Source organism: Stenotrophomonas sp. IS26, from assembly GCF_054188265.1.
In genome coordinates this window covers 167353-222026 of sequence record NZ_JBSZJV010000003.1, presented here as the reverse complement: position 1 = coordinate 222026, position 54674 = coordinate 167353, and the positions used below count along the sequence as shown (strand labels likewise).

Annotated in this window: 56 protein-coding genes, 1 tRNA gene and 2 pseudogenes (2 of these 59 only partly in view); 36 read left to right on the top strand and 23 right to left on the bottom strand. The window is 67.0% G+C overall.

The window, feature by feature from the left end:
• From ACW6W5_RS04675 to ACW6W5_RS04600, 16 genes and pseudogenes are all read left to right on the top strand, one after another.
• Positions 1 to 139, top strand: partial view of a YceD family protein gene (locus ACW6W5_RS04675; protein WP_121043054.1) — the 3' portion only. Its footprint begins 371 nt before the window's first position; 139 of the gene's 510 nt are visible here — the last part of the coding sequence; its start codon lies off the left edge, out of view; its stop codon occupies positions 137 to 139.
• Between the two features lie 108 nt (positions 140 to 247).
• Complete coding sequence (rpmF, locus tag ACW6W5_RS04670) at positions 248 to 445, top strand: 50S ribosomal protein L32 (RefSeq protein WP_017357626.1); 198 nt, start codon at positions 248 to 250, stop codon at positions 443 to 445.
• An 88-nt stretch (positions 446 to 533) separates the two neighbouring features.
• Complete coding sequence (locus ACW6W5_RS04665) at positions 534 to 1511, top strand: beta-ketoacyl-ACP synthase III (RefSeq protein ID WP_152154360.1); 978 nt, start codon at positions 534 to 536, stop codon at positions 1509 to 1511.
• Positions 1512 to 1586: 75 nt separating this feature from the next.
• Positions 1587 to 2369, top strand: a complete 783-nt coding sequence (locus tag ACW6W5_RS04660) for a BUD32 family EKC/KEOPS complex subunit (protein ID WP_121043057.1) — start codon at positions 1587 to 1589, stop codon at positions 2367 to 2369.
• 88 nt (positions 2370 to 2457) lie between these two features.
• Entirely contained in the window at positions 2458 to 3402 is a 945-nt protein-coding gene (gene fabD, locus ACW6W5_RS04655) for an ACP S-malonyltransferase (RefSeq protein ID WP_152154362.1), read from the top strand.
• A 74-nt stretch (positions 3403 to 3476) separates the two neighbouring features.
• Positions 3477 to 4220 (top strand): 3-oxoacyl-ACP reductase FabG, encoded by a 744-nt coding sequence (fabG, locus tag ACW6W5_RS04650; RefSeq protein WP_121043061.1) that lies wholly within the window; start codon positions 3477 to 3479, stop codon positions 4218 to 4220.
• Between the two features lie 153 nt (positions 4221 to 4373).
• Positions 4374 to 4613, top strand: coding sequence for an acyl carrier protein (gene acpP / locus ACW6W5_RS04645; RefSeq protein ID WP_017357544.1), 240 nt, complete (start codon positions 4374 to 4376; stop codon positions 4611 to 4613).
• Between the two features lie 136 nt (positions 4614 to 4749).
• On the top strand, positions 4750 to 6012 hold the full coding sequence (gene fabF, locus ACW6W5_RS04640) for a beta-ketoacyl-ACP synthase II (protein WP_152154363.1): 1263 nt from the start codon (positions 4750 to 4752) through the stop codon (positions 6010 to 6012).
• Between the two features lie 95 nt (positions 6013 to 6107).
• On the top strand, positions 6108 to 7463 hold the full coding sequence (locus tag ACW6W5_RS04635) for an aminodeoxychorismate synthase component I (protein ID WP_152154366.1): 1356 nt from the start codon (positions 6108 to 6110) through the stop codon (positions 7461 to 7463).
• 66 nt (positions 7464 to 7529) lie between these two features.
• Entirely contained in the window at positions 7530 to 8591 is a 1062-nt protein-coding gene (gene mltG, locus ACW6W5_RS04630; RefSeq protein ID WP_121043067.1) for an endolytic transglycosylase MltG, read from the top strand.
• The gene (gene tmk / locus ACW6W5_RS04625) at positions 8588 to 9256 is read left to right on the top strand and encodes a dTMP kinase (RefSeq protein WP_121043069.1); all 669 of its coding nucleotides are present in this window, start codon (positions 8588 to 8590) and stop codon (positions 9254 to 9256) included. The genes mltG and tmk overlap by 4 nt, the downstream gene beginning before the upstream one ends.
• On the top strand, positions 9249 to 10208 hold the full coding sequence (locus ACW6W5_RS04620; RefSeq protein WP_152154368.1) for a DNA polymerase III subunit delta': 960 nt from the start codon (positions 9249 to 9251) through the stop codon (positions 10206 to 10208). Before tmk ends, ACW6W5_RS04620 begins: the two co-directional genes overlap by 8 nt.
• Complete coding sequence (locus ACW6W5_RS04615) at positions 10205 to 10558, top strand: PilZ domain-containing protein (RefSeq protein WP_152154369.1); 354 nt, start codon at positions 10205 to 10207, stop codon at positions 10556 to 10558. The genes ACW6W5_RS04620 and ACW6W5_RS04615 overlap by 4 nt, the downstream gene beginning before the upstream one ends.
• Positions 10559 to 10623: 65 nt before the next feature.
• Positions 10624 to 10698 (top strand) — tRNA-Val (locus ACW6W5_RS04610).
• 215 nt (positions 10699 to 10913) lie between these two features.
• On the top strand, positions 10914 to 11657 hold the full coding sequence (locus ACW6W5_RS04605) for a tetratricopeptide repeat protein (RefSeq protein ID WP_193222874.1): 744 nt from the start codon (positions 10914 to 10916) through the stop codon (positions 11655 to 11657).
• Between the two features lie 12 nt (positions 11658 to 11669).
• Positions 11670 to 11924: pseudogene (locus tag ACW6W5_RS04600) on the top strand (tetratricopeptide repeat protein); the annotation flags it as partial.
• A 260-nt stretch (positions 11925 to 12184) separates the two neighbouring features.
• Here ACW6W5_RS04600 and ACW6W5_RS04595 read toward each other — a convergent pair.
• Positions 12185 to 12370, bottom strand: a pseudogene (locus ACW6W5_RS04595) (hypothetical protein); the annotation flags it as partial.
• A gap of 184 nt (positions 12371 to 12554) precedes the next feature.
• Here ACW6W5_RS04595 and ACW6W5_RS04590 point away from each other — a divergent pair.
• Positions 12555 to 13466 (top strand): CPBP family intramembrane glutamic endopeptidase, encoded by a 912-nt coding sequence (locus ACW6W5_RS04590; protein ID WP_152154374.1) that lies wholly within the window; start codon positions 12555 to 12557, stop codon positions 13464 to 13466.
• A 678-nt stretch (positions 13467 to 14144) separates the two neighbouring features.
• On the opposite strand, the gene ACW6W5_RS04585 is transcribed toward ACW6W5_RS04590, so the two are convergent.
• Both ACW6W5_RS04585 and ACW6W5_RS04580 read right to left on the bottom strand, forming a co-directional pair.
• Positions 14145 to 14846 carry a LytR/AlgR family response regulator transcription factor gene (locus ACW6W5_RS04585; RefSeq protein WP_152154377.1) on the bottom strand — a complete coding sequence of 234 codons (702 nt, stop codon included), beginning with the start codon at positions 14844 to 14846 and terminating at the stop codon, positions 14145 to 14147.
• A complete protein-coding gene (locus tag ACW6W5_RS04580; protein WP_152154378.1) occupies positions 14834 to 16543 on the bottom strand; it encodes a histidine kinase in 1710 nt (569 codons plus the stop codon). Before ACW6W5_RS04580 ends, ACW6W5_RS04585 begins: the two co-directional genes overlap by 13 nt.
• Before the next feature lie 159 nt (positions 16544 to 16702).
• Between ACW6W5_RS04580 and ACW6W5_RS04575 the strand changes: the two genes are divergently transcribed.
• From ACW6W5_RS04575 to ACW6W5_RS04555, 5 genes are all read left to right on the top strand, one after another.
• Positions 16703 to 18220 carry an alpha/beta fold hydrolase gene (locus tag ACW6W5_RS04575; protein ID WP_226956719.1) on the top strand — a complete coding sequence of 506 codons (1518 nt, stop codon included), beginning with the start codon at positions 16703 to 16705 and terminating at the stop codon, positions 18218 to 18220.
• A gap of 96 nt (positions 18221 to 18316) precedes the next feature.
• Positions 18317 to 18613 (top strand): hypothetical protein, encoded by a 297-nt coding sequence (locus tag ACW6W5_RS04570; protein ID WP_226956720.1) that lies wholly within the window; start codon positions 18317 to 18319, stop codon positions 18611 to 18613.
• A 122-nt stretch (positions 18614 to 18735) separates the two neighbouring features.
• A complete protein-coding gene (locus ACW6W5_RS04565; protein ID WP_121043079.1) occupies positions 18736 to 19119 on the top strand; it encodes a YbjQ family protein in 384 nt (127 codons plus the stop codon).
• Between the two features lie 86 nt (positions 19120 to 19205).
• The gene (locus ACW6W5_RS04560; RefSeq protein ID WP_458233617.1) at positions 19206 to 20084 is read left to right on the top strand and encodes an SDR family NAD(P)-dependent oxidoreductase; all 879 of its coding nucleotides are present in this window, start codon (positions 19206 to 19208) and stop codon (positions 20082 to 20084) included.
• Positions 20085 to 20097: 13 nt separating this feature from the next.
• On the top strand, positions 20098 to 21480 hold the full coding sequence (locus tag ACW6W5_RS04555) for a TonB family protein (RefSeq protein WP_152153585.1): 1383 nt from the start codon (positions 20098 to 20100) through the stop codon (positions 21478 to 21480).
• 36 nt (positions 21481 to 21516) lie between these two features.
• Here ACW6W5_RS04555 and ACW6W5_RS04550 read toward each other — a convergent pair whose 3' ends face one another.
• The 3 genes from ACW6W5_RS04550 to ACW6W5_RS04540 form a co-directional block, all read right to left on the bottom strand.
• A complete protein-coding gene (locus tag ACW6W5_RS04550) occupies positions 21517 to 22329 on the bottom strand; it encodes a sugar phosphate isomerase/epimerase family protein (protein ID WP_152153583.1) in 813 nt (270 codons plus the stop codon).
• A gap of 84 nt (positions 22330 to 22413) precedes the next feature.
• The gene (locus ACW6W5_RS04545; protein WP_152153581.1) at positions 22414 to 23784 is read right to left on the bottom strand and encodes a sensor histidine kinase; all 1371 of its coding nucleotides are present in this window, start codon (positions 23782 to 23784) and stop codon (positions 22414 to 22416) included.
• Complete coding sequence (locus ACW6W5_RS04540) at positions 23777 to 24460, bottom strand: response regulator transcription factor (RefSeq protein WP_152153579.1); 684 nt, start codon at positions 24458 to 24460, stop codon at positions 23777 to 23779. Before ACW6W5_RS04540 ends, ACW6W5_RS04545 begins: the two co-directional genes overlap by 8 nt.
• A 178-nt stretch (positions 24461 to 24638) precedes the next feature.
• On the opposite strand from ACW6W5_RS04540, the gene ACW6W5_RS04535 reads away from it, so the two are divergent.
• The 3 genes from ACW6W5_RS04535 to ACW6W5_RS04525 all read left to right on the top strand — a co-directional run bounded on the left by ACW6W5_RS04535 (position 24639) and on the right by ACW6W5_RS04525 (position 29297).
• Positions 24639 to 25844: an efflux RND transporter periplasmic adaptor subunit gene (locus ACW6W5_RS04535; RefSeq protein ID WP_226956680.1), complete on the top strand. Its 1206-nt coding sequence runs from the start codon at positions 24639 to 24641 to the stop codon at positions 25842 to 25844.
• Positions 25845 to 25851: 7 nt separating this feature from the next.
• Positions 25852 to 28965: an efflux RND transporter permease subunit gene (locus ACW6W5_RS04530; RefSeq protein WP_152153577.1), complete on the top strand. Its 3114-nt coding sequence runs from the start codon at positions 25852 to 25854 to the stop codon at positions 28963 to 28965.
• Between the two features lie 113 nt (positions 28966 to 29078).
• Positions 29079 to 29297: a hypothetical protein gene (locus ACW6W5_RS04525; RefSeq protein WP_121043093.1), complete on the top strand. Its 219-nt coding sequence runs from the start codon at positions 29079 to 29081 to the stop codon at positions 29295 to 29297.
• Here ACW6W5_RS04525 and ACW6W5_RS04520 read toward each other — a convergent pair.
• Positions 29294 to 29704 carry a GFA family protein gene (locus tag ACW6W5_RS04520; protein ID WP_152153575.1) on the bottom strand — a complete coding sequence of 137 codons (411 nt, stop codon included), beginning with the start codon at positions 29702 to 29704 and terminating at the stop codon, positions 29294 to 29296. The two genes, ACW6W5_RS04525 and ACW6W5_RS04520, sit on opposite strands and share 4 nt — an antisense overlap.
• 212 nt (positions 29705 to 29916) lie before the next feature.
• On the opposite strand from ACW6W5_RS04520, the gene ACW6W5_RS04515 reads away from it, so the two are divergent.
• Together ACW6W5_RS04515 and ACW6W5_RS04510 are read left to right on the top strand one after the other, a co-directional pair.
• Positions 29917 to 30894, top strand: coding sequence for an Lnb N-terminal periplasmic domain-containing protein (locus tag ACW6W5_RS04515; protein ID WP_152153598.1), 978 nt, complete (start codon positions 29917 to 29919; stop codon positions 30892 to 30894).
• Positions 30891 to 32840 carry an esterase/lipase family protein gene (locus ACW6W5_RS04510; RefSeq protein WP_121043099.1) on the top strand — a complete coding sequence of 650 codons (1950 nt, stop codon included), beginning with the start codon at positions 30891 to 30893 and terminating at the stop codon, positions 32838 to 32840. The genes ACW6W5_RS04515 and ACW6W5_RS04510 overlap by 4 nt, the downstream gene beginning before the upstream one ends.
• 25 nt (positions 32841 to 32865) lie before the next feature.
• Here ACW6W5_RS04510 and ACW6W5_RS04505 read toward each other — a convergent pair whose 3' ends face one another.
• Positions 32866 to 34239, bottom strand: a complete 1374-nt coding sequence (locus ACW6W5_RS04505; RefSeq protein ID WP_121043101.1) for an MFS transporter — start codon at positions 34237 to 34239, stop codon at positions 32866 to 32868.
• A 91-nt stretch (positions 34240 to 34330) separates the two neighbouring features.
• Between ACW6W5_RS04505 and soxR the strand changes: the two genes are divergently transcribed.
• On the top strand, positions 34331 to 34765 hold the full coding sequence (soxR, locus tag ACW6W5_RS04500) for a redox-sensitive transcriptional activator SoxR (protein ID WP_183073810.1): 435 nt from the start codon (positions 34331 to 34333) through the stop codon (positions 34763 to 34765).
• A gap of 25 nt (positions 34766 to 34790) precedes the next feature.
• On the opposite strand, the gene ACW6W5_RS04495 is transcribed toward soxR, so the two are convergent.
• From ACW6W5_RS04495 to ACW6W5_RS04485, 3 genes are read right to left on the bottom strand one after another with little or no spacing between them, the layout of a single operon-like run.
• Positions 34791 to 35393 (bottom strand): short chain dehydrogenase, encoded by a 603-nt coding sequence (locus tag ACW6W5_RS04495; protein ID WP_152153573.1) that lies wholly within the window; start codon positions 35391 to 35393, stop codon positions 34791 to 34793.
• Positions 35394 to 35453: 60 nt separating this feature from the next.
• Complete coding sequence (gene proC, locus ACW6W5_RS04490; RefSeq protein WP_152153571.1) at positions 35454 to 36275, bottom strand: pyrroline-5-carboxylate reductase; 822 nt, start codon at positions 36273 to 36275, stop codon at positions 35454 to 35456.
• A 27-nt stretch (positions 36276 to 36302) separates the two neighbouring features.
• Positions 36303 to 36983 carry a YggS family pyridoxal phosphate-dependent enzyme gene (locus ACW6W5_RS04485; protein ID WP_152153569.1) on the bottom strand — a complete coding sequence of 227 codons (681 nt, stop codon included), beginning with the start codon at positions 36981 to 36983 and terminating at the stop codon, positions 36303 to 36305.
• A 108-nt stretch (positions 36984 to 37091) separates the two neighbouring features.
• Here ACW6W5_RS04485 and ACW6W5_RS04480 point away from each other — a divergent pair, with 108 nt between their 5' ends.
• The 4 genes from ACW6W5_RS04480 (at position 37092) to ACW6W5_RS04465 (ending at position 41123) form a co-directional block, all read left to right on the top strand.
• A complete protein-coding gene (locus ACW6W5_RS04480) occupies positions 37092 to 38129 on the top strand; it encodes a type IV pilus twitching motility protein PilT (RefSeq protein ID WP_019185385.1) in 1038 nt (345 codons plus the stop codon).
• A 51-nt stretch (positions 38130 to 38180) separates the two neighbouring features.
• Positions 38181 to 39317 (top strand): PilT/PilU family type 4a pilus ATPase, encoded by a 1137-nt coding sequence (locus tag ACW6W5_RS04475; RefSeq protein WP_152153567.1) that lies wholly within the window; start codon positions 38181 to 38183, stop codon positions 39315 to 39317.
• 113 nt (positions 39318 to 39430) lie between these two features.
• Positions 39431 to 40006, top strand: coding sequence for a hypothetical protein (locus ACW6W5_RS04470; protein WP_152153565.1), 576 nt, complete (start codon positions 39431 to 39433; stop codon positions 40004 to 40006).
• A 133-nt stretch (positions 40007 to 40139) separates the two neighbouring features.
• Positions 40140 to 41123, top strand: a complete 984-nt coding sequence (locus ACW6W5_RS04465) for an aldo/keto reductase (protein WP_152153563.1) — start codon at positions 40140 to 40142, stop codon at positions 41121 to 41123.
• Positions 41124 to 41211: 88 nt separating this feature from the next.
• Here the strand turns inward: ACW6W5_RS04465 and ACW6W5_RS04460 are convergent, their stop codons facing one another.
• Positions 41212 to 42033, bottom strand: coding sequence for an alpha/beta fold hydrolase (locus tag ACW6W5_RS04460; protein WP_152153561.1), 822 nt, complete (start codon positions 42031 to 42033; stop codon positions 41212 to 41214).
• Positions 42034 to 42265: 232 nt separating this feature from the next.
• Here ACW6W5_RS04460 and ACW6W5_RS04455 point away from each other — a divergent pair, with 232 nt between their 5' ends.
• The gene (locus ACW6W5_RS04455) at positions 42266 to 42973 is read left to right on the top strand and encodes a YitT family protein (protein ID WP_121043117.1); all 708 of its coding nucleotides are present in this window, start codon (positions 42266 to 42268) and stop codon (positions 42971 to 42973) included.
• Positions 42974 to 42980: 7 nt separating this feature from the next.
• Here ACW6W5_RS04455 and ACW6W5_RS04450 read toward each other — a convergent pair whose 3' ends face one another.
• Both ACW6W5_RS04450 and ACW6W5_RS04445 read right to left on the bottom strand, forming a co-directional pair.
• Complete coding sequence (locus tag ACW6W5_RS04450; protein WP_152153559.1) at positions 42981 to 44120, bottom strand: hypothetical protein; 1140 nt, start codon at positions 44118 to 44120, stop codon at positions 42981 to 42983.
• Entirely contained in the window at positions 44117 to 44653 is a 537-nt protein-coding gene (locus ACW6W5_RS04445) for a DNA-3-methyladenine glycosylase I (protein ID WP_121043121.1), read from the bottom strand. The genes ACW6W5_RS04450 and ACW6W5_RS04445 overlap by 4 nt, the downstream gene beginning before the upstream one ends.
• A 109-nt stretch (positions 44654 to 44762) precedes the next feature.
• Here ACW6W5_RS04445 and ACW6W5_RS04440 point away from each other — a divergent pair, with 109 nt between their 5' ends.
• Genes ACW6W5_RS04440 through ACW6W5_RS04430 form a run of 3 tightly spaced genes read left to right on the top strand, consistent with a single transcriptional unit; the run spans position 44763 to position 46786 of the window.
• The gene (locus ACW6W5_RS04440; RefSeq protein WP_152153557.1) at positions 44763 to 45329 is read left to right on the top strand and encodes a YqgE/AlgH family protein; all 567 of its coding nucleotides are present in this window, start codon (positions 44763 to 44765) and stop codon (positions 45327 to 45329) included.
• Entirely contained in the window at positions 45322 to 45819 is a 498-nt protein-coding gene (gene ruvX, locus ACW6W5_RS04435) for a Holliday junction resolvase RuvX (RefSeq protein WP_121043125.1), read from the top strand. The genes ACW6W5_RS04440 and ruvX overlap by 8 nt, the downstream gene beginning before the upstream one ends.
• A gap of 16 nt (positions 45820 to 45835) precedes the next feature.
• Positions 45836 to 46786: an aspartate carbamoyltransferase catalytic subunit gene (locus tag ACW6W5_RS04430; protein ID WP_152153555.1), complete on the top strand. Its 951-nt coding sequence runs from the start codon at positions 45836 to 45838 to the stop codon at positions 46784 to 46786.
• A 206-nt stretch (positions 46787 to 46992) separates the two neighbouring features.
• Here ACW6W5_RS04430 and ACW6W5_RS04425 read toward each other — a convergent pair whose 3' ends face one another.
• From ACW6W5_RS04425 to hprK, 9 genes are all read right to left on the bottom strand, one after another.
• Positions 46993 to 47448 (bottom strand): REP-associated tyrosine transposase, encoded by a 456-nt coding sequence (locus tag ACW6W5_RS04425; protein WP_152153553.1) that lies wholly within the window; start codon positions 47446 to 47448, stop codon positions 46993 to 46995.
• Positions 47449 to 47730: 282 nt separating this feature from the next.
• Positions 47731 to 48531 carry a carboxylesterase family protein gene (locus tag ACW6W5_RS04420; protein WP_152153551.1) on the bottom strand — a complete coding sequence of 267 codons (801 nt, stop codon included), beginning with the start codon at positions 48529 to 48531 and terminating at the stop codon, positions 47731 to 47733.
• A gap of 67 nt (positions 48532 to 48598) precedes the next feature.
• Positions 48599 to 48865, bottom strand: coding sequence for a hypothetical protein (locus ACW6W5_RS04415; RefSeq protein WP_152153549.1), 267 nt, complete (start codon positions 48863 to 48865; stop codon positions 48599 to 48601).
• A gap of 13 nt (positions 48866 to 48878) precedes the next feature.
• The gene (gene mgtE / locus ACW6W5_RS04410; protein WP_088432828.1) at positions 48879 to 50240 is read right to left on the bottom strand and encodes a magnesium transporter; all 1362 of its coding nucleotides are present in this window, start codon (positions 50238 to 50240) and stop codon (positions 48879 to 48881) included.
• A gap of 129 nt (positions 50241 to 50369) precedes the next feature.
• Entirely contained in the window at positions 50370 to 52091 is a 1722-nt protein-coding gene (gene ptsP, locus ACW6W5_RS04405; protein WP_152153547.1) for a phosphoenolpyruvate--protein phosphotransferase, read from the bottom strand.
• A gap of 59 nt (positions 52092 to 52150) precedes the next feature.
• On the bottom strand, positions 52151 to 52420 hold the full coding sequence (locus tag ACW6W5_RS04400; RefSeq protein WP_121043139.1) for an HPr family phosphocarrier protein: 270 nt from the start codon (positions 52418 to 52420) through the stop codon (positions 52151 to 52153).
• Positions 52413 to 52805 carry a PTS sugar transporter subunit IIA gene (locus tag ACW6W5_RS04395; protein WP_019185401.1) on the bottom strand — a complete coding sequence of 131 codons (393 nt, stop codon included), beginning with the start codon at positions 52803 to 52805 and terminating at the stop codon, positions 52413 to 52415. Before ACW6W5_RS04395 ends, ACW6W5_RS04400 begins: the two co-directional genes overlap by 8 nt.
• Positions 52806 to 52911: 106 nt before the next feature.
• Positions 52912 to 53808, bottom strand: a complete 897-nt coding sequence (gene rapZ, locus ACW6W5_RS04390; protein WP_193222841.1) for an RNase adapter RapZ — start codon at positions 53806 to 53808, stop codon at positions 52912 to 52914.
• Positions 53805 to 54674: the 3' portion of an HPr(Ser) kinase/phosphatase gene (gene hprK, locus ACW6W5_RS04385; protein WP_019185403.1), read on the bottom strand. 81 nt of this gene lie beyond the right edge of the window; only the last 870 of its 951 coding nucleotides appear in the window; the start codon falls outside the window, past its right edge; the stop codon is at positions 53805 to 53807. The genes rapZ and hprK overlap by 4 nt, the downstream gene beginning before the upstream one ends.

The following is a 54674-nucleotide window of genomic DNA, read 5'->3' as shown; positions in this document are numbered from 1 at the left end:
GGACGAACTCGTCCTGGCCGTGCCCGTCGTGCCGTTGTCTCCCGATGGCGAGGCAGTGGACAAGGACTGGGCACCGACCGAAGAAGAAATCAGCAAGGCCAATCCGTTCGCGGCGTTGGCGGCACTGAAAAAACAATAGCAGCCGGATTGTCGTCGGCGGCTGCGGCGAAAGCGAAAACTGTGCTGGGCGCTGGCGTCCTGCGCGACGATACGACGAAGCAAAACGAACCGAGTTTGGAGCAATCCCATGGCTGTGCAGAAATCCCGTGTCACCCCGTCCCGCCGCGGTATGCGCCGTGCGCATGACGCCCTGAGCGCCAAGCAGCTGTCCACCGATCCGACCACCGGTGAAGTGCATCTGCGTCACCACATCACCGCTGACGGTTTCTACCGTGGCAAGAAGGTGATCACGACCAAGTCGAACTCGGCCGTCGAAGAAGATTGATTTGTAAAGGCCGCTGCCCGGTCGGGCAGCGGCCTTTACCCCATTCTTCCCGATCGTCACGTTTGGCGATCGAGCTACAGGACATGCAATGAGCAAGCGGATCTACTCGAGGATCGCGGGCACCGGTAGTTATTTGCCCGAAAAAGTGTTGACCAACCAGGATCTGGAGAAAATGGTCGACACCAGCGATGAGTGGATTCAATCGCGCACTGGTATCCGCGAACGGCACATTGCGGCCGAAGGCGAGACCACCAGCGACCTCGGCTACCACGCCGCGGTACGTGCGCTTGAAGCGGCCGGTATCGACGCTTCGCAGCTCGACATGATCGTGGTGGGTACCACCACGCCTGATCTGATTTTCCCGTCCACCGCGTGCCTGATCCAGGCCAAGCTCGGTGCGAGCGGCTGCCCCGCCTTCGACGTCAACGCCGCCTGTTCGGGCTTCGTGTTCGCGTTGAGCGTGGCCGACAAATTCATTCGTTCCGGTGATGCACGCCATGTGCTGGTCATCGGTGCGGAAACGCTGACCCGTATCGTCGACTGGACCGAGCGCACCACCTGCGTGCTGTTCGGCGATGGCGCGGGCGCCGTCGTGCTCAAAGCCGACGAAGACACCGGCATCCTCAGCACCCACCTGCATTCGGATGGCAGCAAGAAAGAGCTGCTGTGGAACCCGGTGGGCGTCTCGGCCGGCTTCGGCGAGGGCGAGAATGCCCGCGGCGCGATCCTGATGAAGGGCAACGACGTGTTCAAGTACGCCGTCAAGGCGCTGGACTCGGTCGTCGATGAAACCCTGGAAGCCAACGCGCTGACCAAGGACGACCTGGACTGGCTGATCCCGCACCAGGCCAACCTGCGCATCATCGAAGCCACCGCCAAGCGCCTGGAGATGTCCATGGACCAGGTGGTGGTGACGGTCGACAAGCATGGCAACACCTCCTCGGCCTCCGTGCCGATGGCGCTGGACCACGCCGTCCGCTCCGGCCGCGTGGAGCGCGGCCAGCTGCTGCTGCTGGAAGCGTTCGGCGGCGGCTTCACGTGGGGTTCTGCTCTGCTGCGTTATTGATAGTGTCAGTTACGACAACGTGACGCTGTCGTTACGGCCCCATTACGGGGCCGTATGCATTTCAGGAGAACTGTCATGGTTGAGCCCATCGTCATTGACGGGCAGCGCGCCTGGCTGAAGCAGTACGGCGAAGGAAGCCGCGTGGTCGCGTTGGGCCTGCTGAACTTCATCGCCCGCCGCTTCCAGCTCGATGCCCTGCGCCCACCGCCGCACCGCGGTGGCGACGCCGCCCGCGAAACCGAAGCCCGCCGCCTGGCCGAACTGCAGGCGCAAGGGGTCAACGTCCCCAGTGTGATCGGCAGTGGCCATGCCGCCCTCGTGCTGGGCGACAACGGCTCCTCGTTCAACACCTGCCTGCGCGAAGCCGACGATGCCGGCCGTGACCGCCTCGTGTCCGCCGCGATGAATGCCATTGCCCAGGCGCACCACAAGGGCGCGTACTTCGGCCAGCCGCTGCCGCGCAACCTCACCTGGGATGGCAAGGAGATCGGCTTCATCGATTTCGAGGAAGATCCCCTGGAAGTCATGGACCTCGCCCAGGCCCAAGCCCGCGACTGGCTGATGTTCGGTTACGGCGTGGCCAAATACTACGAGGACCGTCCGCAACAGCTGCAGACCCTCATGGCGCAGGCGATGGACGGTGCCGAAGCTCCGGTGCTGGCCCATGCTCACGACGTCACCGGCCGCCTGCAGGGGCTGGCCCGCGCCAGCATGAAGATGGGCCGCTCCGCCCGCGCACTGGCCCATTCCATCCTGATCGTCCACGGCGCCACCACCCTGGGCGTGCTGATGCTGGCCGTGATCTGCATCGATTTCTTCAGCGACGGCGATCTGGACATCCTCCAGCTGTTCACCTGAGCAAAGACCCCACATACGCGGCAGTACAGACGAAGGGCGACGTTCCCCTTTATCATTCGCCGTTCGATTTTTGCAGGCGGATGATCACGTGACCGGTACCAATCTCGCATTCGTGTTCCCGGGCCAGGGCTCGCAGTCGCTGGGCATGCTGGCCGAACTGGCCGAGCTGCACCCGCAGATCCGCGAGGCCTTCACCGAAGCCTCCGACGGCGCCGGTGTCGACCTGTGGGCGCTGTCGCAGGGCGGTCCCGAGGAAATGCTCAACCGCACCGAATACACCCAGCCGGCCCTACTGGCCGCCAGCATCGGCGTGTGGCGCGCCTGGAACGCCGTTGGCGGCGCCCAGCCGGCCGTCCTGGCCGGCCACAGCCTCGGCGAGTACACCGCCCTGGTGGCCGCCGGCGCGCTGACCCTGCGGGACGGTGCCCACCTGGTGCGCCTGCGCGGCCAGCTGATGCAGGAAGCCGCCCCGACCGGCGTCGGCGCCATGGCCGCCGTGCTCGGCGCCGAAGATGCGCTGGTCGTGGAGGTCTGCGCGCAGGCCGCCGGCAGCCAGGTCGTCGTGCCGGCCAATTACAACTCGCCCGGTCAGATCGTCATCGGTGGCGATGCGGCTGCCGTGGATCGTGCGCTGGCGCTGCTGGCCGAGAAGGGCGTCCGCAAGGCCGTCAAGCTGGCTGTCAGCGTGCCCTCGCACACCCCGCTGATGCGCGAAGCTGCCAACCGCCTGGCCGAAACCATGGCCGGCCTGGACTGGCGCGCCCCGGCCCTGCCGGTGGTGCAGAACGTGGATGCCCGTGTGCATGACGGCGTGGACGCCATCCGCCAGGCGCTGGTGCAGCAGCTGTACCTGCCCGTGCAGTGGACCGGCTGCGTGCAGGCGCTGGCCGCCCGTGGCGTCACCCGCGTGGCCGAATGTGGCCCGGGCAAGGTGCTGAGCGGATTGATCAAGCGCATCGACAAATCGCTGGACGCGCGCACACTGTCCACGCCCGCCGATTTCGAGACGGCCCGCGAGACCTGGGCCGCCTGATGTCTTTCGATCGCGCCCGTGCTGGAATGGCTTCGCGCCAGGCCGGCCGGACCGGTCCCGTTTGAGGAAATGAGATGAGCAAGCCCCTTCAGGGTGAAATCGCACTGGTCACCGGCGCCAGCCGGGGTATCGGTGCCGCGATCGCCGACGCACTGGCCGCGCAGGGCGCGACCGTCATCGGCACCGCCACCACCGACGCCGGTGCCGCCGCCATCGGTGAACGCCTGGCCGCCGTGGGTGGCCACGGCCGCGCACTGAACGTCACCGACGCCGCTGCGCTGGAAGCCGTGCTGGACGGGATCGCCAAGGAATTCGGCGCCATCAGCATCCTGGTCAACAACGCCGGCATCACCCGCGACAACCTGTTGCTGCGGATGAAGGAAGAAGACTGGCAGGCGATCCTGGACACCAACCTGACCAGCGTCTTCCGCACCTCCAAGGCCGTCATCCGCGGCATGATGAAGGCGCGCAAGGGCCGCATCATCAACATCGCTTCGGTGATCGGCGTGACCGGCAATGCCGGCCAGGCCAACTACGCCGCGGCCAAGGCCGGCATCATCGCCTTCTCCAAGTCGCTGGCCAAGGAAATCGGCTCGCGCGGGATCACCGTCAACGTGGTCGCGCCGGGCTTCATCGATACCGACATGACCAAGGCCCTGCCGGAAGAGCAGCGCACCGGCCTGGTCAAGTCGATCGCCCTGGAGCGGCTCGGCGAGCCGTCCGATATCGCCAACGCGGTGGCGTTCCTGGCCGGTCCTTCGGCCAGCTACATCACCGGCGAAACCCTCCATGTGAACGGCGGCATGTACATGCCGTAAGCATGTGGCGCAAGGACTGCGCCGCAAGTGGTTGATCCGTTTGATGTTTTGCTGCAATGCAAGGTGTCGCTGGTTTCCACTACACTATCCCACGGTCATCCCTCACCGGATGGCGTCATTTTTGAACCACTACTCCATCTGGAGCGATATCCAATGAGCACCATCGAAGAACGCGTCAAGAAAATCGTCGTCGAACAGCTTGGCGTCAAGGAAGAGGAAGTCACCAACAGCGCATCGTTCGTCGATGACCTGGGCGCTGACTCGCTGGACACCGTTGAACTGGTGATGGCGCTGGAAGAAGAGTTCGAGTGCGAAATCCCGGACGAAGAAGCCGAAAAGATCAGCACCGTGCAGGCTGCGATCGACTACATCAACGCCCACGTCAAGGCTTGATGTCAGGCGGCTCGCGCGCGGCCGTGGCGATTGCTGCGACCGCGTGCGGCAAACCCATGGGGCCGCGCTTGCGGCCCTGTGCTTTTGAGCGTTATACCGCGTGATACCCGCAACACCCGGGTCAGGAGAATCTGCAATGAAGCGTCGCGTCGTCGTTACCGGCATGGGCATGGTCTCGCCATTGGGCAATGATATGGCCAGCAGTTGGAAGGGCATCACCGAAGGCCGTTCCGGCATCGGTCCGCTGACCAACGTTTCGCAGTCCTACCTGGACCGTTTCACCACCAAGATCGCAGGTGAGGTCAGGGACTTCGACATCACCGCCGACAACGAACAGTTCGGCAGATTCCGGGTCACTGGCAAGGATGCCAAGAAGATGGACCCGTTCATTCATTACGGCCTCGGTGCCGCCTTTATGGCCTTGAACGATTCGGGCCTGGAGATCACCGACGGCAATGCCGAGCGCATCGGCGCCATCGTGGGCGCGGGCATCGGCGGCCTGCTGGGCATCGAAGAGCAGACCATCGATTTCCACGAGGGCAAGAAGATCTCGCCCTTCTACGTGCCCAAGACCATCATCAACATGCTCCCGGGCCAGCTGAGCATCATCACCGGCCTGAAGGGTCCGTCGTTCTCGGCGGTCTCTGCCTGCGCGACCTCGAACCACTCGATCGGCACCGCGATGCGCATGATCCAGTACGGCGACGCGGACGTGATGGTGGTCGGCGGTGCCGAGCGCGGCTCCTCGCCGACGGCCCTGGGCGGCTTCTGCGCGATGAAGGCGATGAGCACCCGCAACGATGCACCGGCTGAAGCCTCGCGCCCGTGGGACAAGGAACGCGACGGCTTCGTGCTCGGCGACGGTGCCGGCATCCTGATCCTGGAAGAGTACGAACACGCCAAGGCGCGTGGCGCGCGCATCTATGCCGAGCTTGCCGGTTTCGGCGCCAGCTCGGACGCGTACCACATGACCGCCCCGAGCGAGAACGGCGAAGGCGCGGCGCGCTGCATGACCATGGCGTTGAAGGACGCCGGCGTGACCCCGGAGCAGGTCGGTTACCTCAACGCGCACGGCACCTCCACGCCGCTGGGCGACCTGGGCGAAACCATGGCCATGAAGACCGCCTTCGGCGACCACGCCTACAAGATGATGGTCAGCTCCACCAAGTCGATGACCGGCCACCTGCTCGGCGCGGCCGGCGGCGTGGAAGCGATCTTCTCGGTGCTGGCGCTGCGCGACAACATCATTCCGCCGACCATCAACCTGCATGAAGCGGGCGAAGGCTGCGACCTGGATTACGTGCCCAATACCGCACGCGAAGCCAAGGTCGATGTGGTGATGTCCAACGGCTTCGGCTTCGGCGGCACCAACGGCACGTTGGTGTTCAAGCGCGTCTGACCGCCCGTTCCGTGTACTCCCACCAAGGCCGCCATCATGGCGGCCTTGGTGTATCTGGCCCCCGCGCACGCTGCGCGCCCTTCCGGTGTCCTGTCATGTTCCAGACGCTTCCGCTGCCCGCCACCACCGACCTGCTGGCCCTGCAGCGCCTGGCCCCGCAGCGTTACCCGCTGCTGATGGAATCCACCGCCTCGGGCACCGCCCAGGGCCGCTGGGATCTGCTGCTGATGGGCAACGGGGAATCCCTTGCACTGCAGGCCGACGGCGTGGTGCGTGATGCCGAGGGTGTCGCGCATGACGGCCGCTTCCTTGACGTGCTGGATGCGCACTGGGCCGCACTGCGGCTGCCGCGCGAAGAAACCACGTTGCCGTTCCGCGGTGGCTGGGCACTGATGCTGGATTACGAGCTGGCTGGCCAGATCGAGGACGTGCTGGCCTTGCCTGCGCGCGCCGATGGGCTGCCCGCCGCGCTGGCGCTGCGCTGCCCGGCGGCGGTACTGCACGACCGCGTGCTGGGCCAGTTCCATGCCGTGTGCGAGACCGGCCAGGCCGCGCTGCTGCAGACCCTGCAGGATGACCTCGCCGCGGCCGCCACGCTGGCGCCGCTGCCGGCGTGGCAGCCACCGGTCGCGATCAGCGAGGACGCGCCACAGCGCTTCACCGGCGGCGTCGGCAAGGTGATCGATTACCTGCGCGCGGGCGACGTGTTCCAGGTGAACCTCTCGCGGCGCTGGAACGCGCAGTTCGCCGAGGCGCTCTCGCCGCAGGCGCTGTACGCGCAGCTGCGCGTGGCCAACCCCGCGCCGTTCGCCGGGCTGTTCATGGCGCAGGGCAGGGCGGTGGTCAGCTCCTCGCCCGAGCGGTTGGTCTCGGTGCACGGCGATGACGTGCAGACCCGCCCGATCGCCGGCACCCGCCCGCGCTTCGCTGGCGATGACGATGCCGCGCGCATCCAGGAGCTGGTCGGCCATCCCAAGGAACGCGCCGAGCACGTGATGCTGATCGATCTGGAACGCAACGACCTCGGCCGCATCTGCGCGCCGGGCAGCGTGGAGGTGGATGAGCTGATGACCGTGGAGAGCTACGCCCACGTGCACCATATCGTCAGCAACGTGCGTGGCCGCCTGCGCGAGGGCGTCAGCCCCGGCCAGGTGATCGCCGCGACCTTCCCCGGCGGCACCATCACCGGCTGCCCCAAGGTGCGCTGCATGCAGATCATCGCCGAGCTGGAGCAGGCCGCCCGCGGCGCCTACACCGGCGCGTTCGGCTGGCTGAACCGCGATGGCGACCTGGACCTGAACATCCTGATCCGCACCGCCGAAGTGGCCGGCGACACCGCCAGCTTCCGCACCGGCGCCGGGATCGTGGTCGATTCGGTGGCCGACAAGGAACTGGACGAAACCCGCGCCAAGGCCCGCGGCCTGCTGCGTGCGCTGGGCAGCGATGCCTGAGCCGTTTGGCGGTGTGCAGCACCCGCGCGGTATGCTGCGCGGCGAAGAAATGGATTCGAGGTGAGCATGGCGGGTGCGAAACGGGGATGTCTGGCCGTACTGGCCGTGTTGCTGGTGCTGGCCCTGCTGGTTGCGGCCGCAGGCGCTTGGTTCTGGCATCGCCAGGGCGCCTTTGCCGATGCACCGGTCACCCCCAGCGCGGAGAGCGTGGTGATCGCCTCCGGTGATGGCTTCAGCACCGTGCTCGGCAAGCTGCGCCAGGCCGGCGTGGACGAAGGCAGCGACACCCAGTGGCAACTGCTGGCGCGCCAGCTGGATGCCGCCGGCAAGCTCAAGGTGGGTGAATACGCGCTCGATCCCGCGCTGACCCCGCGCGAGCTGCTGACCCGCATGCGCCAGGGCCGCGTCCTGCAGCACCGCGTCACCATCGTGGAAGGCTGGAACATCCGTCAGCTGCGCGCCGCGCTCAAGCGCGCCGATCCGCTGGTGCACACCACCGACGAACTGGACGATGCCGCCCTGATGAAGGCGGTCGGCTTCCCGGGCGAGCATCCGGAAGGCCGCTTCCTGCCCGAGACCTACGTCTACCAGCGTGGCGACAGCGATATCGACGTGCTCAAGCGCGCGCATGCCGCGATGGAAAAAGAACTCACCGCCGCGTGGGACAGTCGCGTGGACGACCTGCCGCTCAACTCGCCGTATGAGCTGCTGATCCTCGCCTCGATCATCGAGAAGGAAACCGCACTGCCCAGCGAGCGCCCGCAGATCGCCGGGGTGTTCATGCGCCGCCTGAAGATCGGCATGCGCCTGCAGACCGACCCCACCGTGATCTACGGCATCGGCAGCAGCTACGACGGCAACATCCGCAAGCGCGACCTCACCACCGATACGCCGTACAACACGTACACGCGCGCCGGCCTGACCCCGACCCCGATCGCCATGCCCGGGCGTGATGCGCTGCATGCCGCCGCGCAGCCGGCCAAGGGCGATGCGCTGTACTTCGTGGCCGTGGGCGATGGCAGTGGCGCGCACATCTTCTCGGCCAACTACACCGACCACAACGCCGCCGTTGCCCGCTACCTGCAGCAACTGCGCAGCAAACGCACCAACGAGGCCGCACCCCAATGAGTCCCGCGCTGCACCGGCACCCGCATTTCGTCAGCCTGGAAGGGGGCGAGGGCGCCGGCAAGACCACCGCCATCAACGCGATCCGCGAGGCCCTGCAGGCGCGCGGCCATGAGGTAGTGCTGACCCGCGAGCCCGGCGGCACCGCGCTGGCCGAGCGCATCCGCGCGCTGGTGCTCAAGCCGGACGCGGAGATCTCCGCCGAGCCGCTCTCGGCCGAGGCCGAGCTGCTGCTGGTGTTCGCCGCCCGCGCCCAGCACGTGCGCCAGGTGATCGCCCCGGCGCTGCAGCGCGGCGCCTATGTGCTGTGCGACCGCTTCACCGATTCCAGCTACGCCTACCAGGGCGGCGGCCGCGGCCTGGATGCGGCGTGGATCGCCGATCTGGAGCGCCGCGCCGTCGGCCTGCTGCCCGGCCTGACCCTGCTCCTGGATGTGGACGTGGCCGTCGGCCGTGCCCGCGCGAACGGCCGCGACCTCTGGCCGGACCGCATCGAAAGCGAGCACGATGATTTCTTCCAGCGGGTGCGCGCGGTGTTCCGCCAGCGTGCCAGCGAAGACCCCGCACGTTACCGCCTGATCGACGCCAGCCAGGACCAGGCCGGCGTCGCCGGCGCGGTGGTGGCGGCCGTGGAGGCATGGTTGGCACAGGAGCCGGATCGTGGCTGAACCCTTTTCCCCCTGGCAGCAGCGCGCCTATGACCAGACGGTGGCCGCGCTCGACGCCGGTCGCCTCGGCCATGGCCTGCTGTTCTGCGGCCCGGCCGGCCTGGGCAAACTGGGCGTCGCGCTCCGGCTGGCCGAGCACGTGCTGGGGCAAGGCGAGCCCGCCGCCGCCAAGCGCAGCGCCCAGCTGCTGGCCGCCGGCACCCACCCGGACCTGCAGCGGATCTCGTTCATCCCCAACAAATCCGGCGACAAGCTGCGCACCGAGATCGTGATCGAGCAGATCCGCGAGGTCTCGCAGAAGCTCTCGCTGACCCCGCAGTACGGCGTAGCCCAAGTGGTGATCGTCGACCCCGCCGACGCCATCAACCGCGCGGCCTGCAATGCCCTGCTCAAGACCTTGGAAGAGCCGCAGCCCGGCCGCTACCTGTGGCTGATCAGCGCCGACCCCGCGCGCCTGCCCGCCACCATCCGCAGCCGCTGCCAGCGTCTTGAGTTCAAGCTGCCGCCCCGCGAGGAAGCGCTCGCCTGGCTGCAGACCCTGGGCCACAGCGAAGCCAGCGCCCGCGAAGCACTGGACGCCGCCCGCGGCCACCCCGGCCTGGCCGACCAGTGGCTGCGCGAAGACGGCCTGGCCCTGCGCCGCCAGGTCGCCAGCGATCTGGAAGCCCTCGTTGCCGGCCGCTCCGGCGCGGTGGAACTGGCCCAGCGCTGGACCGCCGACGACAACGCCGCCCTGCGCCTGCGCCACGCCGCCGATCTCGCCCTGGCCCAGGCCACCGGCGGTGGCTTGACCGATCCCGATCGATTGCACAAGCTGGCCGCCTGGTTCGATGCGGCCAACCGCACCCGCGACCTGCTGCGCACCACGGTGCGCGCCGATCTTGCGGTGGTTGAGCTGCTGCTGGCCTGGGGAAAGGTCAACGAACGGCACGCCAAGGGGAATAGAGCATGAGCGCCACCAACGCCCGACAGGGCATCCTGTCCCTTGCCGTCAAGGACAAGGCCGCGCTGTACAGCGCCTACATGCCGTTCGTGAAGAACGGCGGCATCTTCGTGCCCACGCCCAAGCGCTACTTCCTGGGCGATGAAGTGTTCCTGCTGCTCACCCTGCCGGACTCCAGCGAGCGCCTGCCCGTCGCCGGCAAGGTGATCTGGGTGACCCCCGCCGGGGCCCAGGGCAACCGTGCCGCAGGCATCGGCGTACAGCTGGCCGATGGCGCGGAAGGGGAGGCCGTCCGCCACCGGATCGAGACCCTGCTGGCCGGCATCCTGACCGCGGACAAGCCCACGCACACGATGTGAAGAAATTTCGGCGAAACCGTTGACGTCAAAATTTGCCGCCCTATAATGAGCGGCTCAGCAGCATCGGGCGGTTAGCTCAGCGGTAGAGCATTGCCTTCACACGGCAAGGGTCACAAGTTCGAACCTTGTACCGCCCACCATGATTCAGTCGAAAAAGCCTCCGGAAACGGGGGCTTTTTTGTTGGCGTGCGGTTAGCCATTCCAGGCTTGAGCAGGGCGACTTGGCGGACGAAATGGGCGACCCCACTATCCTCCGCATGGGAGGGACAATTACGCCGCATCGAAATCTGATGGGGGCATTGAATAAATGCCTGGGCGCGTCGTCGCTCAATCGAATGACGAATGGAGAATGTTCATGGAAGGACCGATTGGAACCCTGGCTCGGGTAGTGATGTGGGTCGGCCTGGCTGCCTTCGCCTGCAGTGCGCAGGCGTCTGGCGCTGACAAGCCGCCTTCGTTTGAGGAAGTACAGGCAGCGGCCAAGGCGGGTAGCGCTGAAGCCGAGAATGACCTGGGTTACAGGTATCTTCAGGGCGCTGGAGTCGCCAAAGACGAGGTGCAGGCGGCGATCTGGTATCGCAAAGCGGCAGAGCAGGGCTATGCGCCGGCCCAATCCGCGCTCGGTGGACTGTATCTACACGGAGTTGGCGTGCCGCCAGACGCGATGCAGGCCAGCGACTGGATACGCAAGGCGGCGGAGCAGGGCGACGCACTGGCACAGTCCGATCTTGGAATGATGTATCTCAAGGGAATTGCCGTCCCACAGGATGATGTCCAGGCCATCCTCTGGCTCCGCAAGGCGGCTGAGCAGGGTTCACCCGCAGGGCAATACAACCTTGCCAGTCTGTATCAAAGAGGAGGTGCCGGCCTCGCTGAAGATGACGCTGAGGCCATACGCTGGTACGGCAAGGCAGCTGTGCAGGCCGCCTCGCAGCTGGGCGTCAGGCAGTCCCGCCAGAAGCTCTGCGAGTATCGCGGCGAAAACAGCGTGTGGTGTGCCGAGGTCGATACGCCCGGGGCTTTCGGTCCCGTGGACGACTTGGTGGCGGCGGCCGAGGGCGGCGACGCAAAAGCGCAGAGCGCACTCGGTGACATGTAACAGCGGGGCCTCGGTGTGCAGAAGGACGTGACTCAATCGGCCGACTGGTACCGCAAGGCGGCAGCGTCGGGGTACGCCCCGGCGCAGGCCATGCTGGGATACATGTACTACGAGGGGATCGGCGTGACCAAGGACATTGATGTGGGTCTATCTCTGTACTGCAAAGCTGCTGCACAGGGAAACTCACGGGCGCGGGCGAATCTCGAGATCATGCAGATTTACGGGCAATTCGATCCGAAGGAATGTTCCGTTCGTCTTGCGCGATGAGTATTGAATGCTCAAGCTTTCTAGAGTTGATGTGATGGTTGAAGTTTCTAGTGCCCAGCTGGGGCGGGGCAGTTATGTGCCTAAGCAATCTTTGGGGGCGCCGGCGAGGTGACTTCCTGCGTGGATCGGTCCGCTTCTGGCCGAAAGTGGGCGTTCGGGGAGGACGGAGGCGCCGACCGCTGGTAATGTCCGCTTTCGACGGCGGTTTCAACTGGTCAATGCAACAGCTTGTTGATATCGCTCGATCGGTGTCTGGAAGTCCCGCGCGACTGGATGAAGAGCGTGCGATAGATCGTCTCGTGTGAGACCTGGCAGCTCGGATCGTCCGGGTAAGTCCGCTTGAGCCAGCCAGTCTCGGCGAGAACCCCTCGCACGGACGAGTGATGCCGATCGAACAGCCTCGCCATCTGGTGCAACGACTCGCCCTGCCGCCAGCGGTCCCACATCAGGGCCTTGTGGCTGTCGGAACCGCCACCCAAAGCGGCCACCACGGGCGACGACTCAGCGCCATTTCGTCGGCGATCCGGGTGATTCATCGGCGGCTTCTGTGGCTTGGTCGCAAACGGGTAGCCACGCCCCCGCGCGAAGGGCAACTTGCAGCGCCGATCACGTCGACCTGGAGCGCCCCGCATGACCCCCGTTGTCCTGTATTCGCCCGATCCGGCCCGCGGCTGGCTGCCCTGGGCCTGGCTGACGCCGATCCTGATGATCCTGTTCAACGCGGTACCGGTGATCGCGCTGGACGGGTGGATGCAGTCGCAGCATTGGTCGACGCCGGGCGGCGATCCGATCGGCCTCGCTGGCTTGCATGCGCTGCTGTGGATCGGCTTCGCGCCGACGCTGGCGGCCGTGCTCGCCTGGGTACGCTTCGTCGAAGGGCGCTCGCTGGCGAGTATCGGGCTGACCGGTCCGGCGCCGCTGAAAACCTTTCTGCGCGGAATGGCCGTTGGATTCGGCACGATCGCGCTGGTCGTAGTCGCGATCTGGATGGCTGGCGGCATGCAGGCGGCGGGCTTGGGGCAGGCCTGGCGGTCGCCCGTCAGTCTGCTGCACATCGGCCTGCTGCTAGTGAGTTTCATGTTCCAGGCGAGCGTGGAGGAAGTCATCTTCCGCGGCTGGATGCTGTCGGTGGTGGCGCGCAAGACCAATGTTGCGGTGGCAGTGCTGCTGGTGTCGCTCGTTTTCTGCTTCCTGCATTTCAGTCCGCACCAGCCGCCCCTGGTCATGCTCGGCACGTTCCTGTTCTCGCTGTTCGCCTGCGCCTGGGCGCTGCGGAGCGGCAATATCTGGGGCGTGATGGGCTGGCACGCGGGGTGGAACTGGTTGCTCGCAACCGGCTTCGAACTGCCCGTCACCGGCATGGATCCGCACTTGCCGGCGCTGCTGGTGGCGCTGCGCCCGCAAGGCCTCGACACCCTGACCGGTGGCGCGCAAGGGCCGGAAGGCAGTTACCTGTGCAGCGTCTTCTTCGTCGCCGCGATCGCGTGGATCCAGTGGCGAAAGACGCGCGGAGCTCAGAACTTCTCGCCGACCAGCAGGTGACGCCACTGCCCGGGCGGCATCGCCCCGTCCGGGCCCTTGCCGATCGGATGCGGGTTCGCGCCGCACCGGCGACGACCAAGCAATGGAGCGTCTGCTAGCGCTCAGGGCACTCGGTGGTGCCTGAGCGTGGTAGCCGTGGGAATCTCCCGTCTTGAGGGAGTACAAGCGTGCTACTTCACCTCCGCGGCCGCATTCGACCCAGAGCGAACGTTCGCCCCTTGTTCGCGTAGGCTCCGTACTCGTTTCTTCAGCAGTTCGACCTGCACGGAGATATCCCTTGTGCGCAACGTCCATGTAGGCGGAAAAGTTGGCGTCATCTGAGTAATTGCAGTACTTGCACTCGTGGTCTGGTATCTCAAGGGGCTTGAGCAAACCTCCGAGTTTTCGGCGGCGCGCAGGGCGTACGTGCAAGCTCATCCGGAAGCAGCGGGTGCTCACTTTGCAATTTGTTACTGATGCGGATTCCGCTCCAGATATTTAGCGAACCAGAGGCAGCTCAGGTTCGGGATGCGAGTGCCACTACCGGCTGGAACCCAGACTGCCTTTGCTGAAGTGTCAACAAAGGGTGATCTGGCTTCCTCGATAAAGCTCGACTAGGCCCACCTTCGGCTTACGTTTCGCGACGACTGCTCCTTGCCGAAAGCGGGCATCGGTCCTGCAGCGGTCTTCTCGAAGCGCTTATATCGACCCAAGCTCCCCGCGCACGTCCTCAACAAAGGCCCGCCCCACCGGCACCTCAGCCCCATCATTCAGCACCAGCCAGTAACGGCTCCCCGAAGCCGCATGCAACGTCCGCACATGCGTCAAATTGACCAGATACGACCGATGGCAACGCACAAAGTCCGGCGGTAGCACGGCAGTAAGACTCGCAAGCGATTTGTCATGCAGCTCACTCCGCCCATCGCGCATACGTACTTCGCTGTAGTCCCCATCAGCACGAATCCAAAGCACATTGGCGAGCTCCACCATCGCCGTCCCCTGCGCATGCCAGATGCCCAGATAACGCGCCGCGCCAGATCGATACCGCCCAACATCCAGCAACCGCTCCAGCGCCTGCCGCAACCGTTCGCGTGAGAAAGGCTTGGGTACAAAATCCAGCACCCCATGCTCAAACGCCTGCAGCGCCCGCTCCCGATGGGCGGAGACCACCACGCAGTGGTATCGCCCAGCCACCACCCGCCTCAGCAGGTCGAAGCCATCCTCTCCACCCAGATTCAAGTCCAGCAGCAGGCCGTCATACACGCTGCGCTGCAGCCGGTCACCGGCGGCGTCCAGGTCGGCCACGGCATCGAATCGGGCGCGGCTGCCGGCCAGTTCGGTGCACATCCGCAGCAGCCGCTGGCGGACCAGCAGTTCGTCCTCGACGATCAGGATGCGCATGTCAACTCCATGCGGCCGTACCAGTCGTTGCCATCGGGACCTTGTTCAAAGCGCCAGCTCTCGGGGCAGGTGGCGGCCAGGCTTGCCTCGATGTAGCGGGTGCCCGTGCCTTGCCCGCGATGCGGGGCAGTGCCGCGTGCACTGCGCAGTTCCAGCATCCAACGGTCGTCCTCGCGTTGAACACGCAGGCGGAACGGATGCTCGGCACACGCGACCGCCCCCGCATGCGTGAGCGCATTCTCGACCTGCGCATGCAGCACGCCGGGCGGCAGCCACAGGCCGTTGTGTTCGCCCTCGACCTCAAAGCCGATGTGGCGATCCAGCGCGAGGCCGACGATGTCCAGGTGGTTGCGGCACAGCGCCAGCTCTTCTTCGATCGGCACGCTGGGGCGGGTGCTGCTTTCGCGCAGGCGATCAAACTGTTCGGCCAGCGATTCGACCAGGCGGCTGGCGCGCATCGGTGCCTGTTCGATCAGTTCCTGCAGGCCGGTGAGGGTGTTCATCAGCCAATGCGGCTGGATGCCCCGCTGCAGCAGCTGCAGCGAGAGACGGGCGCGCTCTCCGCGCAGCTGCGCGTTGTGGTGGTCCAGCATCCGCAGCTGGGCGGCGTGGCGGATCAGCAGGAAGCCCATCAGCACGGCCAGGAACAGGAAGTAGGGGCCGTCGAGGAAAATCCCGCCAGCGAGCGGCACGGCGAGTGCACCGGCCACCACCAAGGTCAGGATCGGCCAGCGCTCGTCGGGCTCGCCGCGGGCGCGCAGCAGCACGTAGGTGGAGGTCAGCAGGCTGAGCAGCAGCAGTGCGGCACCGCGGCCGTCGAAGCTGGGCACGAAGGCGGCCAGCGCCAGCAGGGTGGCGAGATAGGCGATGCGGGCTGTCTTCGGCACCGCGACGCCGAAACGACGCGCCAGGTAAGCCGGCAGCAGGATCGCCGCGGCGAGGTGCAGCAGAAGCAGCATGAGCAGTCGTGGGCCGTGCCACGGATAGGCATAGCCGACCAGCGGACGCCATGCTTCGACGATGGGCAACGCAAGGCCGACGACACCCAATGCGAGCAGCAGGCGCGCACCCGCTACCCGTGGCCGGCCGCGCTGTGCAGCGAGGAAGTAGAGGCAGGCGGCACCCAGCGCCCCCGTGGCAAGCGCGGCGATCAACCACGGTCCAAGGTTGAGGCTGTAGATCGAGGCGGCCGGCCCGACCGCAACGAAGGCATCCGCGCCCCGCAGTTTGAACCACTGATGATGGCTGGAGGCGAGCAGCACCAGCGTATCGGTGCTGCTGGGCGAGGAGGGCGGCAGCACACGGATGATGTCCACCTGTCCCGGCTGCTCTTCGTCCGCGTTGCGGCCGACGGTGCCATTGGCGGCCAAGGGCTGGCCGTTCCAGAAGGGCTGGCTGGCGGCGCGCACCGAGATGCGCAGTGCACGGTCGGCCGCATGGTGTGCTGGCTGCGCAGGCAGGCGCCAGCGCAGCCAGTACGGGCCGCGCCACTGCACCAGTTCGCGCTGGTTGGCCGGCTGCCACTCCAGCGTCGTTGGCGGAGCGGTGGGCAGTGCGCCATCAGCGCCCAGCGTGGCGGGTGCCATCTCCTGGGCCTCGTAGTAGTGCAGGCCCGGTGGGGGCGCGACCAACAGCAGCCACGCGGCGACCGCGATGAGCAGGACGGCGAGGGCGGTCAGGGTGCGTGGGATCTGCATGTGCCCATCGTATCGGTTGCACGGAGTCACTGGACCCCCGCCTGGAGCTGTTCGGCGGACGGGCCGTCCTCGGCTGCCGTGGGGAAAGTGATGCTCGCGGCGTGGTGCCTGCGCCCTCACTCGGCGCTCGATTCCCTTACCTCCCACCCGGAGTCCGTCATGTCCAATGTCCCGATGTCCCTGTTCCGTTCTCCTTCTCCCGGCCTGTGCCTGCGGGTCACGCGGTGGGCAGCGCTCTGCCTGACCCTCGTCGGTGCAGCACCCGTGCTGGCAGTCGATGCGCCGGCGCCGTTGGTGTTCACCCCGTATGCGTTCGAGACACAGAAGCACGGCACCATCGACGCCGAGGCAGGCTATCTGGAGGTGCCGCGTCGGCATGCCGATCCCAACGGACCGCGCATGCGCCTGCGGGTGGTGCGCCTTCCGGCGACCGGCGGCGATGGCAGTGCGGCCCCGGTGGTGTATCTGGCCGGCGGTCCAGGTGGCTCAGGGATCGGCACCGCGCGCGGACCGCGCTGGCCGGTGTTCTATCAGGTCCGGCGCGAAACCGACGTGCTGCTGCTTGATCAGCGCGGGGCGGGCGAGTCCGAGCCGCCGCCGCCGTGCCCGCACGAGCACACGTTCGACGATGCACAGCCGCTGCAGCGCGATGCCGCGCTCGCCGCGCTGCGTGACGTTGCCGCCCGCTGCGTGGCGTACTGGCGGGAGACGGGCGTGGACCTGGGGGCCTACACCACCGCGGAAAGTGCCGGCGATCTGGAGGACCTGCGGCGTGCGTTGAAGGTGCCGAAGATCAGCCTGTGGGGCATGAGCTATGGCACGCACCTGGCGCTGGCCACGGTGCGCCTGCACGGCGCCGGTCTGGACCGCGTGGTGCTGATGGGGACGGAAGGACCTGATGACACCTTGAAGCTGCCGCTGTCGGCCGATGCGCTGCTGGCGGAGCTGGGCGTGTTGGCCAAAGGAGCGGGCTTCGATGATCTGACCGGCTCGGCCACGCGCGTGCTGGCAGCACTGCGCGAGCAGCCGCGCCAGGGCCGCAGTGCCATGCATGGCGGCAAGCCGGTGATGATCGGCGCGTATGACGCGCAGTTGGCGATCAGCGCCTGTCTCGGGCGCCGCATGACCCAGCAATGGCTGCCGCTGATCCTGCGCGATGCCGAGAACGGCGACTACGATCTGCTGGCGGCGATGGTCCTGCTGCTGCGCAGTGAGTACGGCAGATACGGCGCGATGTCGCTGGCGATGGATGTGGCCTCGGGCCAGACTGCGCAGCGCCGCGCACTGGCCGAGGCGCAATCACGCGAGAGCCTGTTTGGCGATGCGCTGAACTTCCCGTTCCCGGCGCTCGGGGATGGGCTGGGGCTGGTCGATCTTGGCGATGCTTTCAGGGGGCCACTGCGCAGCAACGTGCCGGTACTGTTCATCAGTGGCACGCTGGATGGGCGCACGCCGCCAGCCAACGCCGAGGCGCTGCGGCCGGGGTTCAGCGACAGCCGCACCTTGCGGGTGCGCGGGGCCACCCACGACAACGAGCTGTGGCTCGGGACCCCTGCCATCGCCGCAGGCATCACGGACTTCCTGGCGGGTCGGCCGGTGGGTGATGCGGAGCTGGACGTGGGGGCGCCGGTGTTTGCCAGGAGCAAGAGCGATCTGGTGGATCCGCGGGGGCGCTGAGGGCTGCCGGAAGTGCGACTGTGTGCAGGCGCTGTGGACCGACCGAGGTGTATGGTTTCGGCTGGCCCGGCGCTTGCGCCAACACAGGAGGACGCGATGACCGACCCAACGGTGACTTCCGTGCACGGCACGCCCGATGATTATGGCGACACGCTGTACCGGGTGTATTTCGAAGTCGGGGAATCGGAGGACATCGCCCGCGATGCGATCACCACGTTCCTCGTTCAACGCGCCAGAGACAATCCTGCCTTCGACTTCGACGCCTCGCTCCTGCACGCGCGTCCGCACGGCTACGAAGTGGACCTGCCGATGCAGCTGATTCCCGAGGTGGTGCGGGCGCTGGCCGAGCAGAATGTGGCGGTGTACCAGGTGGTCCGGCTCGGCGGGGTATAGGGGCGCCGCTGGGGCATCACGTGGCATCACATCCGTGCTCGCCTTGGCGCTATCCTTCCGCCAGCGCCAGCCGCACCCTGCGTGCTGGCCGGATCGATACTCTCAACCTGGATAAGGCAGCAATGGCAGATCCTTACAACAGCGGTGGCCGCGCAGGCCCGGCAACCCGGCTCGACGATGCGATGGTGACCACGGCGATGGAGCTGCCCGGCTTCCGCGTGGTGCGCAGCCTGGGCGTGGTGCGCGGCATCACCGTGCGTTCGCGTTCCATCGTGGGCAACTTCCTCGGCGGGCTGCAGACCATCTTCGGCGGCAACATCACCATCTACACGCAGCTGTGCGAGCAGGCGCGCGAAGAGACCTACCGGGACATGTCCAACCATGCGCGGCTGCTGGGCGCCAACGCGATCATCGCGATGCGCTATGACGCTACCGATGTGATGACCGGCCTGACTGAAGTGCTTTGCTACGGCACGGCGGTGATCGTCGAGCCCACGCACGTCTGAGCATCGCGCGCGCGATACGCCCTGAGTATCGCAGCAAGCTCTCATCGGTATTGGCATCCGCGCTGACCAGGGCGGATGCTGTCCGCATGACGATCAACGACACACTTTCTTTCGTCGGGCAGGTGGCCCTGGTCACCGGTGCCGCGGGTGGGCTCGGCTTCGCTTACAGCCGATTGCTGGCGCAGCGCGGCGCACACGTGGTGATGCAGGACGTGGGCGCCACGCCGGACGGCACCGGCCGCGATCCGCAGCGGATCGATCACGCTGTAACGCGTCTGCGTGCAGAGGGGCTCCCTGTCGAGGCCAGCCACCATGACATTGTTACCCGCACTGCGGCTGCCGCACGGGTCGCTGACATTCTGCAGCGACACGGCCGTCTGGATGTGATCCTGCACAATGCTGGCTGGGTCGAGTATCAGCAGACCGATGCGGTGGATGAGGATCGTTTCGACCACATGATGGCGGTCGCGGCCAAGGCGCCGCTGTGGCTGGCGCAGGCGGCATGGCCGGCCATGCAGGCGCAGGGCCATGGCCGCATCGTGCTGACCACCTCCGACCGCGCGCTGTATCCGCAGTACGTGCAGCACGGGCTGGCGGCGTACGCGGCGGCGAAGTCGGCCGCGGTTGGGATCGTCAACGTGCTGGCGGCCGAGGGTGCGGCGCATGGCATCGTGGTCAATGCGGTGTCGCCGGTCGCCAAGACCCGCATGTGGGGCATAGAGGGCGAGCCGGATGAGCTTCATCCAGAAAACGTAGCACCAGGCGTCGTGTTCCTGGCCTCGCGCGCCTGCAGCGAAGGCGGTTGGATCCTGCGTGCGAGCAACGGCCAGTTCCATGCCACTCGGCTGACCGAGGCCGAGGGTGTGCACTATCCGCGCGATCTGCGGGCGGTGCCGGCCGGCAGTGTGGAGGAGGTCGCCGCGCAGTGGCCGGCTATCGCGAAGGCGGCTGTAGAGCCACGCTGAAGGCTGCGCATGTATGGCGCGACCAACGGGGATCACCTCGATCGCCAGCGTGGTTGGGCTGCCGATGGAGATAGTCTCCGTCTACAATCCCCGCATTCACTACATCGAGGGAACGATGGACATCAGGAAATGGATCATAGGTCTTGGCTTTGCTCCATTGATAGCATCATGTTCATGGATGGGACCGTCTTCCCCTACGGTCGATAGAATCACTGAGGCGCGGCGTAACAGCCCTATCGAGGTGAAATTCAGGGGTGTTGGGCCAATCGGTAATGACCTGCTTGAGGTCGTGCAGGTCAGGCCCGTCAGTATCACGGAGGTGCCCTTCCCAGAACGCAAGCGGTATCGGGTTCAAGGCCGGACAGTACTGGCCTTGCGCGCTGGCGGCGCTGCATCTTATGAGTTTCTCCAGCAGCGTGCCGCAGAAGAGGAGGGCGCCCGTACGACACTGGCGGAGCACTATCGTCAATTGGAAGGAAAGATTGGATTACGCTTTGCCAAGGATCGGATGGAGTCTTGGAAGGCGGGTGAGCAGGAGACCTTCAAGGACGACTTCGTCATCGAATGGTGCAAAGGGGCCTGGCGTCATATCGACACTGATTGCGGTTCAAGGCCCGTCGAGGTCATTTCGATGGATCGCTTGCAAAGGATGCAGCGTTCATTCGAAGAGCGCCTTGCCTCCGAGGAAGTCCACAAGGAAATCGAGCAGCGGCGCCTTGAACAGTCTGAGATGGAGCGTCGGCTGCAGAACGCGGCTGAGCTTGACGCACGCAAGGTCGCTATCCGCGCGGACCTGGCTGAACTGCAGCGCTGCACAGGGCACGATGCTCGCGCGTACAGCATGGAGTGCTTCCGCCCGATTCAGTCCTCGCTGTCCAAGCATGTCTCCAACTGCTCCAGGTCTGCATCGTTCGCACGTTCGGATGATCCCGAGGACTTCCTATGCAGTGAAGTCAGCAGTAACTACACCTTGATCGATGACTTCAGAAGACGCGATGGAAGTGGTCGCCCTGGCGCCAAGCTCGAGTGTCTGGAGAAAGATTGCTTCGCTGAGATCTCCGATGACACCAAGATCGGAGACCAGAATGTGAGGGTATTTAGGGCCACCATCGGCATGAGTGGGCCGGTGCTGGTGGGCGTGGATGTCTCCGCTGAGGGCGTCGCAGGTGCGGTGCAGCTTATGCAGTCCAGCGGTTCAGTTGAGCTGGACAACTGGGTCACTGCGCGCGCTCAGAGGTGGCACTACCATCCCGCAACGGAGGGCCACGCAATGAGGGATGGGCAGGCAAAGGTCGTTGTTTCCTTTGAGGTAGTCGCCGAGGATCCCACCTACGGATCGCTGGCCCGCGTGACTTCAGTCAGCAGCTGGGCCGGCGCTGAGGATGGCCAGCAGTAACGCTCCGCCGACTGATGGGCTGCCACAAGGTAGCTATCAATCCGCCAGCACGGCCTCCAACGCGGCCATCGCCTCACGCGCCACGTCACGGGGATCGCGTGCCTTCAGCGCATCGTTGAACACCTCCAGCCCGATCGGCCCGCTGTATCCCATCGCGGCCAGCGCATCGATCAGCGTCTCCAGCGGCCAGAGGCCATCGCCCGGCAGGCAGCGGTGATGGCGCGCCTGCGTGGTGACCTGGCCGGGCAGTGGCTGGGTCAGCACATCCGACAGCTGCACCAGCGCGATGCGCTCCACCGGCACGTCGCGCAGATCGTCGGCGGTGCGCCCGGCGGCGAACAGGTGGAAGGCATCGACCACGATGTCCAGGTTCGGCGCGCCGACCTGCTCGATCTGCTGCCACGCCGAGGGCAGGGTCGAATGCAGGCGACTCCACGCCATGCCTTCGTAGGCGATGCGCAGGCCACGTTCGGCGGCACGCGCGCACAGCCAGCGCAGATCATCGGTGACGCGGTCGGGCACGTAGACGGTCGCTGTGCAGGCGGGCACCAGCACGGTGCCTGCGCCCAGGTCCTTGGCCAGCGCGAGCAGTGACATCGCCTCTGCACGCTTGCCCTCGCGGGTGGCGGCCGAAGCGCCGTCGAAATCCAGCAGCACCTGCACATCGGTGAGCTGAAGGCCGGTGCGCGCAAGGATGGCGTGGACCTCGGCTACCGACGAAGACGCTACATCCTCGCGCCACAGCTCGACCTGTGCGAACCCAGCGGCTGCGGCGGCATCGAGTTTCTCGGGGGTGCTGCCGCCGAGCAGGACGGTGTTGAGGAAGCGCGGGCCGGGCAATGAGGACATCGAGGGGTACACCTTGCAGCGAATCAAACGTCGCCGCCGATGCTAGTGGCTACCGCATCGCCGCGATGTGCAGGCGGCCGGATGTCAGCGAAGCCCCTCCGCCGCGCAGCGGATGCTCAGCCATGCGCCGCCGCCCGGCGCGTCCCCGGCGCGGACCCGGAACCCATGCAGGCCGGCGATGGCGGCCACGATCGACAGCCCCAGCCCGAAGCCCTCGGTCGTCTCGCCGCCGCTGCCGCCGCGGAAGAAGCGCTGGTAGATCAGGCTGCGATCCTGCGGCGGGATGCCGGGGCCGTTGTCGATCACATCGATGCGTGGTGCGCCGTGGTCGTCCGCCGCGCGCAGCACGATCCGGCCCTGCGCCGGGGTGAAGCGCAGCGCGTTGGAGAGGAGGTTGGCCAGCGCCTCGAACAGCAGTTCGCGGTCGCCCCACAGCGTGCCCACCTGCGGGTCGATCTCCAGCAGCAGCTGCTGGTCCTTCTCCTCGGCCAGTGGCAGGTAGAACGCGTGCAGTTCCTGCAGCAGCTCGCCCGCATCCAGTTCCACGAAGGCGGAGCGGCGCTGGTGGCTTTCCAGTTCCGATACGCGCAGCAGTGCGGAAAAACGCGCCATCAACATATCGGTTTCGGTCAGTGCCTTGTCCAGCTGCGCCGCGCGCGGGTCCTCTTCCTCCAGCCCGACGCGGGTGCGGTACAGATGCGCACGCAGACGGGTGAGCGGGGTGCGCAGATCGTGGGCAATGCTGTCGCATACCCCTTTGACCTCGGTCATCAGCTGCTCGATGCGTTCGAGCATGGCGTTGACGATGCTCGACAGGCGGTCGATCTCATCCGGGTGGCCGGAAACGGGCAGGCGCTGGCCGAGGTCGCCGGCGATGATGCGGTTGGTCGCGGCCTCGATCTGCTGGATCCGTTTGAGCGGGCGCCGGCGCAGGATGTGCCAGCCGGCCAGACCGGGAATGATGGTCAACGAGACGCCCCACAGCAGCGCATCGAGGATGATGCTGTTGACCGCGGTGAGCTTGCCGCTCTGGCGAACGAACACCAGCAGGCGGCCATCCTGGGTTTCCACGCCGAGCGCGCGCCCGGGCGCCTTGATCGGCCCACTGCGCAGGGACCAGCGTTCCACCGCCTGCGCGTGTCCGTCGATGCGCAGGCCATCGGGAATCGCCAGGAGTGGGCCGGACAGTCGCTGCCCGCTGCGGCTGAAGATGCCGTAGGCATACGCCCCGTGCAGGTCGTAGCGCAGGCTGTCGCGCAGCGCATCGTCCAGCGCCTGGCCCTCGAACTTCTCGAACAGGTGCGCGCGCTGCTGCAGGCCGGATTCGGCGAGGTCGTTGAGGTAGTCCGAGACGCGCCAGTACATCACCCCCAGCAGTACGCTGGACCAGGCCACGAACAACACGCAGTACAGCCCAAGCAGCCGGCTGCTGGAGGAACGCCAGTGATCAGACATGGTCGTCCAGGACATAGCCGGTGCCACGCACGGTGCGGATCGGCTGGGCACGCCCGGGCTGGTCGATGCGCTTGCGCAGGCGGCCGATGTGGACGTCGATCAGGTTCGTGCCGGGATCGAAGTGGTAGCCCCATACCTCCTGGAACAACATGGTGCGGGTGACCACCTGGCCGGCGTTGCGCACGAGGAATTCCAGCAGTTTGAACTCAGTCGGCAGCAGGGTGATCTCCTCGCCGGCGCGGCGGGCGGTGCGGGTCATCAGGTCCAGCTCCAGGTCACCGGCGCGCAACTGGTTCTCCGCCACGGCTGGCCGCCCATGGCGACGGATCAACACCTCCACGCGGGCCGCCATTTCGTCCGAGGCGAAGGGTTTGGTCAGGTAGTCATCGCCGCCGGCGCGCAGGCCCCGGACCCGCTCATCCACATCGGAAAGGGCGCTGATCATCAGCACCGGGGTGGTGATGCCCTGGCGCCGCAGGGCCGTGACCAGGGCCAGGCCATCCATGCCGGGCAGCATGCGGTCCAGGGTGATCACGGCGTAGTCGCTGCGGCAGGCCATGGCCAGACCGTCCTCGCCATTGCCCACCCGGTCCACCTCGAAGCCGTGGCTGCGCAGTTCCGTGGCGATTTCCTCGGCGGTGACGAGGTCGTCCTCGATGGTGAGTACGCGCGGCATGGGCCACTTTGACAATTGGGACGGGTGCATCGTCGCAACCCCCCGGAGGGACTGCAAATGAAAAATGTTTCATGCGGTTTTCGCCGGATCCTCGCCCCGCTTCTCCTATATTCGCCCCGAGCAGTGGCCCTGCCGCCCGGGTCCATGTGCCCCGTTCACGCCTGGAATACCGTCCCCCATGACCGATCCGCTCCCGTCCTCCCCGGCCCCCGGCCTGTTGTCCGGCCCTTGGCGCCTGCCGCTGCTGGGGCTGGCCGTGGCGTTGGGGCTGGCCGCCTGCAGCAAGGAAGCGCCCAAGGCAAAGGGACCGGCGCCGGAGGTGACGGTGCTGACCCTGCAGGCGCAATCGTTGGCGCTGGCCCAGGAATTGCCCGGGCGCACGGTGGCCTCTCAGGAATCGGACGTACGCCCGCAGGTTTCCGGGGTATTGCAGGCGCGGTTGTTCGAGCAGGGCGAGATGGTGAAGGCCGGGCAGCCGCTGTTCCAGATCGAACCGGCGCTGTACCAGGCCTCGGTGAACGAAGCGCAGGCCAACCTGCGCACGGCCGAGGCCAGTGCGGTGGCGGCGGGGTTGCGTGCGAAGCGCATGCAGCAGCTCGGTGTCGGTCAACTGGCGGCGCAGCAGGACGTGGATGATGCGATGGCCACCCACCACCAGGCCGAGGCGGCGGTGCAGGCGGCGCAGGCGGTGCGCGATACCGCACGCACCAATCTGGGTTTTGCGCGGGTGACCGCGCCGATCAGCGGGCGGATCGGCCGCGCGCTGTTCACCCCGGGCGCGCTGGTGACCAACGGCCAGGCCGAGCCGCTGGCGCGCATCCAGCAGGTGGATCCGATGAACGTGGATATCACCCAGTCCAGCAACGAGTATCTCGCGCTGCGCCGGGCGATCGCCGAGGGCGGCGTGGAAGCGACGACCGCGCCGGTGCAGCTCAAACTGTCCGACGGCACCGATTACGCCGTGACCGGCACGCTGGAATTCGCCGATATCGATGTGGACCAGGAAACCGGCAGCATCACCCTGCGCGCGCAGTTCCCGAATCCACAGGGGCAGCTGCTGCCCGGCATGTACGTGCGCGCCCGGGTCGGGCAGGGCACGCGCCAGCAGGCCCTGCTGGTGCCGCAGGCCGCCGTGGACCGCAGCCCGAAGGGCGAGGCGCTGGCGTGGGTGGTGGGCGCGGACGGGCGCGTGCATCAACGCACGTTCGCGACGGCGCGCGCGGTGGGAGACCAGTGGCTGGTGCTCGATGGCCTGCGTGCCGGTGAGCAGGTCGTGCTCAGTGGCCGCCAGGGGCTGAGCGAAGGCGCCACGGTCCGGATCAAGCCTGCCGGCGAAGCCGCACCGGCCACGGTGCCCGCCGCCGCGCCGGCCGGCGAAGGCTGAGCCGCCGATGCTGCCGCGCTTCTTCATCCACCGCCCGGTCTTCGCCTGGGTCCTGGCCATCTGCATCATGGCGCTGGGCACGATCGCGGTGACCCAGTTGCCGGTGGAGCAGTACCCGGACATCGCGCCACCGCAGGTCAACATCACCGCCAACTACACCGGTGCCTCGGCGCAGACAGTGGAGGACAGCGTCACCCAGGTGATCGAGCAGCAGATCAAGGGCATCGACCACCTGCTGTATTTCTCCTCCACCAGTTCATCTTCGGGCCAGGCGCGGATCACGGTCACCTTCGACCAGCGCGCCAACCCGGATATCGCCCAGGTGCAGGTGCAGAACAGCGTCAACCAGGCGATCAACCGGCTGCCCCAGGAAGTGCAGCAGCAGGGCGTCACCGTGGCCAAATCGCAGGGCGATTCGCTGATGGTGGTGTCGCTGTATGACACCCACCGGCGCATGGAGCGGGTGGACGTCTCCGATTTCCTGGTCAGCAACGTGCAGGATCCGATCAGCCGCATTCCCGGTGTGGGCGAGATCAACGTGTTCGGTTCGCCCTATGCGATGCGTATCTGGCTGGACCCGCACAAGCTGCGCGCGTTCGATCTGATGCCCTCGGATGTGCGCACCGCGATCCAGGCGCAGAACACCCAGGTCACCGCCGGTGAGCTGGGCGCGTTGCCAACCGGCCCGGAGCAGGCGCTCAACGCCACCGTCACCGCCCAGTCGCGGCTGCAGACCGCCGAGCAGTTCCGCGCGATCATCCTGCGCACCCTGCCCAGCGGCGCGGCCGTGCACCTGAGCGATGTGGCGCGAGTGGAAATCGGCGCGGAAAACTACCAGACCAGCAGCTTCCTCAACGGCTATCCCGCCGCAGGTTTCTCAGTGACGCTGGCCTCCGGCGCCAATGCGCTGGAAACCGCCGATGCGGTGCGCGCCGAGATCGAGCGGCTGCGCCCGAGCTTCCCGCCCGGGCTGGAAGTGGCCTACCCGCGCGACAGCACGCCGTTCGTGCGGGTCTCCATCGAGGGTGTCATCCACACCCTGATCGAGGCGATCGTGCTGGTCGTGGTGGTGATGTTCCTGTTCCTGCAGAACCTGCGCGCGACGCTGATCCCGGCGATCACCGTGCCGGTGGTGTTGCTGGGCACGTTCGGCGTGCTGGCGCTGGCCGGCTTCACCATCAACACGCTCACCCTGTTCGCGATGGTGCTGGCGATCGGCTTGTTGGTGGATGATGCGATCGTGGTGGTGGAGAACGTCGAACGCATCATCCATGAGGAACACCTGCCGCCGCGCGAGGCGACCGAGAAATCGATGGGCGAGATCACCGGTGCGCTGGTCGGCATCACCGTGGTGCTCGGCGCGGTGTTCCTGCCGATGGCCTTGTTCGGCGGCTCCACCGGCATCATCTACCGGCAGTTCTCGATCACGATCGCCTCGGCGATGGCGCTGTCGGCACTGGTCGCGCTGACGCTCACCCCGGCGTTGTGCGCGACCCTGCTCAAGCCATCGAGCGCGCAGAAGCCACCGGGCCGTTTCTTCGCCTGGTTCAACCGCGGCGTGGAGCGCAGCCAGAACGGCTATCGCGGCAAGCTGGGCGGCATCGTGGCGCACCCGCGGGGCTGGATGGCCTTCTACGTGCTGCTGGTGGTGGGTGTGGTCGCCTTGTATGCACGGATGCCGACCGGCTTCCTGCCGGTGGAGGACCAAGGGCAGGTGACGTTTCAGTTCTCCACCCCGGAAGGCACGCCGATGGCGCGCACCGAGGCGCTCGGCGAGCAGATCAGCCGCTACTTCATGGAACACGAGAAGGACAGCCTGGACGTGGTGTTCGTGGTGCTCGGCCGCAACAACGCCGGCACCGGGCAGAACGCGGGGCAGGGGTTCATGGCGCTCAAGCCGTGGTCCGAACGCGATGCCAAGCACAGCGCCGGGGCGATCATCGCCCGCGCCAACGCGCACTTCCGCAACCTGCCCGATGCGAAGGTCAACGTGCTGGCGCCGCCGGCGGTGCGTGGGTTGGGACAGTCCAGCGGGTTCGAATTGTGGTTGCAGGACAACAGCGCTGCCGGCAGGCCGGCGCTGCAGGCCGCGCAGGCAAAGGTGGTGCAGGCCGCCAGCGATGACGACCGGCTCACCTCGGTGCGGTTGAATGGTCTTGGCGACAAGGCCGAGCTGCATCTGGACATCGACCAGGCCCAAGCCAGCGCGCTGGGCCTGGCCCAGGCCGACATCAATTCAACGCTGTCCTCGGCGTGGGGCGGCACCTACGTCAACGACTTCCTGGACCGCGGCCGGGTCAAGCGTGTGTACGTGCAGGGCGACCAGCCCTACCGCAGCGTGCCCGACGACATCGGCCAGTGGTATGTGCGCGGCAGCAACGGGCAGATGGCCTCGTTCGCCAGTTTCGCCAGCAGCCATTGGTCGCGCGGGCCGCAGTTGCAGCAGCGCTTCAACGGCCTGCCGGCGATGCAGATCCAAGGCAGTGCCGCCGAAGGGCGCAGCTCGGGCGAGGCGATGCAGACCATGCAGTCCCTTGTGGCCGACCAGCCCGGTTTTGAACTGCAGTGGAGCGGGCTGTCCTACCAGGAGCAGCTCTCCAGCAATCAGACGCTGTGGCTGTATGCAGCGTCCATTGCCTTCATCTTCCTGTGCCTGGCCGCGCTCTACGAGAGCTGGACGGTGCCGGTGGCGGTGATGCTGGTGATCCCGCTGGGCGTGATCGGCACGGTGATCGCCACCACCGCGGCGGGCTTCGTCAACGACATCTACTTCCAGGTGGGGCTGCTGACCACGATCGGTCTATCGGCCAAGAATGCGATCCTGATCGTGGAGTTCGCCGAGGCCGAGTACCGCGCGGGCAGCTCGGCGGTGGAGGCGGCACTGAAGGGCGCGCGCCTGCGCCTGCGGCCGATCGTGATGACCTCGCTGGCCTTCGTGGCTGGCGTGATTCCGCTGGCACTGGCGAGCGGCGCTGGTGCGGTGAGCCGGCGCGAGATCGGTGTCAGCGTGATCGGCGGCATGCTCTCCGGCACGCTGCTGGCGATCCTGCTGGTGCCGCTGTTCTTCGTGCTGGTGCGGCGCCTGGGCAAGGGCCGGCCCGATTCGGCGGCAAAACACTGAACGGCGTTGCCTCCCCGGACCCCCGATTTCATCTTTTTGACCCATTCCGTTCACGGTGTCCATGCCGGTGCGCCATTAGCGTAGATCGTCCCCACACCGCTTGGAGACACGCCATGAATCCCCTGCAGACGGTCGCCCGGACCATGCGAAACGGGCTGGAAGAAGTGGCGGCCCTGCTGGTCGGCCAGCGCGCCGAGTCACTGCGCCAGGACGATACCGCCGCGCCCGGGGTGGGCATCCCGATGCCGCGCCGGCTGCCGCTCAAGCGCCCGCTGTTGCATGGGCGCAAAGGCATGGCCCCGTGGCAGAAGGTCGGCCCGGGCCGCCGCTAAGGACGCTTGGCATCGGAAGGGTGGTTGACCCCGTCGTTGACCGGCACCTGCCCGATATCAAACGGATTGACCCCGTCCAGACACCCGACGTTGTAGCCGTATTCGTCCGGTGAAGAGCGGCGCTGATGATGTGTATAGATGCCGCACACGCCGCAGAAGTGGTGTCGGGCCACATGCGTGTTGAACTGATACAGCCGCAGTGCGTCGTGGCCCTGCACGATCTCCAGATCGGCCAGCTTCACCGAGGCCACGATCGCGCCGCGTCGCCGGCACATCGAACAGTCGCAGCGGCGGGGTGAGACCACGCCGTCCGGCAGATGCAGGCGCAGGACGACGGCCCCGCAATGGCAGCGCAGCAGATGGTGGCGCTGGATGGGCACCCCGCCCACGGTGGTCAGACCCTGCATGCTGGGCGCTTCCTTGATGGCCGTTGATAGCGCAAGTATGCGACCGGCCGGGGGGGCGGAGCCAGCCGGTGCAGGGCCCCCGGGGTGAACGGCGGCCCGAAGCTGAACAGGCTCGACATGCGGCGCACACAGGGGTTATGGCTAACTAGCGCCCCGGATAGACGACGGATCGATGCGTGAAGAAGGCAGGACGATGGGGGCTGGCGCTGCTGATGCTGCTGGCGGCGCTGTGGATCACCGGTTTGCTGGCCTACCAGCTGCCGGGTCCGGGGTGGGTGCGGTATCTGCTGGTCGGGCTGTGGGTCGTGTTCGCCGTCACCGGGGCGATCGGGGTGGCGCGTGCGCGCGCCGGGCGCTGGTCGGGCGTGCTGTACGGCGTGGCGCTGGTGGTCTCGGGCATCTGGTGGCTGCTGCTCACCCCGCGGCAGGATCGCATCTGGGCCGATGATGTCGCCCAGCGGCTGAAGGTGGTCGAGGTGGATGGCCCGCGCGTGGTGCTCGACAACGTGCGTGATTTCACCTGGCGCAGCGAGACCGACTACGACGCGCGCTGGGTGCGCCGCGAGTACAACCTGGACCAGCTGCGCTCGGCCGACCTGATCCTGTCCTACTGGATGGGCCCCATGATCGCGCACACGCTGATCTCGTTCGGCTTCGACGACGGTCGCTACCTGGTGTTCTCGCTGGAGATCCGCAAGGAGCGCGGCGAGTCGTTCTCCGCGCTGGGCGGGTTCTTCCGCAAGTTCGAGATGACCCTGGTCGCTTCGGAGGAAACCGACATCGTGCGCACGCGCACCAATGCGCGGGGCGAAGATGTCTATCTGTACCGCCTGCACGGCATGACCCAGGAGCAGCTCAAGGCGCTGTTCGTGTCCTACCTCGGCGAGGCCCGCAGGCTCGATGCCGCGCCGGCGTTCTACAACACGCTGACCAGCAACTGCACGACCATTGTGTACGAACTGGCCAAGCAGATCGCGCCGGGCCTGCCGATGGACTACCGGCTGCTGGCCTCGGGCTATTTCGCCGAATACGCGCGCGATCTGGGGGTGCTCACGCCGGGGGTACCGTTCGAGACGCTGAAGGCACGCGGGCGGATTACCGACCGTGCGCGGGCGAGCAATGCAAACGATGATTTTTCACAGGTGATCCGCCGGGATGTTCCGGGGACAGGGCAGGGAAGCGTTCCATGAGATCCATTGTGAAACTGCTCGCGCACCGCGCGTTGCCGATGACGGCCGTGGTGCTCTCGCTGCTGCTCTCCAGCGGCTGTGCGATGGTCACCATGAAGCAGGTGGCCCCGACCGAGTACCTGGCCAACAAGCGTGGCGACGTGCTCACCTCGGGCAAGCTCAGCGCCGCCTCGCAGGAAACGCTGAGCGTGATCGGCATGGACGTGGCGCAGTGCGAAAAGGATGTGACTGCCTGCCAGAAGACCCTCGCCGACACCGATGTCCTGCCCGAAGAGCAGCGCCTGTCGGCGCAGTCCGAGCTCTGGGTGAAGACCGCGCTCGCGCTGACCCCCAAGCCCAAGGACCGCGAGAAAACGCCGATGTCCGATGCCGCGCTGGATGCATGGCTGGAAGCGGCGCGGTATGCGTATGCGTACCTGTTCTTCAGCGGGCGCACGCCTTCGGACCGCGCCTTCGAGGATCGCCAGACGCAGGTGCGCGATTACTACAATTACGCCGCCGAGCAGACCGCCTCGGTGGTGTTCAAGCGCAGCCGCGAGAGTGCGCTGGAAGGCGAGGATTACAACGCGGCCGTGGCAGGGGAGCGCTGGACGCTGACCTCCGATTTCGATGAGCTGCGCATGCAGAGCATCCCGACCCGGATGGTGTCCGCCTCGGCGGTGAGTTTTGCCGGGCTGCGCAGCACCTATCGCCGCGACGGCTTCGGCGCCGAGCTGGTGGTGATCATGGACCCCCCCAAGCTGGTTGCACCGGCCGACGGCGGGAAGGCGGAGATTCCGCAGTACAGCGAGATGTCGGCGATCAACGCCACCGCCCTGCTGCGCTTCAAGGGCGACAATCTGCAGCAGGTGCTCGATACCACCCAGGTGCTGTTTGATGTGTACTCGCCCGAGTCCACCGAGAGCGTGGACCTGCACGGTGAGAAGGTACCGCTGGCGGGCAACTTCACCGCGGCCTACGGCTTGTGGCTGGCCCAGTCCGGCTTTGCCACGCAGTCGCTGCGCACGCTGTTCGGCATGAGCGAAGGCATCGGCGCGCCGCACATGTACCTGATGCAGCCGTGGGACCCCAACCGCCGCATCATCTTCATGCTGCACGGCCTGGGCAGCAGCCCGGAAGCCTGGGTCAACGTGGCCAACGAGATCATGGGCGATCCCGAGCTGCGCCGGCACTTCCAGGTCTGGCAGGTGTACTACCCGACCAACGCCCCGATCGCGCTGAACCGCTACGAGATCAACCAGGCCTTCAACAACACGCTCAAGCACTTCGACCCGACCGGCAGCACGCCGGCCGCCAAGGACATGGTGTTCATCGGCCACAGCATGGGCGGCGTGCTTGCACGCCTGCTGGTGACCTCCTCCGGCGATGTGCTGTGGAACGATCTGCTGGCCAACTACGATCTCAAGGGCGAGCGCCTGAAGCGCGTCGAAGCCAAGCTCGGCCCGCTGCTGCACTTCACCGCCGAGCCGAACGTGGAGCGGGTGATTTTCATCGCCGCGCCGCACAAGGGCACGGACATCGCGGGCAACCGGCTGGGGCGCCTGATCGGCCGGCTGGTGCGGTTGCCGATCACCATCCTGGGCAAGTTCGAGGATGTGTTCCTGACCCTGCAGGAATCCGAATCGGCCAACACCACCACGAAGCTGCAGGTGCCCAACAGCATCGACAACCTCAAGGCCAGCGATCCCTTCGTGAAGGCGGCTGGCGCACTGCCGATCACCCCGGGCCTGAAGTACCACTCGATCATCGCCCAGCGTAAACCGGACGTGCCGCTGCTGCAGTCCGACGATGGCCTGGTGCCGTACTGGAGCGCGCATCTGGAGGGGGCGGTATCGGAGAAGGTGATCCTCTCCGGGCACAGCGTGCAGGAGACCCCGCAGGCCGTGCTGGAGATCCGCCGCATCCTGCGTGAGGATCTGAAAGAGGTCGGCGACACGCATCCGTGAGGAGGCGCACGCCATGCCACCTCGCTCAGATCCGCCGCGCCACCGCCACGCTGAGCATCGCCAGCACCAGCATGATCGCGAAGGTCAGCAGGTAGCCCAGTGCTTCCCGGCCCTCCAGGAACAGCGCGAACAGCGAACCGGAGACGGCCAGCGTAGTCGCCACGCCCAAGGCCTCGCTGAGCTGCAGGGCGGAGGTGTTGGCGCCCTGGTGTGCCGGCGCTGACAGCGACAACGTGAGCACCGAGAGGCTGGGATAGATCAGCCCCATGCCCAGCCCGGTCAGCACCCAACCGACCATCGCCGACCATAGCGGCATGCCGGGCTGGATCGCCAGCGACGTGGCCAGGATGCCCACGCACATCAACAGCGCGCCGGACTGCAGCAACTGCCGGCGTGACCAGCCCCGCTGCTGGTGGCCCTGCAGCCACGAGCCGGCAAACCAACCCAACGCGCCCAGGCTCAATGCCACGCCCGCCAACAGCGGGGTCAGGCCGCGTTCTCGCTGCAGCAGCAAGGGCAGGAACGCTTCGCAACCGAAGAACGCAGAGGCCGCGATCCCACGCAGCGCGATCACGCTGGGCAGGCCGCGGCGCAGGGTCAACGTGCCGGCAGGCAGGAGCTTCCAACTGCACAGTGCCAGCACGGCCAGGGCCGGCACCAGCAGCGCGGGCGCGAGCCATCCCTGCTGCTGGCCGCCGACATACAGCGCGAGCGCGCCGAGGGAGGCACCCACGGCCCAGGGCACCACGTTGCGGCCGGTGCTGCCCGCGGCCACTACGCCGACCTGGCGCAGGGCCGGGCGCAGCAGCAACGCCGCCGGAATGGCCAGCAGCGGCACGATCAGGAACACCCAGCGCCAGCCCAGGTGCTGCACGATCAGGCCGCTGATGCTGGGGCCGATCAGCGAAGGCACCACCCAACCGGCGGAGAATGCGGCGAACACGCGCGGCCGCATCGGCTCGGGGAACGAGCGCCCGACCAGCACATACAGCGCCACGGAAATCGCGCCGGCCCCCAGCCCCTGCATCAGGCGCCCAAGCACCAGCACCGGCATGTGCTGGGCGAAGCCGGCGACCAGCAGGCCGGCGATGAAGCACGCCAGGCCCAGCCACAGCGGGCGCGCCGGGCCCTGCTGGTCGCTCCAGCGCCCGGACAGCGTCATCCCGATCACGCTGGTGGCCAGGGTGCCGCCGAACGCCAGCGCGTACAGCCGCAGCCCGTCCAGGTCATGGGCCACCGTGGGCATCGCTGCGGCCACGGCCAACGCCTCGAAGCCATGCAGCGAGACCAGCGCGACCATGCCGATCGTGGTCGCCCGGTACGCCGGCGACAGGATCGAGGGGATCGGCGTGTCCTCCACCGGAGCGGTGGCGGGCGGAGAGGAAACTTCAGCGGACATGCGGGTTCCAGACATCGGGAGGAGGGCCGGGCTTGCAGTGCACCCCCAGCGGCGCGCAGGATGCCACCTGAACCATGGTTGAGGTCAAGCAGTGATCGCGCAGGAACTGAGTGTAGGCGAGGTCGCCAAACGGAGCGGGGTGGCCGTATCGGCGTTGCATTTCTATGAGCGCAAGGGTTTGATCCGCAGCCTGCGCACCGCCGGCAACCAGCGTCGCTTCGCCCGCGATGTGCTGCGCCGGCTGGCGGTGATCCGGGTGGCGCAGCGGGTCGGCATGCCGCTGGAGGCGGTCGCGACCGCATTTGCGGCGCTGCCGGAGAACAAGACGCCGACCAAGGCCGAGTGGGCGAAGATGTCGGCGTTGTGGCGCAGCGAGCTGGACCAGCGCATCGAGCAGTTGCTGCTGCTGCGTGACCAGCTCACCGACTGCATCGGCTGCGGGTGCCTGTCATTGAAGCGCTGCCGCCTGACCAACCCCGGTGATGCGCTCGGCGATCAGGGCGATGGCCCGCGCCGCTGGGAGTAGTGCCGGCCGCTGGCCGGCGTCGGCCTCACCAGACAGTGAATACCTGCCCGCTCTGGATCCCTTCCACGCTGCGCTGGTAGGCCAGCGATGCGCGCTGCGCGGTCACCGGTTCAAAGCCCGGGAAGTACGCGCCGTAGTCATCCATCGATTCGGCCAGCACATTCGGGCTCACGGCATTGATGCGCAGCCCCCGCGGCAGCAGCTCGCAGGCGGCGGCGCGCACGAAACCTTCCAGCGCGGCATTGGCCGCCGTGGCGTTTGCGCCATCGCGGATCGGCTGGGCGCTGATGATGCCGCTGGTCAGGGTGATCGAGCCGCCGGTGTTCAGGTGATGCTGGGCAGCCAGACTCAGCCGCACCTGGCCGAGCAGCTTGTCCTGCAGGCCGAGATTGAAGTCGGCAGGCCGCATCTGGGCCAGCGGACCGAAGTGGACCCGGCCGGTGGTCGCGATCACGGCATCGACCGTGCCTACTTTCGCGAACAGCGCCTGCACGCTGGCATCGTCGGTCAGATCGACCTGCACATCGCCGCCGTGGCGGCCGGCGCGGATCAGTTCATGGTGGACGCCAAGCGTGCTGGCGACCGCCTGGCCCAAGGTGCCGCTGGCACCGACAAGCAGGATCTTCATGTGCATGTCTCCCGTAAACGTAGGGGGTAGAGCTACGCCATGCGTGGCTGCGCTTGGTCGTCAATCATTCGCCGCCGACAATGCCTGCCCGCGCGTCGTCGCCGCGTCGATCGCGCGCGCGACCATGGCTTCAAAGCCGTCGGCCTGTAAACGCTCGATCGCGGCCTGGGTGGTGCCGTTCGGCGAGGTCACGCGGCGACGCAGTTCGGCCGGGGCTTCGCCGGATTCATCGAGCATGCGCGACGCACCGAGCAGCGTCTGCACCACCAGCGTGCGGGCCGCGTTGGCGGGCAGGCCCTGGGCGATACCGGCCGCTTCCATCGCTTCGGCCAGCAGGAACACGTAGGCCGGGCCACTGCCGGAGACGGCGGTGACGGCGTCCATGCGCGCTTCGTCATCGATCCACACGGTGCGGCCGGCGCTGGCCAGCACGGTGTCGGCCTGCGCGCGCTGCGCGGCGCTGACCGTGGCGGTGGCGAACAGTCCGGTGACACCGGCGCCGAGCAGGGCGGGCGTGTTGGGCATCGCGCGGACCACCGCCATGCCACCGCCCAGCCAACGGTCCAGCTGGCCGCTGGTGATGCCCGCGGCGATGGAGACCACCAGCGGTCGCTTGCCTTGGGCGATACCGGTCAGCGAGGCGCAGACATCACGCAGCACCTGCGGTTTGACTGCCAGCACCCAGACCGTGCCCTGCGCGGCGGCCTCGCTCGCGCTGGCATAGGTCTTGACGCCGAATTCGGCGGTCAGCTGCTCACGCAGTTCGGTCACCGGCTCGGCGACATGGAGGCTGGCCGGGGCCACGCCCTGGCGGACCAGGCCGGCGATCAGGCTGCGGGCCATGTTGCCGCCGCCGATGAAGGTGATGGGGGACGTGCTCATGAACTCTCCTTGGAACGGGCGGGGCGCTCAGGCCGGTCGCGGGCGGGCGCCGAACAGCGCGGTGCCGATGCGGACCAGGGTGGCGCCGTGGGCGATGGCCTCAGGGTAATCGCTGCTCATGCCCATCGACAGCGTATCCACGTGCGGATGCGCTGCGGCCAGTGTGGCGAACAGCGCGGCCATGCGGGTGAAGGCGGCCTGGCGACGCTCGGCGTCCGGCCAGGGCGCGGGGATCGCCATCAGCCCGCGCAGGCGCAGCTGCGGCGCCGCGGCGACGGCGGCGGCGAGGGTATCGATGTCTTCCGGCGCGCAGCCGTGCTTGCTGTCCTCGTCATCGATGTTGACCTGGATCAGCACGTTCAGCGGCGGCCGGCCGGGTAGGCGGTACGTGGCCAGCGCGGTGACCAGCTTGGGCCGGTCCACGCTCTGCACCCAGTCGAAATGGCGGGCAGCCAGCTCGGCCTTGTTGGACTGCAGGTGCCCGATCAGGTGCCATTCCAGGCCCAGCGCCGCCAAGGCCTCGATCTTGGCCAGCGCCTCCTGCACGTAGTTCTCCCCGAAGGCGCGCTGGCCCTGCGCGGCCAGGGCCTGCACGGCCTCGGCCGGCTGCGTCTTGGAGACCGCCAGCAGGACCGGATCTGGCCGCCCGGCGGCCACCGCCGCGTTGTGCAGGTTCGTCAGGATGGCAGGCAGGGTCTGGATGGTCACGGCGGGTCCGGTGGATCAGGGGCTGGAGCGTATTGTGCACATCTCGCTCTATACTGCCGCCCGGGGAAAGAACCTTCCAGTCGCAGCAGTCATGGGGAGTAGCAGCGCATGGATATCGCCGAACTATTGGCGTTTTCTGTAAAGAACAAAGCGTCGGATCTTCATCTGTCGGCCGGCCTGCCGCCGATGATCCGCGTTGACGGCGATGTCCGTCGCATCAATATTCCGGCCCTGGACCACAAGCAGGTCCACGCGCTGGTGTACGACATCATGTCGGACAAGCAGCGCCGCGATTACGAAGAATTCCTCGAGGTCGATTTCTCGTTCGAGATTCCCTCGCTGGCGCGCTTCCGAGTCAATGCCTTCAACCAGAACCGCGGCGCGGGTGCGGTGTTCCGTACCATTCCCTCCGAGGTGCTCACGCTGGAAGACCTGGCCTGCCCGCCGATCTTCCGTGAGCTGATCGATCAGCCGCAGGGCCTGATCCTGGTCACCGGCCCGACCGGTTCGGGCAAGTCGACCACGCTGGCGGCGATGATCGACCACATCAACAAGAACGAATACGGCCACATCCTCACCGTCGAGGATCCGATCGAATTCGTGCACACCTCGCAGAAGTGCCTGATCAACCAGCGCGAAGTGCATCGCGACACGCACGGTTTCAACGAAGCGCTGCGTTCGGCCCTGCGTGAAGACCCGGACATCATCCTGGTCGGCGAACTGCGCGATCTGGAAACCATCCGGCTGGCATTGACCGCCGCCGAAACCGGCCATCTGGTGTTCGGCACGCTGCACACCAGCTCGGCCGCCAAGACCATCGACCGCATCATCGACGTGTTCCCCGCCGGCGAAAAGCCGATGGTGCGCTCGATGCTGTCCGAGTCGCTGCGCGCGGTGATCTCGCAGGCGCTGCTGAAAAAGGTGGGGGGTGGGCGTACGGCCGCCTGGGAAATCATGGTGGGCACCCCGGCCATCCGCAACCTGATCCGCGAGGACAAGGTCGCGCAGATGTACTCGGCGATCCAGACCGGCCAGCAGATGGGCATGATGACCCTGGACCAGCACCTGCAGGATCTGGTCAAGCGCAGCCTGATCACCCGCAACCAGGCGCGCGAGTACGCCAAGGACAAGCGGATTTTCGAATAGTGGTAGTGCCGGCCGCTGGCCGGCTCCTGAAAACCTTCGGAGTACACCGCGATGAGCACCACCACCATCGACTTCACCTCGTTCCTCAAGCTGATGGCGCACCAGAAGGCGTCGGACCTGTTCATCACCGCGGGCATGCCCCCGGCGATCAAGGTCCACGGCAAAATCTCGCCGATCACCCAGACACCGTTGACGCCGCAGCAGAGCCGCGACCTGGTGTTGAACGTGATGACGCCGGCGCAACGCGAAGAGTTTGAAAAGACCCACGAATGCAATTTCGCCATCGGCCTGTCCGGTGTCGGCCGCTTCCGCGTGAGCTGCTTCTACCAGCGCAACCAGGTCGGCATGGTGCTGCGCCGGATCGAGACGCGCATTCCCACCGTGGAAGAGCTCAGCCTGCCGCCGATCATCAAGACGCTGGCGATGACCAAGCGCGGCATCATCCTGTTCGTCGGCGCGACCGGTACCGGTAAATCGACCTCGCTGGCGGCGATGATCGGCTACCGCAACCACAACTCGACCGGGCACATCATCACCATCGAAGACCCGATCGAATTCGTTCACAAGCACGAGGGCTGCATCATCACCCAGCGCGAAGTGGGCATCGATACCGACAGCTGGGAAGCGGCGCTGAAGAACACCCTGCGCCAGGCGCCGGACGTGATCATGATCGGCGAGGTGCGCACCCGCGAGGGCATGGACCACGCCATCGCCTTCGCTGAAACCGGCCACCTGGTGCTGTGCACGCTGCATGCCAACAACGCCAACCAGGCGATGGATCGCATCATCAACTTCTTCCCGGAGGACCGCCGCAACCAGTTGCTGATGGATCTCTCGCTGAACCTCAAGGGCGTGGTCGCCCAGCAGCTGATTCCCTCGCCGGATGGCAAATCGCGCAAGGTCGCGATGGAGATCATGCTCGGCACGCCGCTGGTGCAGGATTACATCCGCGACGGCGAGATCCACAAGCTCAAGGAAGTCATGAAGGACTCGGTGCAGCTTGGCATGCGGACCTTCGATCAGAGCTTGTTCGAGCTGTACCAGGCCGGCGAAATCAGTTACGAAGACGCACTGCGCTACGCCGATTCGCAGAACGAAGTGCGCCTGCGCATCAAGCTCTCGCAGGGTGGCGATGCACGCACGCTGTCGCAGGGCCTGGACGGGGTGGAGATTTCGGAAGTCCGCTGACACAGGGGGCTTCAACAGGCGGCGCGACGCTGCGATAGTCGCGCCGTCCCGGGCAACCGGGCTGCAGGGGGCGCCGGCACCTCGCCGGTATCAACGCATCAGGTGATGGGCATATGGACATGCACGATCCGTATCGCGCGCCGGCGACCGCGCCGACGGCTTTTCCCGTACTGCCGGCGGCGACCTTTGCCGCCACCGATGTCGCACCGTATTACTCGCCACCCACGCTGAAGATCGCGGCGTTGTCGCTGACCACGCTGGGCATCTATCCGGTGTACTGGTTCTGGCGCAACTGGCGGGCGATCAAACGTGAAACCGGCGGCGATCAGTGGCCGTGGGCGCGTGCGTTGTTCTCGCCGCTCTGGTCGTTCCTGTGTTTCAGCGATCTGCGCAACGCCGCCAGCAATCATCGTCGCCCGCTGGCGTTCGCACCGGGGCTGCTCGGTGTCGCCTACTTTCTGCTCAATTTCTCCAGCCGCTTTCCCAACGCCCTGTGGCTGTTCGCATTGTTCAGCTTCGTTCCGCTGCTGCCGGTCAACAGCCTGCTGCGCCGCTACCACCACGACGAGGGCATGGACATGCGGGCGTATGACCGCTTCGGTGTGTGGCACATCCTGGTGGTGATCTTCGGCGGGCTCTTCCTGCTGATCGCATTGGTCGGCACCTTCGTGCAGGGCGCCACACGGTAGGCCCCGGCGTATCGGTGAGCATTGATGAGCCACGCTCATCACCGACAGCACTGCGCGGCATCCAATCTTCACCGCCGACAGGGCTATCGTGGCTGTCCCCCATGATGCCGGTCCCACCGGCAGGAGTACCCCCATGCAGACACGTGAACTGGGCCGCAGCGGCCTGCGGGTTTCGGCCCTCGGCCTGGGCTGCATGGGGTTGAGCTACGGCTATGGGCCGGCCACCGACCGCACCGAGGCGATCGCGCTGCTGCGCGCCGCCGTCGAGCAGGGCGTGACCTTCTTCGATACGGCCGAAGCCTACGGACCCTTCTTGAACGAGGAACTGCTCGGCGCGGCGCTGGGCCCGTTCCGCGACCAACTGGTGATCGCCACCAAGTTCGGCTTCAAGGATGGCCATGCCGACGCCGGCCTGGACAGTCGCCCCGCGCGTATCCGCGCGGTGGCCGAGGCCAGCCTGGTGCGCCTGAAGACCGACCGCATCGACCTGTTCTACCAGCACCGGGTGGACCCGAACGTGCCGATCGAAGACGTGGCCGGCACGGTCAAGGACCTGATCGCCGAGGGCAAGGTGAAGCACTTCGGGCTGTCCGAGGCCGGTGCCGATACCATCCGCCGCGCGCACGCGGTGCAGCCGGTGGCCGCCCTGCAGAGCGAGTACTCGCTGTGGTGGCGCGAACCGGAGCAGAGTGTGCTGCCGGTACTGGAGGAACTGGCCATTGGCTTTGTGCCGTTCAGTCCGCTCGGCAAGGGCTTCCTGACCGGCGCGATCAACGCCGACACCGCGTTCGCCGCCGACGACTTCCGCAACAGCGTGCCGCGGTTTGCAGCTGAAGCGCGCCAGGCCAATCAGGCGTTGGTGGATCGCATCACCGCAATCGCCGCCGACAAGGGCGCGACGCCGGCCCAGATCGCCTTGGCCTGGTTGCTGGCGCGCAAGCCGTGGATCGTGCCGATTCCCGGCACGACCAAGCTGCACCGCCTGAAGGAAAACCTGGGCGCGGCGGCCGTGGTGTTGAGCGATGCGGAGCTGCAGCAGATCGGTGCGGCGCTGGACAGCGTCGCCATCGTCGGCGATCGCTACAGCGCCGAGCGGCAGAAGCTGGTCGCGCGCTGAGCGGGGCGGTGGTAGCGCACGACCCACGGTCGTGCGCTACCGGTGCAACGCATCCCGGGTAGGTGCCGACCGTGGGTCGGCACACGCCTCACCCGCGAATGAAGGCCAACAGATCCGCATTGATCACGTCCGCGTGCGTCGTGCACATGCCGTGCGGAAAGCCTTTGTAGACCTTCAACGTACCGTGCTTGAGGAGCTTGATCGCCAGCTCCGCTGAATCCGCGATCGGCACGATCTGATCGTCATCGCCATGCAGGATCAGCACTGGCACGTCGATCTTTTTCAGGTCGTCGGTGAAGTCGGTTTCCGAGAAGGCTTTGATGCAATCGTAGTGCGCGTTGATCGCGCCCATCATGCCTTGCCGCCACCAGTTGTCGACGATGCCCTGCTGCGGCGGCGTGCCCTCGCGGTTGAAGCCGTAGAACGGAATCGGCACGTCGCGGTAGAACGCCGCACGGCCCGCGGCCAGTGCCTGGCGGAAGCCATCGAAGACCTCCTTCGGCGTGCCGCCCGGGTTGGCCTCGCTCTTGACCATGATCGGCGGCACCGCACCGATCAGCACGGCCTTGGCGACGCGCCCGGGCTTGGCCTGCGCCACATAGTGCGCGACTTCGCCACCCCCGGTGGAATGGCCGATGTGGATCGCATCGCGCAGGTCCAGATGATCGGCCAGCGCGTTGACGTCGGCGGCGTAGGTGTCCATCTCATGCCCGCCGCTGGTCTGCGAGGAGCGGCCATGGCCGCGGCGGTCGTGCGCGATCACGCGATAGCCCTGAAGCAGGAAGAACTGCAGCTGGGTGTCCCAGTCATCGGCGCTGAGCGGCCAGCCGTGATGGAACACGAGGGGCTGAGCCTTGCCCCAGTCTTTGTAGAAGATCTCGGTCTTGTCGGCGGTGGTGACGTAGGGCATGGCACGGAACTCCTGGGGGGAGGGATGGGCGGTGCGGGTGCTACCCGTGCATGCTGCGTCGACAGGGTGTTCAGCCGGCATGAAAGGTGGCCGTGCGTGCGCGTCTTGCCGGGCACAGACAGCCCAAGGCCACGAGGCGGGGGCGTGAAGAACAGGCCGCTGAATCAATCTCCCCAGCAACTGTCACGCCGATCGTGTCTAATACCGCTCCCCACGTCACACCCCCACCCCCATGTCCCTTGATTCCCATGGCCCCGCGCCGTGCGACGACGCTGACGGCCACCTGGTCACCGCAGGCCCGCTGACCCCGCCACCGGACAGCGCCGGCACCGTGGCCGATCAGAAGGCGCTGCGCCATTCGGTGGCCGAGGACGTGCAGGGCATGGTCCTGGCGACCCTGGTGGCCTCGCTCGGCCTGGCGATCTTCGCCAAGGGCGGGCTGATGATCGGCGGCATGGCCGGGCTGGCCTTCCTGGCCCACTACACCTTCGGCTGGAACTTCGGCCTGGTGTTCGTCCTGGTCAACCTGCCGTTCTACTGGGTGGCCGTGCGCCGCATGGGCTGGGAATTCACCCTGAAGACCTTCGCGGCGGTCACCGCCTGCGGCGTGCTGACCGACCTGCTGCCGCGCTGGGCCGATTTCGCCCACATGAGCTCGCTGTACTCGGCGATCGTGGGCGGGGCGCTGGCCGGCCTGGGCATCCTGTTCTACATCCGCCACCGGGCCAGCCTGGGCGGCATCGGCATCCTGGCGGTGTACCTGCAGCGCACCCGCGGCTGGAGCGCCGGCAAGGTACAGATGTCGTTCGACACGCTGCTGATGTGCGTGGCGTTCTCGGTGCTGTCCCCATCCAAGGTGATGTACTCGGCGATCGGTGCGGTGGTGCTCAGCCTGGTGCTGATGTTCAACCACCGCCCGGGCCGCTACATGGGCGTCTGACGCCCGGTCATTCCCCCTGCGGCGGCACCGGCACGACGGTCACGCCAGAGACCCAGCGGCGGCTGCGCAGGTCCAGCGTGGCCACCTGCTCGCCAGGGCCGCGGTACAACCACAGCTGGCAGCACAGGGCATGGTCGCCGGCATAGCTGCTGCGCAGCGCGATGAGCGTGGCGCTGTAGCACTGCTTCCCCGAGCGGATCACGGTGTCGGCGGCGGTATTGAAGGTGTAGCTGCCGGCGCCGCGCCACGGCCAGATCTCGGCCTCGCCCGGATCGGTGCCGGGGGGCACCGGGCAACGCGCCTGCGCGTCGCCAAAGTGCGCCACGCCGTCGCCATCGAGGGTCAGCGCGGCCAGCAGGCGGTCGATGTGCTTGAGCAGGCGCCGGTCGGCCGCGATTGCGGTGGCGTTCGCGTCCAGCGGTTCGCCATCGGCATGCACCGCAGGATCGGCCAGCCGATGCTCGCGGCCGTAGCGCACCTGCAACCGGGTCGTCGGACTGCGTTCGCGCGGGTCCGCCGACAACGGCCGGTTCAGCAGCAGGGTATCGCCGTAGTAGTCGCCATCGCGGTAGGCGATGTAGCTGACCCCGTCGATGCGCAGCCAGTAAAGGCCCTGATCGCTGCCACGCCCGCTGAGGCCGTACTGACCCTGCGCCCAGGGGCGCTGCGGATCCAGGGAGGTCGGCACCACGAAGCCGTGTTGTGGATCCCGCCGCAGCATGTCCACCTGCGTGTACAGACCGGTGCCGCCGCTGTAGGCGCTCTGCACCAGGTCACGCTGGCCGTCGCCATCCAGATCGAGCAGGGAGAGCGACAGCTCGCCCATCTCCACCGGCACGGTGTGCTGGGCATCGGTCTGGCGCAGGTAGCGGCTGACCGCGTCCCAATTCGTCGGGGTGACGTTGGCCGGGCGCACCAGCGCGGGCAGCGGCGCATCACTGTCACCGGCCACCGGGATCTGCAGGTCGATGCCGGTCTCGTCGCGGTAGCGGGCCAGCACGGTATCGATCGGGGCCGGATCATCGGCGGGCACTGCGGCGATCTCCGCGCGCAGGCGCTCCAGCACGCCGTCCAGATCGCTTGCTGCAGCCAGCGGGGGCAGGCTCAGGGCAGCGAGCAGCGCAGCCCGCACTACCGGGTGCGTCACTTCCGGCGCCAGGCCGGCTTGAGCGTGTCGATGCGCTTGAACACCGGGCAGTCCGGGCGGTGCGCGCCGGGCAGGTAGCCCAGGCTCATCAGGAACTCGCCGGTGATCTCCCCGCCGGTAAAGCGGAAGGTCTTCTTGAACAGCTTCACCCAGCCGGCCTTGTCCAGCGGATGGTGGGCATCCAGCCAGCCGGCGAAACTGCCGTGGCTGGCCCGCAGCTGCTGGATTACCTGGGCGTTGTGGACCGCCGCGTGCACCTTGAGCCGGTTGCGGATGATGCGGGCGTCGTTGAGCAGGCGCTCGATGTCGCGCTCGCCATAGGCGGCCACCGTGTCCACGTCGAAACCGTCATAGGCGGCGCGGAAGCCCTCACGCTTCTTCAGGATCGTTTCCCAGCTCAGCCCGGCCTGGTTGATCTCCAGGATCAGGCGCTCGAACAGCTCGCGCTCCTCGCGCTGCGGGAAGCCGTACTCGTGGTCATGGTAGTGGCCGTGGACCGGATGGCCGGGGGCGATGAGGCAGTAACCGGACACGTGCAGCTCCTTGCGATGGCGGATCAGGCATGCGGGCCGGAGCGCGCGTGCAGGCCTGCATTATGTCAGCGCGAAAGCGCACATCACGGCCAGCGGCTAGAATGGGGCCATGTCTGAACTGTCCACTTCGCTTGCCCACCACCTGCTGGTCGCGCTGCCGTCGCTGACCGACCCCACCTTTGCCCGTACCGTGGCGCTGATCTGCCAGCACGACGAGAACGGCGCCATGGGCGTGCTGGTCAACCAGCCCTCCGAATACACGCTCGGCGAAGTGCTGGCCCAGATGGAGATCACCACCACCAGCGACACGCTGCCTGGCCAGATCGTGCTCAACGGCGGCCCGGTGCATCCCGAGCGCGGCTTCGTGATCCATGACGATGCGCGCAACTGGGATTCCAGCCTGGCCGTGGGCGAGGGCGTGTTTCTCACCACCTCGCGCGACATCCTTGAAGCCATGGCCCGTGGCGAGGGCCCGCGCAACGCGCTGGTTACCCTGGGCTGCGCCGGCTGGAGCGAGGGGCAGCTGGAATCCGAGCTGGCCGAGAACAGCTGGCTGGCCGTGCCGGCCGACGCCGAGCTGTTGTTCAGCACCCCGTTCGAACAGCGTTGGCAGGGTGCGGCGGCACGTATCGGCGTGGACCTGTTCCGCCTCACCGATTACAGCGGCCATGTCTGAGCCGGCCACGCCAGCGCCCGCCGCGCCCGCGCCGCCGACCATCCGCCGTGATGGCACGGTGCTCGGCTTCGACGTCGGTTCGCGCCGCATCGGCGTGGCCATCGGCAGCTCGTTCGGCACCCATGCGCGTGCGATCGCCGTGGTCGATGTCCACGGCAACGGCCCGGACTGGACCGCGGTGGAGCGCCTGATCAAAGAGTGGCGGCCGGACGGCCTGGTGGTCGGCGACCCGCTGACCCTGGACGGCCAGGACCAGCCCAACCGCAAGCGTGCGCAGGGCTTTGCCCGCCAGCTGCGGGAACGTTTCAAACTGCCGGTGGTGCTGGTCGATGAGCGTTCCAGCTCGGTCGAGGCGGCACGCCGGTTCGCGGTCGAGCGCGCCGAAGGCCGCAAACGCCGCCGCGATGCCGCTGCACTCGATGCAGTGGCCGCGGCGGTGATCATCGAACGCTGGCTCTCCTGCCCGGATGACGCCACCCCCGTTTCCTGACCCTCAGACCCTGCCCATGACCGCCTCGCAACTCGATTCCGATGGACGCCTGCGCCACCTGCTGACCCTGGAAGGTCTGCCCCGCGAAACCCTGCTGCAGCTGCTCGACCGCGCCGGCCAGATCCGCGATGCGGCCGTCGGCCGGGTCGGCAACAAGCGTCACGTGCTCGGTGGCTCGGCGGTCTGCACGCTGTTCTTCGAACCGTCCACGCGCACCCGCAGCTCGTTCCAGCTGGCCGCGCAGCGCTTGGGCGCGGACGTGCTGAACTTCGACGCCTCCACGTCCTCCACCCGCAAGGGCGAGACCGCCTGCGACACGCTGAAGAACCTGGAGGCGATGGGCGTGCGCGGCTTCGTGGTGCGGCATCCCGATGATGGCGCGGTGGCGGCGCTGGCCGCCGCAGCGGGCGAGGGCACTGCCCTGGTCAACGCCGGTGACGGCCGCAGCTCGCACCCGACCCAGGGCCTGCTGGACATGCTGACCCTGCGCCAGGCCAAGGGCAGTGATTTCTCGAAGATGAAGGTGATCATCGTCGGCGACGTGAAGCACTCGCGCGTGGCCCGCACCGACCTGCATGCCCTGCGCACGCTGGGCGTCGGTGAGATCCGCGTGTGCGGCCCGCAGTCGCTGCTGCCGGATGATGACACCCTCAAGGGCTGCATCGTCGGCGACGATTTCGACGCCATGCTGGAAGGCGCCGACGCGCTGATGATGCTGCGCCTGCAGCGCGAGCGCATGGAGGAAGGCCTGGTGCCCTCGCTGGAGCAGTACCACGCGCAGTACGGCCTCGATGCCCCGCGCTTGAAGCGTGCCGGCACCGATGCCGCCGTGTTGCACCCGGGCCCGATCAACCGCGGCGTGGAAGTCACCGACGAAGTGGCCGATGGCCCGCAGTCGTGGGTGCTGCGCCAGGTCGCCAACGGCGTCGCCGTGCGCATGGCGGTGCTGGAGACGTTGTTGGGATAAGACGTCTCGGCCCACGGTAGGCATCGACCGTTGGTCGATGCGCATGACCGGTAGTGCCGGCCGCTGGCCGGCTCCGCAGAAATCCCAACAGCACGCAGGTAGTGCCGGCCGCTGGCCGGCTCCGCAGAAATCCCAACAGCACGCAGAGTAGTGCCGGCCGCTGGCCGGCTCCCGATATCTGTTGCGGAGCCGGCCAGCGGCCGGCACTACCGGTCATGAGGCCATAGGGTCCATGCGTACGGGTAGTCTCCGATCTGCTCCGACAGACCTGCCCGGATCGGATTCCCCAGGATGTACATCGCATGCCGACGCAGCGACGCATCGGAGCGAACGGCGTGATCGTGGTAACCCGCTTGCCACAGCGCACCACCGCGACCCCGCGCGCGATTGATCGCCAAGGCGGTCGATGATTTGAAGCGTCGAGCGATGTCGGCGAGCGGCTTCGTTTTCAGTTCCAGCAACCAGTGCAGATGGTCGGGCATGACGACCCAGGCAAGGGATCGTGCATATCCACGTTCGTCCATTTCCTTCAGGCCGAACATCGCGATCGCGGAAACGTCGGGATCATCAAACCAACGCCGACGGTTGTGGCAGACCATCGTAAGGACGTAGGTCTGCCCTGGAATCGAACAGCGCCCTGCGCGTAGCCGAGAAGAACTCATGGTGCATCGTCATTGATTCCGCAGGCCCGCGGTGTCGGGCAAGGCCGCAAGCGCTTATCGCGGAATACCACGAGAGCGTAGTGCCGGCCGCTGGCCGGCTCCACGGAGCGTCTGCGATCACGAACAGCATGGCGCGATGACGGAATGTTGCAGAGCCGGCCAGCGGCCGGCACTACCTGAAGCTGCGAGGATTTCTGCAGAGCCGGCCAGCGGCCGGCACTACTTGACGCTGTCAGAATTTCTGCAGAGCCGGCCAGCGGCCGGCACTACCGAAAATGCCCATCACCGCTTCTGCGCCCACAGCCACGCCCACATCGCCGCATCGGCATAGGTGGCGTCCCAGGCGTTGTGGTTTCCTTCGGGGTACTCGGTGTAACGCACATCCTTCGCGCCGGCCTGCTGGAACGCGGCGTGCAGCTTGCGGTCGTCGTCCGGCGGCACCACGTCGTCCAGCGCGCCATGGAACATCCAGATCGGGACGTTGCGCAGGCGCTGGGCAATGGCGGCGTAGGGGTCGCTCTGGCCGGCCACGGCCTCCACCTGCAGGTCCGGGCGGCTCTGGTGTGGGGACAGCACCGCGCCGCAGACCGGCACGATGGCGGCGAAGCGGGTCGGTTCGGCCAACGCGATGTTCCAGCTGCCGTAGCCGCCCATCGACATCCCGGTCAGGTATTGGCGCTGCGGGTCGGCACCAAACTCGGCAATCGCGGCATCCAGTGCGGCCAGCGCGATGCGGTTGTTCTCGCCCGACCATTCCTGGTCATCCGGCGTCTGCGGCAGCACGACCAGCGCGGGGAAGGTGGCGGCGTGCTGGCGCAGGTACGGCCCCAGCCCGGCCTGGGTCTGGCGGCGGCCGTCGCGGCCACGCTCACCGGAGCCATGCAGGAACAGCACCACCGGCAGTTCGCCGCGTGAGGCGGCGGCGTTGCGCGGCACGAATACCTGGTAATACGCGGTCTGCCCATCCACTTTCACCGCACGGCCGACGAACTGGCCACCGGAGGCCGCCGGGGTGCTCGCACAGCCGGCCACCGTCATCATCCCCACCGCCCACAGCAGCCATCCACCCCAGCGTCGTGCCATTGTCGTGCCCTGATTGAAATCGTTTTCAGTCTAGGCCCGGTGGTGCGCCGGAGCATCTTGCAGTGCATCAGTGCGGGCGCGGTGCCGCGGCGAGGATGTCCAGCTGTTCGATCGCCTCGGGGTGACCGTCGGCGGCGGCCGCCTGCACCTGCGCCAGGCTGGGGTGGACCACCAGCAGGATCGGGTTCTCGCACTGCGGGCAGTCGAACTGCGCTTCGTCTTCGTGCAGTTCCATCGGCATCTGCCGCGCGCTGCCCTGCCATTCGCAGGCGGCGCAGGTATACGTCGCGTCGCGCCAGCCGGGCTGGAAATAGTTGTCGAGGGTCAGGGCCATGCGGGGTCCAGGGTCAGTGCAGGAGGATCAGGCTGGCCAGGCCGAGGAAGCTGAAGAAGCCCATGACGTCGGTGACAGCGGTCACCACTACGGTGCCGGCCACGGCCGGATCCACGTTCATGCGTTTGAGCAGCAGCGGCAGCAGGACGCCGGCCAGGGCAGCCGCGCAGAAGTTGATGATCAGCGCCATCGTGATCACCAGCGAGAGCAGGAAACTGTGGAACCAGAGGTAGGCGATGATGCCGACCACGGTGCCGATCAGGGTGCCGTTGATCAGCGCGACCCGCGATTCCTTCCACAGCAGGATGCGTGCGTTGCTCTGGCCGACCTGGCCCAGCGCGATGCCACGCACCATCAGGGTCAGCACCTGCACGGCGGCATTGCCGCCCACGCCGGCCACGATCGGCATCAGCACGGCCAGCGCCACCACTTTCTGCAGGGTCAGCTCGAACTGGCCGATCACGCTGGCCGCCAGGAACGCGGTGCACAGGTTGATGCCCAGCCAGACCACGCGGCCGCGCACGGCGCGCTTGATCGGCGAGAACAGATCTTCTTCTTCGTCCAGGCCGGCGGCGCCCAGCGCCTGGTGCTCGGCCTGCGAGCGGATGATGTCGACCACGTCATCGATGGTGATGCGGCCGAGCAGGATGTTGTTGTCGTCCACCACCGGGGCGGACACCCAGTCATGATCGGAGAACTGGCGCGCGACTTCATCGGCGCTCTCGCCGACATCGATCGCCGGCTGCTCGTCATCGATCAGGCGGTTGATCGGGGTGTTGTCCTCGTGCGTCACCAGCGCGGCCAGCGACAGGCGGCCCAGGTATTGATGGCGGCGGCTGACCACGAACAGGTGATCGGTGTGGTCGGGCAGTTCGCCGCGCAGGCGCAGGTAGCGCAGCACCACATCGACATTGACGTCGGCGCGCACGGTCACCACGTCCGGGTTCATGAGGCGGCCGGCGCTGTCCTCGGGATACGACAGCACCTGCTCGAGCCGCTCGCGGTTCTCGCGGTCCATCGACTTGAGCACTTCATCGATGACCGTGTCCGGCAGGTCTTCGACCAGATCGGCAAGGTCATCGATGTCCAGGTCTTCGACCGCGGCGATGATCTCGTCCGGGTCCATGTCGGCCAGCAGGCTTTCGCGCACTTCCTCGCCGACGTGGACCAGCACCTCGCCGTCGTCTTCCGGATCGACCAGGCCCCAGACAATCTCGCGCTTGCCCGGGGGCAGCGATTCGAGCAGGTTGCCGATTTCCGCCGGCGCCAGGGTGTTGACCAATCGACGGACCGGACCCAACCGCCCGCTGTCCAGTGCATCGGACAACAGCCGCAGCTGGCGCGCCGTCTTGTCGTGGCGTACGGCTTCGGCCATGCGCAGCTCCTGCGGAAAAAGAAAAGGCCGCTATCCGGTAGAGGATGCGGCATGGGCGGTGGTCACCGCGTCATTATCGCGCGCTTACATGTCAATCCGGTAGGCCATCACCGTAGGCGATGGCAACCGTCATGCCGTCGCCAGGCTCGCCTTCTCGATCCAGCGTTCGATACCGCGGCGGTCGCGTGCCTGCAGCAGCTTGGGCGCCATTGCCTGCAGCACCGACAGATCGCTCTCGCGCACCGCGCGGCGCACTTCCAGCAGGGTGCCCGGGTGCAGGCTGAATTCCGTCAGGCCCAGGGCCAGCAGCAGGCGGGTCATCAACGGGTCGCCGGCGATCTCGCCGCAGACCGCCACCGGAATGTTGTACGCCTGGCCGGTGCGCAGGATGTGCGCGAGCAGGCGCACTACCGCCGGGTGCAGCGGCGAGTACAGCTCGCCGACCGCCTCGTTGTTGCGGTCGGCGGCGAGCAGGTACTGGACCAGATCGTTGGTGCCGATCGAGAGGAAGTCGACCAGATCGATGAAGCTTTCCAGCGCGATCGCCGCGGCCGGTACTTCGATCATCGCGCCGAACGGGATGTGCTCGGCCACTTCGTGGCCTTCCGCGCGCAGCAGCTCGGCCTGTTTGGCCAGGCGCCGGCGGACCGCAAGGATTTCCTCGCGGGTGCTCACCATCGGGATCAGGATGCGCAGCTTGCCGTAAGCCGAGGCGCGCAGGATCGCGCGCAGCTGGGTGTCGGCCACCTTCGGCCGCGCCAGCGACAGGCGCACGCCACGCAGGCCCAGCGCCGGGTTTTCTTCGTTGCTCAGGGTCAGCCCGGTGCGGTCGGCCTTGTCCGCGCCCAGATCCAGGGTGCGGATGGTGACCGGCCGCCCGCTCATGCCGAGGGCGGCATCGCGGTAGGTCTCGAACTGCTCCTGCTCGTCCGGCAGCTCGTTGCGCTGCAGGAACAGGAATTCGGTGCGGTACAGGCCCAGCCCGTGTGCGCCCAGCGCATGCGCCTGGGTGACGTCTTCGCTGGACTCGGCATTGGCGAGCAGGGCGATATCGACGTTGTCGCGGGTGCGGCTGGGTTTGGTGCGCAGGCGCCCGAGTTCGCGCTGCTCGCGCGCGTGCTCGCGCAGGCGCACGCGGTAGTCGCGCAGGTCCTGTGCCTGGGGGTTGATGGTGACCGTGCCATCGCTGCCGTCCATGATCAGCACGTCGCCATCGGCGACCTTCTGCAGCACGTTCGGGACGTTGACGATCAACGGCAGGTGCAGGCTGCGCGCCAGGATCGCGCTGTGCGAGAGCGCGCTGCCCCCGGCGGTGACGATGCCGACCACACCGTGGGCCTGCAGCTGGGCCAGCTCGGAGGGGGCGATGTTGTCGCAGATCAGGATCTCGCCGGCCATGCCTTTGACGTCCGGCGGGCGCTTCTGCAGGAACGCATGGATGCGCCCGATCACATGGTCCAGATCGTCCATGCGGCTCTTCAGGTAGGCATCGTCCATGCCATCGAAGACCTTGGCCAGCCGATCGCGCTGCACGCGCAAGGCGTAGCCGGCGCTGTAGGGGCCACTGCGGATCAGTTCGTCCAGGCCGAACAGCAGCTCGGGGTCATCCAGCAGCAGGGCATGCAGATCGAGGAATTCGCCGACCTCCTGGTTGAGCGCGCCATGCAGGCGCTGGCGCAGCTCGTGCATTTCGCCACGGGCCGCTTCCACGGCCACGTGCAGGCGCTCCAGCTCAGCCTCGATCTTGGCCGGCGGAATGCGCTGCTCGGCCACTTCCAGGGCATGCGGCAGGCGCACCCGGGCACGGCCGAGGGCGTTACCGCGCGAGGCACCGTGGCCGGACAACAGCATCGCCCCGGACGCGGTCCGGGCCGGTGCGGAGGATCCCGATCGCGGCTGCCCCCCCATGCTCAGTTGTCCTCGTCGAAACGCCGCTCGAACAGGGCGACCACCGCGTCCATCGCGGCGACTTCGTCTTCGCCCTCGATGCGCACGGTGACCGGGGTGCCCTGGCCGGCGGCCAGCAGCATGACGCCCATGATGCTCTTGGCATTGATCTCACGGCCTTTGGCGGCCATGGTCACGTTGCAGCGGAAAGGCGCCAGCTCCTGCACCAGCTTGGCAGTGGCGCGGGCATGCAGGCCCAGGCGGTTGGAAACAGTGAGTTCACGTTCAAGCATCGTCGACAATCGCTCCATTGCGAGTGCCTGCCGCGGCTGTGGCAGGCAGTTGATCCAGTCCCTGTTCCGGATAATTCATCACCCGCATCAACATCGGCAGGCTCAGCGCCGAAACCCGGCGAGCCGGGGTGCCCAGACGAGCCAGTTGCCCGGCCAGATTGCTGGGGCTGGCGCCGTACAGGTCGGTCAGGATCAGCACGCCCTGGCCACTGTCCACCCGGCGCAAAGCGGCCGAGGCGAGCGGGAGCAGGACGTCCATATCTGCGTCGAACGGTACTTCGAAAGCTTCGGTCTTCAGCGGCAGGTGCCGCAGCAGACGGGTCGCCACGTCCAGCAGGGCCGTGCCGACACCGGGATGAGTTACGAGGAGAATGCCACAGGTCATTCCCGAACGTTAACAGGTCAACATGAATTGGCGATAGCACGCGTGAAAGACTGCTGTGTTCCGCGGTTCAGCGTGTCGATGCCGGCCGTCGCCGGCACTGCCGCATTCAGTCCAGTTCGCGGTGGAAAGTGGCCACTTCCGGCCAGCCCTGGTCGCGGGCATGGCGGGCCATGCGCTCGGCCATGTACACCGAGCGGTGCTTGCCGCCGGTGCAGCCGAAGGCGACGGTGACATAGCTGCGGGTGTCATTGCCCAGCCGCGGCAGCCAGGTATCCAGGAAATCGACCAGCTGGCCGGCATAGCGCTGCACATCGGGCTGTTCGTCCAGATGCTCGCGCACCCCGGCATCGCGACCGGACAGCGGGCGCAGCTCCGGGTCCCAATGCGGATTGGGCAGCACGCGCACGTCGAACACGAAGTCCGCTTCGGCCGGCACGCCGCGCTTGTAGGCGAACGATTCGAACAGCAGCGAAAGCTTGTTGCCGTGGGCCAGCGCGAATTCGGTCACCACCTTGCGGCGCAGCTGGTGCACGTTGAGGTGGCTGGTGTCGATCACCGCATCGGCGGCGGCGCGCAGCGGCGCGGTGAGTTCGCGCTCGCGGGCGATCGCTTCGGGCAGCGACAGCCCGAGCTGGCTCAGCGGATGCCGGCGGCGGGTGTCGGCGTAGCGCTTGAGCAGGGTTTCATCGGTGGCATCGAAGAACAGCAGCTGCGCATCCAGGCCGGCCGCCTTGGCATCTTCGCGCCAGTGCGAGAGCTGGGTCAGGTCATTCTGCGCGCGCACGTCGATGCCGACCGCCAGCCGGCGCGGGGCCTCGCGGCCCGGATCACCGAGCAGGCTGCGCACGAAATCCGGCAGCAGGTTGATCGGCAGGTTGTCCGAGCAGTAGTAATCGAGGTCTTCGAAGGTCTTCAGCGCGACCGTCTTGCCGGACCCGGACAGCCCACTGACGATGATCAGGGTGGCGGCGGTCGGGGCGGAGGCGGGGGCGGGTGTGGTCATGGCGTGCGGCGTTCCAACATGTTGCTGTGGCGGGCGATGAACATCGCGGCCGGGTCGATGCCCTTGGTCCGCAGGATGTGCAGGCGCGTGGCGGCTTCGGTCAGCACGGCCAGGTTGCGGCCGGGCATCACCGGCAGGGTGATCAGCGGCACATCCAGGTCCAGCACGTGGCGGGTACCCGAGTCGCCGGTCAGGCGTTCATAGCCGTAGGGGGTGGGTTCGGTCATCGGCTTGGTCAGGTGGACGATCAGCCGAAGGTACTTGTTCTTCTTTACCGCCGTGTCACCGAACATCTCGCGCACGTTGAGCACGCCCAGGCCGCGGACTTCCAGCAGGTCCTGCAGCAGCTCCGGGCAGGTGCCGTCGAGCACGTCCGGGGCGATCTGGGTGAACTCGGGGGCATCGTCGGCGACCAGGCGGTGGCCACGGCTGAGCAGCTCCAGCGCCAGCTCGCTCTTGCCCGAGCCGGCTTCCCCGGTGATCAGCACGCCGATGGAATAGATCTCCATGAATACGCCATGCAGGATCACCCGCGGCGCCAGCGTGCGCGCCAGGTGGTAGGACAGGTGGTTGAGCAGTTCGTGGCCGCGTTTGGGTGAAATCCACAGCGGGGTCTGCGATTCGTCCGCGGCGGCGCGCAGGTCTTCCGGGCAGGACTGGTTGCGGGTGATCACCAGCGCCAGCGGATGCGACTGCATGATCCGCTCGATGGTCTCCCAGCGTTGGCGTGAGTCCAGCGAGTCCAGCCAGGACAGTTCCTCCGTCCCCAGGATCTGCACTTTGTTGGGGTAGATCGCGTTGAGGTAGCCGGCCAGCGAGGGACGGCGAGAGACCTTGTTGCCGGCCTCCAGCTCACGGCGCTCGCC

Excerpts from the sequence above, each read along its gene's own strand:
- rpmF (WP_017357626.1), top strand. The coding sequence starts at position 248 with ATGGCTGTGCAGAAATCCCGTGTCACCCCGTCCCGCCGCGGTATGCGC.
- ACW6W5_RS04665 (WP_152154360.1), top strand. The coding sequence starts at position 534 with ATGAGCAAGCGGATCTACTCGAGGATCGCGGGCACCGGTAGTTATTTG.
- ACW6W5_RS04660 (WP_121043057.1), top strand. The coding sequence starts at position 1,587 with ATGGTTGAGCCCATCGTCATTGACGGGCAGCGCGCCTGGCTGAAGCAG.
- fabG (WP_121043061.1), top strand. The coding sequence starts at position 3,477 with ATGAGCAAGCCCCTTCAGGGTGAAATCGCACTGGTCACCGGCGCCAGC.
- acpP (WP_017357544.1), top strand. The coding sequence starts at position 4,374 with ATGAGCACCATCGAAGAACGCGTCAAGAAAATCGTCGTCGAACAGCTT.
- fabF (WP_152154363.1), top strand. The coding sequence starts at position 4,750 with ATGAAGCGTCGCGTCGTCGTTACCGGCATGGGCATGGTCTCGCCATTG.
- ACW6W5_RS04635 (WP_152154366.1), top strand. The coding sequence starts at position 6,108 with ATGTTCCAGACGCTTCCGCTGCCCGCCACCACCGACCTGCTGGCCCTG.
- mltG (WP_121043067.1), top strand. The coding sequence starts at position 7,530 with ATGGCGGGTGCGAAACGGGGATGTCTGGCCGTACTGGCCGTGTTGCTG.
- tmk (WP_121043069.1), top strand. The coding sequence starts at position 8,588 with ATGAGTCCCGCGCTGCACCGGCACCCGCATTTCGTCAGCCTGGAAGGG.
- ACW6W5_RS04615 (WP_152154369.1), top strand. The coding sequence starts at position 10,205 with ATGAGCGCCACCAACGCCCGACAGGGCATCCTGTCCCTTGCCGTCAAG.
- ACW6W5_RS04605 (WP_193222874.1), top strand. The coding sequence starts at position 10,914 with ATGGAAGGACCGATTGGAACCCTGGCTCGGGTAGTGATGTGGGTCGGC.
- ACW6W5_RS04590 (WP_152154374.1), top strand. The coding sequence starts at position 12,555 with ATGACCCCCGTTGTCCTGTATTCGCCCGATCCGGCCCGCGGCTGGCTG.
- ACW6W5_RS04585 (WP_152154377.1), bottom strand. The coding sequence starts at position 14,846 with ATGCGCATCCTGATCGTCGAGGACGAACTGCTGGTCCGCCAGCGGCTG.
- ACW6W5_RS04580 (WP_152154378.1), bottom strand. The coding sequence starts at position 16,543 with ATGCAGATCCCACGCACCCTGACCGCCCTCGCCGTCCTGCTCATCGCG.
- ACW6W5_RS04575 (WP_226956719.1), top strand. The coding sequence starts at position 16,703 with ATGTCCAATGTCCCGATGTCCCTGTTCCGTTCTCCTTCTCCCGGCCTG.
- ACW6W5_RS04570 (WP_226956720.1), top strand. The coding sequence starts at position 18,317 with ATGACCGACCCAACGGTGACTTCCGTGCACGGCACGCCCGATGATTAT.
- ACW6W5_RS04565 (WP_121043079.1), top strand. The coding sequence starts at position 18,736 with ATGGCAGATCCTTACAACAGCGGTGGCCGCGCAGGCCCGGCAACCCGG.
- ACW6W5_RS04560 (WP_458233617.1), top strand. The coding sequence starts at position 19,206 with ATGACGATCAACGACACACTTTCTTTCGTCGGGCAGGTGGCCCTGGTC.
- ACW6W5_RS04555 (WP_152153585.1), top strand. The coding sequence starts at position 20,098 with ATGGCGCGACCAACGGGGATCACCTCGATCGCCAGCGTGGTTGGGCTG.
- ACW6W5_RS04550 (WP_152153583.1), bottom strand. The coding sequence starts at position 22,329 with ATGTCCTCATTGCCCGGCCCGCGCTTCCTCAACACCGTCCTGCTCGGC.
- ACW6W5_RS04545 (WP_152153581.1), bottom strand. The coding sequence starts at position 23,784 with ATGTCTGATCACTGGCGTTCCTCCAGCAGCCGGCTGCTTGGGCTGTAC.
- ACW6W5_RS04540 (WP_152153579.1), bottom strand. The coding sequence starts at position 24,460 with ATGCCGCGCGTACTCACCATCGAGGACGACCTCGTCACCGCCGAGGAA.
- ACW6W5_RS04535 (WP_226956680.1), top strand. The coding sequence starts at position 24,639 with ATGACCGATCCGCTCCCGTCCTCCCCGGCCCCCGGCCTGTTGTCCGGC.
- ACW6W5_RS04530 (WP_152153577.1), top strand. The coding sequence starts at position 25,852 with ATGCTGCCGCGCTTCTTCATCCACCGCCCGGTCTTCGCCTGGGTCCTG.
- ACW6W5_RS04525 (WP_121043093.1), top strand. The coding sequence starts at position 29,079 with ATGAATCCCCTGCAGACGGTCGCCCGGACCATGCGAAACGGGCTGGAA.
- ACW6W5_RS04520 (WP_152153575.1), bottom strand. The coding sequence starts at position 29,704 with ATGCAGGGTCTGACCACCGTGGGCGGGGTGCCCATCCAGCGCCACCAT.
- ACW6W5_RS04515 (WP_152153598.1), top strand. The coding sequence starts at position 29,917 with ATGCTGCTGGCGGCGCTGTGGATCACCGGTTTGCTGGCCTACCAGCTG.
- ACW6W5_RS04510 (WP_121043099.1), top strand. The coding sequence starts at position 30,891 with ATGAGATCCATTGTGAAACTGCTCGCGCACCGCGCGTTGCCGATGACG.
- ACW6W5_RS04505 (WP_121043101.1), bottom strand. The coding sequence starts at position 34,239 with ATGTCCGCTGAAGTTTCCTCTCCGCCCGCCACCGCTCCGGTGGAGGAC.
- ACW6W5_RS04495 (WP_152153573.1), bottom strand. The coding sequence starts at position 35,393 with ATGAAGATCCTGCTTGTCGGTGCCAGCGGCACCTTGGGCCAGGCGGTC.
- proC (WP_152153571.1), bottom strand. The coding sequence starts at position 36,275 with ATGAGCACGTCCCCCATCACCTTCATCGGCGGCGGCAACATGGCCCGC.
- ACW6W5_RS04480 (WP_019185385.1), top strand. The coding sequence starts at position 37,092 with ATGGATATCGCCGAACTATTGGCGTTTTCTGTAAAGAACAAAGCGTCG.
- ACW6W5_RS04475 (WP_152153567.1), top strand. The coding sequence starts at position 38,181 with ATGAGCACCACCACCATCGACTTCACCTCGTTCCTCAAGCTGATGGCG.
- ACW6W5_RS04470 (WP_152153565.1), top strand. The coding sequence starts at position 39,431 with ATGGACATGCACGATCCGTATCGCGCGCCGGCGACCGCGCCGACGGCT.
- ACW6W5_RS04465 (WP_152153563.1), top strand. The coding sequence starts at position 40,140 with ATGCAGACACGTGAACTGGGCCGCAGCGGCCTGCGGGTTTCGGCCCTC.
- ACW6W5_RS04460 (WP_152153561.1), bottom strand. The coding sequence starts at position 42,033 with ATGCCCTACGTCACCACCGCCGACAAGACCGAGATCTTCTACAAAGAC.
- ACW6W5_RS04455 (WP_121043117.1), top strand. The coding sequence starts at position 42,266 with ATGTCCCTTGATTCCCATGGCCCCGCGCCGTGCGACGACGCTGACGGC.
- ACW6W5_RS04440 (WP_152153557.1), top strand. The coding sequence starts at position 44,763 with ATGTCTGAACTGTCCACTTCGCTTGCCCACCACCTGCTGGTCGCGCTG.
- ruvX (WP_121043125.1), top strand. The coding sequence starts at position 45,322 with ATGTCTGAGCCGGCCACGCCAGCGCCCGCCGCGCCCGCGCCGCCGACC.
- ACW6W5_RS04430 (WP_152153555.1), top strand. The coding sequence starts at position 45,836 with ATGACCGCCTCGCAACTCGATTCCGATGGACGCCTGCGCCACCTGCTG.
- ACW6W5_RS04425 (WP_152153553.1), bottom strand. The coding sequence starts at position 47,448 with ATGAGTTCTTCTCGGCTACGCGCAGGGCGCTGTTCGATTCCAGGGCAG.
- ACW6W5_RS04420 (WP_152153551.1), bottom strand. The coding sequence starts at position 48,531 with ATGGCACGACGCTGGGGTGGATGGCTGCTGTGGGCGGTGGGGATGATG.
- ACW6W5_RS04415 (WP_152153549.1), bottom strand. The coding sequence starts at position 48,865 with ATGGCCCTGACCCTCGACAACTATTTCCAGCCCGGCTGGCGCGACGCG.
- mgtE (WP_088432828.1), bottom strand. The coding sequence starts at position 50,240 with ATGGCCGAAGCCGTACGCCACGACAAGACGGCGCGCCAGCTGCGGCTG.
- ptsP (WP_152153547.1), bottom strand. The coding sequence starts at position 52,091 with ATGCTGTTGTCCGGCCACGGTGCCTCGCGCGGTAACGCCCTCGGCCGT.
- ACW6W5_RS04400 (WP_121043139.1), bottom strand. The coding sequence starts at position 52,420 with ATGCTTGAACGTGAACTCACTGTTTCCAACCGCCTGGGCCTGCATGCC.
- ACW6W5_RS04395 (WP_019185401.1), bottom strand. The coding sequence starts at position 52,805 with ATGACCTGTGGCATTCTCCTCGTAACTCATCCCGGTGTCGGCACGGCC.
- rapZ (WP_193222841.1), bottom strand. The coding sequence starts at position 53,808 with ATGACCACACCCGCCCCCGCCTCCGCCCCGACCGCCGCCACCCTGATC.